Source organism: Pseudomonas sp. R4-84, assembly GCF_054130985.1.
Window position 1 is genome coordinate 1,019,331 of the sequence record NZ_CP096390.1, and the last position, 57,210, is coordinate 1,076,540.

General features: G+C 61.0%; 50 protein-coding genes, 1 tRNA gene and 1 pseudogene (1 of these 52 cut by a window edge). 40 read left to right on the plus strand and 12 right to left on the minus strand.

The annotated features are described in order from the left end of the window. Nucleotides 1–174: 174 nt before the first annotated feature. The 7 genes from M1D68_RS04750 to M1D68_RS04780 all read left to right on the plus strand — a co-directional run bounded on the left by M1D68_RS04750 (nt 175) and on the right by M1D68_RS04780 (nt 7,481). Nucleotides 175–1,329 (plus strand): mandelate racemase family protein, encoded by a 1,155-nt coding sequence (locus tag M1D68_RS04750; protein ID WP_420764107.1) that lies wholly within the window; start codon nt 175–177, stop codon nt 1,327–1,329. A gap of 69 nt (nt 1,330–1,398) precedes the next feature. Next, nucleotides 1,399–3,021, plus strand: a complete 1,623-nt coding sequence (locus M1D68_RS04755; RefSeq protein ID WP_457969459.1) for an ABC transporter substrate-binding protein — start codon at nt 1,399–1,401, stop codon at nt 3,019–3,021. Between the two features lie 33 nt (nt 3,022–3,054). Continuing rightward, on the plus strand, nt 3,055–4,092 hold the full coding sequence (locus M1D68_RS04760; protein ID WP_420764109.1) for an ABC transporter permease: 1,038 nt from the start codon (nt 3,055–3,057) through the stop codon (nt 4,090–4,092). Then, entirely contained in the window at nt 4,092–5,000 is a 909-nt protein-coding gene (locus M1D68_RS04765; RefSeq protein ID WP_420764110.1) for an ABC transporter permease, read from the plus strand. The genes M1D68_RS04760 and M1D68_RS04765 overlap by 1 nt, the downstream gene beginning before the upstream one ends. 10 nt (nt 5,001–5,010) lie before the next feature. After that, a complete protein-coding gene (locus M1D68_RS04770) occupies nt 5,011–5,850 on the plus strand; it encodes an ABC transporter ATP-binding protein (protein ID WP_434701188.1) in 840 nt (279 codons plus the stop codon). A 10-nt stretch (nt 5,851–5,860) separates the two neighbouring features. After that, entirely contained in the window at nt 5,861–6,628 is a 768-nt protein-coding gene (locus M1D68_RS04775) for an ABC transporter ATP-binding protein (RefSeq protein ID WP_457969461.1), read from the plus strand. Nucleotides 6,629–6,758: 130 nt separating this feature from the next. After that, on the plus strand, nt 6,759–7,481 hold the full coding sequence (locus M1D68_RS04780) for an oligogalacturonate-specific porin KdgM family protein (RefSeq protein ID WP_457969463.1): 723 nt from the start codon (nt 6,759–6,761) through the stop codon (nt 7,479–7,481). 178 nt (nt 7,482–7,659) lie between these two features. Here the strand turns inward: M1D68_RS04780 and M1D68_RS04785 are convergent, their stop codons facing one another. Further along, the gene (locus M1D68_RS04785) at nt 7,660–8,403 is read right to left on the minus strand and encodes a FadR/GntR family transcriptional regulator (protein WP_181287902.1); all 744 of its coding nucleotides are present in this window, start codon (nt 8,401–8,403) and stop codon (nt 7,660–7,662) included. Between the two features lie 96 nt (nt 8,404–8,499). Here M1D68_RS04785 and M1D68_RS04790 point away from each other — a divergent pair, with 96 nt between their 5' ends. Then, entirely contained in the window at nt 8,500–9,213 is a 714-nt protein-coding gene (locus tag M1D68_RS04790) for a FadR/GntR family transcriptional regulator (protein ID WP_457969465.1), read from the plus strand. Nucleotides 9,214–9,267: 54 nt separating this feature from the next. On the opposite strand, the gene aceE is transcribed toward M1D68_RS04790, so the two are convergent. Further along, on the minus strand, nt 9,268–11,937 hold the full coding sequence (aceE, locus tag M1D68_RS04795) for a pyruvate dehydrogenase (acetyl-transferring), homodimeric type (protein ID WP_457969467.1): 2,670 nt from the start codon (nt 11,935–11,937) through the stop codon (nt 9,268–9,270). A 174-nt stretch (nt 11,938–12,111) separates the two neighbouring features. On the opposite strand from aceE, the gene M1D68_RS04800 reads away from it, so the two are divergent. After that, entirely contained in the window at nt 12,112–12,564 is a 453-nt protein-coding gene (locus tag M1D68_RS04800) for a MarR family winged helix-turn-helix transcriptional regulator (RefSeq protein ID WP_457969469.1), read from the plus strand. 10 nt (nt 12,565–12,574) lie between these two features. On the opposite strand, the gene M1D68_RS04805 is transcribed toward M1D68_RS04800, so the two are convergent. After that, complete coding sequence (locus tag M1D68_RS04805) at nt 12,575–12,847, minus strand: hypothetical protein (protein WP_434701183.1); 273 nt, start codon at nt 12,845–12,847, stop codon at nt 12,575–12,577. A gap of 149 nt (nt 12,848–12,996) precedes the next feature. Continuing rightward, nucleotides 12,997–13,296, minus strand: coding sequence for a hypothetical protein (locus M1D68_RS04810; RefSeq protein WP_420764119.1), 300 nt, complete (start codon nt 13,294–13,296; stop codon nt 12,997–12,999). Nucleotides 13,297–13,468: 172 nt separating this feature from the next. Between M1D68_RS04810 and M1D68_RS04815 the strand changes: the two genes are divergently transcribed. Further along, the gene (locus M1D68_RS04815; RefSeq protein WP_457969471.1) at nt 13,469–14,014 is read left to right on the plus strand and encodes a DUF4256 domain-containing protein; all 546 of its coding nucleotides are present in this window, start codon (nt 13,469–13,471) and stop codon (nt 14,012–14,014) included. A gap of 23 nt (nt 14,015–14,037) precedes the next feature. On the opposite strand, the gene M1D68_RS04820 is transcribed toward M1D68_RS04815, so the two are convergent. Then, complete coding sequence (locus tag M1D68_RS04820; RefSeq protein WP_457969473.1) at nt 14,038–15,549, minus strand: DUF6630 family protein; 1,512 nt, start codon at nt 15,547–15,549, stop codon at nt 14,038–14,040. A gap of 100 nt (nt 15,550–15,649) precedes the next feature. Continuing rightward, nucleotides 15,650–16,054 (minus strand): DUF488 domain-containing protein, encoded by a 405-nt coding sequence (locus tag M1D68_RS04825; protein WP_420764121.1) that lies wholly within the window; start codon nt 16,052–16,054, stop codon nt 15,650–15,652. Between the two features lie 281 nt (nt 16,055–16,335). Here M1D68_RS04825 and M1D68_RS04830 point away from each other — a divergent pair, with 281 nt between their 5' ends. The 5 genes from M1D68_RS04830 (at nt 16,336) to M1D68_RS04850 (ending at nt 30,145) form a co-directional block, all read left to right on the plus strand. Continuing rightward, nucleotides 16,336–22,479, plus strand: a complete 6,144-nt coding sequence (locus M1D68_RS04830) for a two-partner secretion domain-containing protein (RefSeq protein WP_457969475.1) — start codon at nt 16,336–16,338, stop codon at nt 22,477–22,479. Between the two features lie 97 nt (nt 22,480–22,576). Beyond that, nucleotides 22,577–24,241 carry a ShlB/FhaC/HecB family hemolysin secretion/activation protein gene (locus M1D68_RS04835; protein WP_457969476.1) on the plus strand — a complete coding sequence of 555 codons (1,665 nt, stop codon included), beginning with the start codon at nt 22,577–22,579 and terminating at the stop codon, nt 24,239–24,241. A gap of 327 nt (nt 24,242–24,568) precedes the next feature. Next, nucleotides 24,569–25,405 (plus strand): response regulator transcription factor, encoded by an 837-nt coding sequence (locus tag M1D68_RS04840; protein WP_457969478.1) that lies wholly within the window; start codon nt 24,569–24,571, stop codon nt 25,403–25,405. Next, the gene (locus tag M1D68_RS04845; protein WP_457969480.1) at nt 25,405–27,792 is read left to right on the plus strand and encodes a 7TM-DISM domain-containing protein; all 2,388 of its coding nucleotides are present in this window, start codon (nt 25,405–25,407) and stop codon (nt 27,790–27,792) included. Before M1D68_RS04840 ends, M1D68_RS04845 begins: the two co-directional genes overlap by 1 nt. Before the next feature lies 1 nt (nt 27,793). After that, on the plus strand, nt 27,794–30,145 hold the full coding sequence (locus M1D68_RS04850; RefSeq protein ID WP_457969482.1) for a TonB-dependent receptor: 2,352 nt from the start codon (nt 27,794–27,796) through the stop codon (nt 30,143–30,145). Here the strand turns inward: M1D68_RS04850 and M1D68_RS04855 are convergent. Both M1D68_RS04855 and M1D68_RS04860 read right to left on the minus strand, forming a co-directional pair. Next, a complete protein-coding gene (locus M1D68_RS04855) occupies nt 30,129–31,214 on the minus strand; it encodes a diguanylate cyclase domain-containing protein (RefSeq protein WP_434562411.1) in 1,086 nt (361 codons plus the stop codon). The two genes, M1D68_RS04850 and M1D68_RS04855, sit on opposite strands and share 17 nt — an antisense overlap. 191 nt (nt 31,215–31,405) lie before the next feature. Continuing rightward, on the minus strand, nt 31,406–31,903 hold the full coding sequence (locus tag M1D68_RS04860) for a hypothetical protein (protein WP_457969483.1): 498 nt from the start codon (nt 31,901–31,903) through the stop codon (nt 31,406–31,408). A gap of 152 nt (nt 31,904–32,055) precedes the next feature. Here M1D68_RS04860 and M1D68_RS04865 point away from each other — a divergent pair, with 152 nt between their 5' ends. Continuing rightward, nucleotides 32,056–32,772: a hypothetical protein gene (locus M1D68_RS04865; protein ID WP_434562415.1), complete on the plus strand. Its 717-nt coding sequence runs from the start codon at nt 32,056–32,058 to the stop codon at nt 32,770–32,772. A 504-nt stretch (nt 32,773–33,276) separates the two neighbouring features. Then, nucleotides 33,277–33,636, plus strand: a complete 360-nt coding sequence (locus M1D68_RS04870) for a DUF6124 family protein (RefSeq protein ID WP_434562417.1) — start codon at nt 33,277–33,279, stop codon at nt 33,634–33,636. Between the two features lie 143 nt (nt 33,637–33,779). Here M1D68_RS04870 and M1D68_RS04875 read toward each other — a convergent pair whose 3' ends face one another. Further along, a complete protein-coding gene (locus M1D68_RS04875; RefSeq protein ID WP_457969485.1) occupies nt 33,780–34,496 on the minus strand; it encodes a helix-turn-helix domain-containing protein in 717 nt (238 codons plus the stop codon). 201 nt (nt 34,497–34,697) lie between these two features. Between M1D68_RS04875 and M1D68_RS04880 the strand changes: the two are divergent. Further along, a pseudogene (locus M1D68_RS04880) lies at nt 34,698–35,761 on the plus strand (trans-sulfuration enzyme family protein). Nucleotides 35,762–35,930: 169 nt separating this feature from the next. Here the strand turns inward: M1D68_RS04880 and M1D68_RS04885 are convergent. Continuing rightward, nucleotides 35,931–36,260, minus strand: coding sequence for a hypothetical protein (locus tag M1D68_RS04885; RefSeq protein WP_434562425.1), 330 nt, complete (start codon nt 36,258–36,260; stop codon nt 35,931–35,933). A gap of 349 nt (nt 36,261–36,609) precedes the next feature. Next, a tRNA-Leu gene (locus M1D68_RS04890) sits at nt 36,610–36,694 on the minus strand. Between the two features lie 108 nt (nt 36,695–36,802). Between M1D68_RS04890 and queA the strand changes: the two genes are divergently transcribed. From queA to M1D68_RS04920, 6 genes are all read left to right on the plus strand, one after another. Next, nucleotides 36,803–37,852 (plus strand): tRNA preQ1(34) S-adenosylmethionine ribosyltransferase-isomerase QueA, encoded by a 1,050-nt coding sequence (gene queA / locus M1D68_RS04895; RefSeq protein ID WP_018607457.1) that lies wholly within the window; start codon nt 36,803–36,805, stop codon nt 37,850–37,852. Nucleotides 37,853–37,866: 14 nt separating this feature from the next. Beyond that, the gene (gene tgt, locus M1D68_RS04900) at nt 37,867–38,982 is read left to right on the plus strand and encodes a tRNA guanosine(34) transglycosylase Tgt (protein WP_161951757.1); all 1,116 of its coding nucleotides are present in this window, start codon (nt 37,867–37,869) and stop codon (nt 38,980–38,982) included. A 43-nt stretch (nt 38,983–39,025) separates the two neighbouring features. After that, a complete protein-coding gene (gene yajC, locus M1D68_RS04905) occupies nt 39,026–39,361 on the plus strand; it encodes a preprotein translocase subunit YajC (RefSeq protein WP_007956696.1) in 336 nt (111 codons plus the stop codon). Nucleotides 39,362–39,424: 63 nt separating this feature from the next. Continuing rightward, nucleotides 39,425–41,293: a protein translocase subunit SecD gene (gene secD / locus M1D68_RS04910; RefSeq protein ID WP_420764144.1), complete on the plus strand. Its 1,869-nt coding sequence runs from the start codon at nt 39,425–39,427 to the stop codon at nt 41,291–41,293. A 9-nt stretch (nt 41,294–41,302) separates the two neighbouring features. Beyond that, on the plus strand, nt 41,303–42,217 hold the full coding sequence (secF, locus tag M1D68_RS04915) for a protein translocase subunit SecF (RefSeq protein WP_420764145.1): 915 nt from the start codon (nt 41,303–41,305) through the stop codon (nt 42,215–42,217). Nucleotides 42,218–42,334: 117 nt separating this feature from the next. Then, entirely contained in the window at nt 42,335–42,883 is a 549-nt protein-coding gene (locus tag M1D68_RS04920) for a glycine zipper 2TM domain-containing protein (protein WP_014336691.1), read from the plus strand. A gap of 312 nt (nt 42,884–43,195) precedes the next feature. Here M1D68_RS04920 and suhB read toward each other — a convergent pair whose 3' ends face one another. Next, entirely contained in the window at nt 43,196–44,014 is an 819-nt protein-coding gene (gene suhB / locus M1D68_RS04925; RefSeq protein ID WP_457969488.1) for a type III secretion system regulator SuhB, read from the minus strand. Between the two features lie 144 nt (nt 44,015–44,158). On the opposite strand from suhB, the gene trmJ reads away from it, so the two are divergent. The 16 genes from trmJ to hisS form a co-directional block, all read left to right on the plus strand. Further along, nucleotides 44,159–44,929 (plus strand): tRNA (cytosine(32)/uridine(32)-2'-O)-methyltransferase TrmJ, encoded by a 771-nt coding sequence (gene trmJ / locus M1D68_RS04930; RefSeq protein ID WP_420764147.1) that lies wholly within the window; start codon nt 44,159–44,161, stop codon nt 44,927–44,929. Nucleotide 44,930: 1 nt separating this feature from the next. Continuing rightward, nucleotides 44,931–45,707 (plus strand): serine O-acetyltransferase, encoded by a 777-nt coding sequence (gene cysE, locus M1D68_RS04935; protein WP_434562427.1) that lies wholly within the window; start codon nt 44,931–44,933, stop codon nt 45,705–45,707. Nucleotides 45,708–45,948: 241 nt separating this feature from the next. Beyond that, a complete protein-coding gene (gene iscR, locus M1D68_RS04940) occupies nt 45,949–46,440 on the plus strand; it encodes a Fe-S cluster assembly transcriptional regulator IscR (protein ID WP_030139599.1) in 492 nt (163 codons plus the stop codon). A 50-nt stretch (nt 46,441–46,490) separates the two neighbouring features. Next, entirely contained in the window at nt 46,491–47,705 is a 1,215-nt protein-coding gene (locus tag M1D68_RS04945; protein WP_030139598.1) for an IscS subfamily cysteine desulfurase, read from the plus strand. A gap of 43 nt (nt 47,706–47,748) precedes the next feature. Beyond that, entirely contained in the window at nt 47,749–48,135 is a 387-nt protein-coding gene (gene iscU, locus M1D68_RS04950; RefSeq protein ID WP_003185157.1) for a Fe-S cluster assembly scaffold IscU, read from the plus strand. Between the two features lie 24 nt (nt 48,136–48,159). Beyond that, entirely contained in the window at nt 48,160–48,483 is a 324-nt protein-coding gene (gene iscA, locus M1D68_RS04955; RefSeq protein ID WP_420764149.1) for an iron-sulfur cluster assembly protein IscA, read from the plus strand. Between the two features lie 8 nt (nt 48,484–48,491). Continuing rightward, nucleotides 48,492–49,013: a co-chaperone HscB gene (gene hscB / locus M1D68_RS04960; RefSeq protein WP_420764150.1), complete on the plus strand. Its 522-nt coding sequence runs from the start codon at nt 48,492–48,494 to the stop codon at nt 49,011–49,013. A 50-nt stretch (nt 49,014–49,063) separates the two neighbouring features. Further along, nucleotides 49,064–50,926, plus strand: coding sequence for a Fe-S protein assembly chaperone HscA (gene hscA / locus M1D68_RS04965; RefSeq protein WP_434562429.1), 1,863 nt, complete (start codon nt 49,064–49,066; stop codon nt 50,924–50,926). Nucleotides 50,927–50,929: 3 nt separating this feature from the next. Beyond that, the gene (fdx, locus tag M1D68_RS04970; protein WP_420764152.1) at nt 50,930–51,271 is read left to right on the plus strand and encodes an ISC system 2Fe-2S type ferredoxin; all 342 of its coding nucleotides are present in this window, start codon (nt 50,930–50,932) and stop codon (nt 51,269–51,271) included. A 13-nt stretch (nt 51,272–51,284) separates the two neighbouring features. Further along, nucleotides 51,285–51,485 (plus strand): Fe-S cluster assembly protein IscX, encoded by a 201-nt coding sequence (iscX, locus tag M1D68_RS04975; protein ID WP_305498989.1) that lies wholly within the window; start codon nt 51,285–51,287, stop codon nt 51,483–51,485. Between the two features lie 87 nt (nt 51,486–51,572). Further along, nucleotides 51,573–51,998 carry a nucleoside-diphosphate kinase gene (ndk, locus tag M1D68_RS04980; protein ID WP_042727994.1) on the plus strand — a complete coding sequence of 142 codons (426 nt, stop codon included), beginning with the start codon at nt 51,573–51,575 and terminating at the stop codon, nt 51,996–51,998. Between the two features lie 28 nt (nt 51,999–52,026). Then, on the plus strand, nt 52,027–53,175 hold the full coding sequence (gene rlmN / locus M1D68_RS04985) for a 23S rRNA (adenine(2503)-C(2))-methyltransferase RlmN (RefSeq protein ID WP_420764153.1): 1,149 nt from the start codon (nt 52,027–52,029) through the stop codon (nt 53,173–53,175). Nucleotides 53,176–53,187: 12 nt separating this feature from the next. Then, on the plus strand, nt 53,188–53,946 hold the full coding sequence (pilW, locus tag M1D68_RS04990; RefSeq protein WP_434609712.1) for a type IV pilus biogenesis/stability protein PilW: 759 nt from the start codon (nt 53,188–53,190) through the stop codon (nt 53,944–53,946). After that, nucleotides 53,946–54,977, plus strand: coding sequence for a RodZ domain-containing protein (locus M1D68_RS04995; protein ID WP_457969493.1), 1,032 nt, complete (start codon nt 53,946–53,948; stop codon nt 54,975–54,977). Before pilW ends, M1D68_RS04995 begins: the two co-directional genes overlap by 1 nt. Nucleotides 54,978–54,980: 3 nt before the next feature. Next, complete coding sequence (ispG, locus tag M1D68_RS05000) at nt 54,981–56,090, plus strand: flavodoxin-dependent (E)-4-hydroxy-3-methylbut-2-enyl-diphosphate synthase (RefSeq protein WP_325717643.1); 1,110 nt, start codon at nt 54,981–54,983, stop codon at nt 56,088–56,090. Nucleotides 56,091–56,112: 22 nt separating this feature from the next. Continuing rightward, nucleotides 56,113–57,210, plus strand: partial view of a histidine--tRNA ligase gene (gene hisS, locus M1D68_RS05005; protein ID WP_434562435.1) — the 5' portion only. The gene runs 192 nt beyond the window's last position; 1,098 of the gene's 1,290 nt are visible here — the first part of the coding sequence; it begins with the start codon at nt 56,113–56,115; its stop codon lies off the right edge, out of view.

Here is a 57,210-nt window from a genome sequence, read left to right on the forward strand (position 1 = left end):
GTGGTTTGTGGTATGACGACTTCTGAAGATGTCATGGTTGTAAAAAGCTGTCCGGACAAGATAAATCTCTTTTTTCGTTGATTTTATGGGTTGACAGGTCGGCTAAGGTGCTCAAATAATCGGACACGTTGTATGACGACATACAAATTTAAATAACAAAACGGTGCCCTTCCTATGAGAATCACAGGCGTTCACGTCGAAATATTTTCCACTCCGTCGCGTCGCGCCCAGGACAGCGCCGGCCACGCTCATCCCGGCGACGAAGTCATGATCAAGATGGCCCTGCTGCGGATCAGCTGCGACGATGGATCGGAGGGTTATGCGTTCGGTACGCCTGAATTGATTCGACCGCACATCATCGAATCCTTCGTGCGCAAGGTGCTGATCGGTCGCGACCCGATGGACCGTGAGCGCATCTGGCAGGACCTGGCGCATTGGCAGCGCGGTAGCGCAGGGCAGTTCACCGACCGGGCGCTGGCCCTGGTGGAACAAGCCTTGTGGGATCTGGCCGGGCGCAAGCTGAAGCTGCCGGTGCACAAGCTCATCGGCGGTTACCGCGACAAAGTCCTGGCCTACGGCTCGACGATGTGCGGCGATGATCTGCCGGGCGGTCTATCGACGCCGGATGAGTACGGCCAGTTTGCCGAAAAGCTCGTCGAGCGCGGCTACAAGGCAATCAAGCTGCACACCTGGATGCCGCCGATTTCCTTCGCGCCAAATCCGCAGATGGATATCCAGGCCTGCGCCGCCGTGCGCGAAGCGGTTGGCCCGGACATCGCGCTGATGCTCGACGGCTACCACTGGTACAGCCGCATGGACGCGCTGACCATCGGCAAGGCCCTGGAAAAGTTGAATTTCGCCTGGTTCGAAGAGCCGATGATGGAAGACTCCGCCGAGTCCTACGCCTGGCTGGCGGCCAACCTGGATATTCCGGTGCTGGGCCCCGAAAGCATCGCCGGCAAATTCCACAGCCGCGCCAGTTGGGTCACGCACAAATCCTGTGACATCCTGCGCGCCGGCGTGGCCGGCGTCGGCGGCATCGGGCCCTGCCTGAAAGTGGCGCACCTGGCCGAGTCGTTCGGCATGGATTGCGAAGTCCACGGCAACGGCGCGGCGAACCTCGCCGTGGTGGGGGCGATCAGCAATTGTCGTTGGTACGAGCGTGGCCTGCTGCACCCGTTCCTCGATTACGAGCAAGTGCCGGCGCATCTCAACAGCATCGTCGATCCGATGGACGCCGACGGTTATGTGCACCTGTCTGATCGGCCGGGGTTGGGCGAGGACATCAACTTCGCCTATATCGAAGCCAACACATTATCCCGACATTGATGGCGCACTGCGTCCGGGGCTGAATGGCCCGGACGGCAGGTCTATATAAATATAAAAAAGGACTGAACCATGAAACTCTGGCCCAAGCGCCTGTCCAGGCTGCTGTGTGTCATCGTGGCGCTGTGCACAGTGCAGGTGCCCGTCAGCCTGGCCAAAGGCGAAACGCCCGCCGACCAATTGGTGGTGGGCATGAGCATGATCAACCTGTTGTCCCTGGACCCGGCCGCCGCGACGGGCCTGGAGGTTGCCGAGGTCAACGCCAACGTCTACGACATGCTCCTGGAGCAAGACGCGGCGCAGCCGGACACGCTGGTTCCGGCCCTGGCCAAAAGCTGGGAAATCAGCCCGGACCGGATGCGCCTGACGTTTCAATTGCGCGACGACGTACGCTTTCACTCCGGCGCTCCGCTCACTGCGCAGGATGTCGCCTGGTCCTTGCAGCGCGTTGTCATCCTCAACCGCGCCTTGGCTTCGACTTGGAAAGCTTACGGTTTCACAGCCGAAAATGTCGTCAAACTGATGCGGGCAGAAGGGCCGCACACCTTTGTCATGGAGCTGGCGCGCAGCACCGATCCGCTGCTGGTGCTCAATACCTTGGCAACTTCGCCCAGTGCCTTCATCGTCGACCGCTCGGTGGCCTTGCAGCATCAGGTCGGTGACGATCAGGGCGCGGCCTGGCTGGCTACGCATACGGCCGGGTCAGGCGCATTCAAGCTCGACATATGGCGGGCCAACGATGTGATCCTGATGAGTCGCAATGACGACTATTGGCGCGGCGCGCCGAAGTTGCGCCGGGTGATCATGCGCAACATGACCGAGTCACAGGCGTTGCGCCTGATGGTCGAGCGGGGTGACCTGGACGTAGCGCGCGGCATGGCCGCCACCGACATCAAGGCGCTGGGCAAGGTCGACGAGGTGCGCATTCAGAGCATCGCCCGCGGAACGCTGTACTACGTGGCGATGAGCATGCAGCAACCGCTGTTCCAGGACATCCGCGTGCGCCAGGCGATCCGTCTGTTGATCGACTACCAGGGCATCAACGATGTGGTGATGCCGCATTACGGCGTGATCAACCAGCGGCCGATGCAGTTGGGCTTGCCGGCGCGCCTGGACGATCCGGGTTATCGCCTGGACGTGGCCAAGGCCAAGCGGCTGCTGGCGGAGGCCGGACATGCCGAAGGCTTCAAGGTGAGCATTCGCTCGCTGACCGACCCGCCGTTCATCAACATCGCCACCAGCCTGCAAGCGACGCTGGCCCAGGCGGGCATCCAGGCGACGATCATCACCGGCACCGGCAACCAGATTTACGGGGCGATGCGCGACCGACAGTTCGACATCCTCGTGGGGCGTGGTGGTGGCGGGGCTGAGCGCCATCCGCATTCGAGCCTGCGCGCTCTGGTGTACAACCCGGACAACCGCACCGAAGCCAAGTTGAGCAACTTCCAGGGCTGGCGCACCTCGTTCTTCAACCCGCAGCTCAACCAGTTGATCGAACAGGCCGAGACCGAGCGCGACCCCGAGCGTCAGCGGCAAATGTACGCCCAGGTCCAGACCCTCTATGACCAACAGGCCGGGGCAATCATGCCGGTCTCGCAGATGGTCGATGAGGTGGTGATCCACGCTGACGTGCGCAACTACATCGGACACACCGCCGCTACCACGCGCCTTCGGGACGTCTACAAGCAGCGCTGAAATCGACGGCCGCAGGCCAAGGCAGGAATGAATATGTCGACTGCATCCTTTTCAATCTGGACCACCCGGGCCGTTTCTGCGACCCGGCGCGGCGGCTCGGTGGCGGTGACGCTGCTGGGGTTGCTGCTGCTGACTTTCTTTATCGGGCGCGTGATGCCCCTGGACCCGGTGCTGGCCATCGTCGGCCCGGACGCCGACGCTTCGGCGTATGCCCAGGTATATAAAGAGCTCGGCCTGGACAAGCCATTGTGGACCCAGTTCGCTATCTATCTCGGCGATCTGGTTCACGGTGATTTCGGCATGGCGTTGCTGACGGGCAACCCAGTCATCACTGACATCGCCCGAGTATTCCCGGCGACATTGGAACTGGCGACCCTGGCCATTCTGTTCGGCGTGCTGGCGGGCCTGCCGCTGGGTGTCTACGCGGCGACCCATCAGGGCCGTGCCGGTGACCATATCGCACGGCTGATCACGCTGTTCGGTTATTCCACGCCGATTTTCTGGATCGGCATGATGGCTTTTTTGGTGTTCTACGCCTGGCTGGGTTGGGCCGGCGGCGTCGGGCGGATCGGCCTGGCCTATGACGGGCTGATTCCCAGTCACACCGGATTGTTGTTGATCGACACGGCTTGGTCCGGCGATTGGGAGGCCTTTCGCAGCGCACTGCGGCACATCCTGCTGCCGGCGGTGATCCTCAGTTTCAACTCGGTCGCCTACATCAGTCGCATGACCCGCAGCTTCATGCTCGAACAGCTGTCCCAGGAGTACATCATCACGGCCCGGGTCAAGGGGCTGTCCCAGCGCAAGATCGTCTGGGGCCATGCCTTCGGCAACATTCGCGTGCAGCTGTTGACCATTGTCGCGCTGGCCTACGGCGGGTTGCTCGAAGGCGCGGTGCTGATCGAAACCGTGTTTGCCTGGCCGGGCTTCGGGCAGTACCTGACGAGCAGTCTGTTGCTCGGTGACATGAACGCGGTGATGGCTTGCGTTCTGTTGATCGGCCTCATCTTCGTGACGCTGAACCTGATCAGCGATGCGCTCTACAAGATCTTCGACCCGAGGACTCGCTAATGAACCTGCCCCTTGCTTCCAGCGCAGCCGGCAGTGCCGCGCTGCCTGCTTCGAGTACGGCTGCGCTGGTCGCCAGCGCCACCCGGCTGCTGCGATTTCTGCTGCGCAACCCGATGACGTTCGCCGGCCTGGTCGTCGTCTCGACCCTGATCCTGGTCGCGGCCTTCGCGCCCTGGATCGCCGGTCACGATCCCTTGGCGCAGAACCTTGCTGGCGCGTTGCATGCGCCCAGCAGCGAGCACTGGTTCGGCACTGACGAGTACGGTCGCGATGTGTTCGCCCGGCTGGTGTATGGCTCGCGCATCACGCTGTACATCGTCTTGCTGGTGACGGTGATCGTCGGCCCTATCGGCCTGTTGGTCGGCACGGTTTCCGGTTACTTCGGCGGTTGGGTCGACAGCCTGTTCATGCGCATCACTGACATCTTCATCTCGTTCCCCAGCCTGGTGTTGGCGCTGGCTTTCATCGCTGCCCTCGGCCCGGGCCTGGAGCACGCGGTGATCGCCATCGCGCTGACGGCGTGGCCGCCGATAGCCCGATTGGCACGCGCTGAAACCCTGCCGCTGCGCAACGCTGACTTTGTCGTGGCGGTCCAGCTCCAGGGCGCGTCGAGTCCCCGGATCATCCTGCGTCACATCATTCCGATGTGCCTGTCGTCAGTGATCATCCGCCTGACCATGAACATGGCGAGCATCATCCTCACCGCCGCCGCCCTGGGCTTTCTCGGCCTCGGCGCTCAGGCACCCTTGCCGGAGTGGGGGGCGATGATCTCCACCGGGCGGCGCTACATGCTCGAAAGCTGGTGGCTGGTGGCGGCGCCCGGTGCGGCGATCATGCTGGTCAGCCTGGCCTTCAACCTGTTGGGCGACGGCTTGCGCGACGTCCTTGATCCCCGCAGCCAATCCTGAGGAACAAGTCATGACTGAGATAAAACTTGCGGTACGGGATTTGTGCGTGGAGTTTCGCAACGCGGGCAAAACCTCGCTGGCGGTGCGTGATGTGTCGTTCAACCTGGGCCGGGAAAAACTCGCCATTGTCGGCGAATCCGGCTCGGGCAAATCCACCGTCGGCCGCAGCCTTTTGCGTCTGCATCCGCCGACGGCGCGGGTCACCGCCAAGACCCTGCGCTTCGCCGATATCGACTTGCTGAGCGCGAGCGAAAAGCAGATCCAGGCGATTCGCGGCGCGCGCATGTCGATGATCATGCAAGACCCGAAATATTCACTGAACCCGGTGGTGCGCGTTGGCGAGCAAATCGCCGAAGCCTATCTTGCCCATCACAAAGTGCCTCATCGCCAAGCGCGGGAACGGGCCTTGGACATGCTCGCAAAGGTGCACATTCGTGACCCTCGTCGGGTCTATGACCTGCACCCCCACGAAGTCTCTGGCGGCATGGGACAGCGGATCATGATCGCCATGATGGTCATCACCGATCCCCAGGTGATCATCGCCGACGAACCCACCTCGGCCTTGGACGTATCGGTGCGCCGGCAGGTGCTCAACGTGCTGGAAGAGCTGGTCAGCGAGCGTGACCTTGGACTGATTTTCATCAGCCACGATTTGAACCTGGTACGGCATTTCTGCGACCGCGTGCTGGTGATGTACGCCGGCCGCGTGGTCGAGTCGATTGCCGCCGCCGACCTGGATAACGCCACCCATCCCTACACCCAAGGCCTGTTGGCCGCATTGCCCAGCCTGGACCATCCGCGCGCCACGCTGCCGGTGTTGCAGCGCGACCCACACTGGTTGAATCCTTGAGGAGCCTGTTATGAGCATGATCGAAATCACCGGCCTGAACCTCAGTTTCGGCACCGGCGCGGCACTGAACGCGGTACTGCACGACGTGGGCCTGAGCGTTGGCGAAGGTGAGGCGTTTGGCCTGGTGGGGGAGTCCGGTTCGGGCAAGACCACCGTGCTGCGTTGCCTGGCCGGACAATACCAGCACTGGACTGGTCAATTGCAAATCGCCGGCAGGGCGGTGACGCGCAAGCTGCCGCTGGACCACTACCGTACCGTGCAGATGGTTTTCCAGGACCCGTACGCCTCGCTGCATCCGCGCTACACCATCGACGCCGCGCTGCAGGAGCCACTGCGTATCCACGGTATCGACGGGCGTGGGCCGAAGGTCAGCGAGATCCTGCGCAAGGTTGGTTTGAACGACAGCTTTCGCTTTCGTTACCCGCATCAATTATCCGGCGGCCAGCGCCAACGCGTGGCGATTGCCCGTGCGCTGATCCTGCGCCCTCGGGTATTGCTGTTGGACGAGCCGACCTCGGCGCTGGATGTCTCGGTGCAGGCGGAAATCCTCAATCTGTTGGCCGATCTGCGTCGCCAGGAAGGGCTGACCTATTTGATGGTCACCCACGACTTGGCGGTCGTTGCGCATTTGTGCGATCGGCTGGCGGTGATGCAGCAGGGCAGGGTAGTGGAGACGCTCGACAGTCATCGGCTGGCAAACGATGGCGCCGACCATGAATACACACGCCTGCTGGTACAAGCCAGCCGCGACATGCAACGAATACCTGTCGCTGTCTGAAGTAAGCAAACCGCTGTAGCTGTTTCAAACCGCAGAACTCGTTGAACCGCACGTTTCAATGCGCGCACCCGCTCGCCTGCGATTTGGCGTTCAACCCAACTAACGATTTCAATCAACAAGAATAAAAAACATGAAAAAGACCCTCATCGTTTTATCGATCGCTTCATTGTTTACTTCGGTGCTCGCTCAGGCCGATACCGGATATATCAATGTTCGCCATCAATACGCCGAACAGACCCGCATGCACGCCGACCGCGCCAAGTTCGGCATCAGGCTGGACAACGGCGTGGGCCTGGAAGGTGAACTCAAGTACAAGACCGCCGGTGACCGGAAAGACGTCGCCTTCGACAATACCGTCGGCAGCGGCCATGAATTTACCGTCAACTATCAGCACAAGATAGATGATCGCTGGACGCTGACGCCTTCGTTGGCCATGGAGAGCGACGAGGAATCCACGACCTACAAAATGGGCATGCGCCTGGGTTACAAGATCACCAAAGAACTGAGCATCGCCGGTCGCTACCGTTACGATTCCTCCAAGCTGGACCGCGACAAAGTCGATCGCGACGTGCCGGACAACGGCCAGGACGACCAGACGATCCATCGCTATGACGTGTACCTCAACTACGCGGATCAAGGGCCTTGGGCGTATGAATATCAACTGACGTACTTTGATGCCGATTACATCCGCTACAACGGCGGTACTGACGACTATGAGCAGAATGCCGTGGTCAAGTACAAGTGGGACAAGCGCTGGGCACCGTTCTTTGAAGTGGGTGATATCAAGGTCAACTCGGTGGACAGTGATCGCCAACTGCGGTTGCGGGTGGGGATCCAGTACAACTTTTTCTGAGTGGTGGGAGAGGTAGTCAACACTGAATTAAAACTGTGGGAGCGAGCTTGCTCGCGATAGCGGCCTGCCTGTGCCGGTGATATTGGATGTTCCGCCGCCTTCGCGAGCAAGCTCGCTCCCACAGGGGGCGGTGGAGAATAAAAATGCGGTGGTCACTGCAGCCACAAAACTGGGGGGGTTATTCGTTGTAGAACGCCTGGCGTTGTTGGGTTTCACACAGGCGCATGCGGCTGTTGCTCAAATGCAGGTACATGGCCGCCCGCGCCGCATCGACATTGCGACTGGCGATGGCATCGAAGATTTGCTGATGCTCGGCATTGATCCCCTGCAGGTAGGCGCTGCGATCACTTTGCCCTGAGTAGGCGGAGTTCATCCGGGTGCGCGGGATCAGCTTCGTACCCAGGTGCTTCATGATGTCGATCAGGTAGTAATTGCCGGCCGCCTTGGCGATTTTCAAGTGGAACTGAAAGTCGGCGTTGATGGTGGTGCCGGATTTTTCCGGCCCTTGCAACAACGCATCCAACGCCTGGGCCAGTTCGGCCAGGGCTTCGGGCGTGGCGCGTTCGGCGGCCATGCCGGCGGCCTGCACTTCGAGGCTCAGGCGAAACTCCAGCAAGTTGAGCACGTCGGACAATGTGGCAATCGTCGCCGGCCCGAGGGTAAACCCTTCCGGCGCCGGCATATCCAGAACAAACGTGCCGACGCCATGGCGCGTCTCCACCAACCCCGCCGCCTGCAAACGCGACAATGCCTCGCGCACCACCGAACGGCTGACGCCTTCGGCTTCCATGATGTGCACTTCGGTGGGCAGTTTTTCGCCACATTTCAGGATGCCGTCGCGCATGCGCTGGGCAAAACGGTCGACCAGTGTTTCGGCCAGGCGGCGCGGCTTGTTCAATGGAGATAACGCTTGGTCCGTCATCGGCGTGCTCTAGTGAGATCAGCGGGCATTATAGTGAGTTTTGAGGCAAGGTCGCGGCTATAATGCCGCGATCGTCTGGCTTGATGGATAGGTGCAATGGAGCGTGTCACAACCGATCGACGCCTGAGCATGACTCAGCAACTGGTGGTCGACCTGACGCAGCAGATACTCACGGGCGACCTGCCTGCGGGCAGCAAGTTGCCAACGGAACAGGTGATCATCAAGGAGCGTGGCGTCAGTCGGACCGTCGTCCGTGAAGCCATGTCCCGGCTCCAGGCTGAAGGCTTGGTGGAAACCCGACATGGCATCGGCACGTTCGTGGTGGACACCGCGCGCCCGGGAGATTTCCAGGGCGGCAAACATGTCAAGGGTGGCGCTTATGACGCGCTGGCCGTGATCGAACTGCGCCTGAGCCTGGAAGTGGAAGCTGCGGGTATCGCTGCGCAACGCGCCACGCCGGATCAGTTGCTAACGATGCGTGAGGCGCTCGATGCGGCGAATGCGCTTGATCCAATGGATGAGGAAAGCGCCCGGGTCGATTTTGAGTTTCATCGGCAGGTCGCCCAGTGCACCGGCAACAGCTTTTTCATCGATGCCATGGCCCATGTGGGCAACACGTTGATCGAGGTAGTGCAACAGGCCGGGCCGTCGGTGACAGGCCAGAACCGGGCACTGGTGGTGCGCGAGCGGGAGCAGATCTACGCGGCGTTGGCGCGGCACGATGCGCAAGCAGCACGGGCTTCGATGCGGTTGCATTTGATCAATATGTTGCAGCGAGTCCGGGGTATGGTCGAACTGAAGGCGCAATGACCTGCATCACCATCCACTGTGGGAGCGAGCTCGCTCCCACAGTGGATGGTGGGGTCAAACTTTCGCAGGGTCCTGCTTTTGCGGATCGATCCCATAAAGTGTGATCGCCTCAGCGACTTTTTCCCTTGGGATTTGCCCGTCGTCGGCCAGGGCCTTCAACGCCGCGAGGGCGATGAAGTGACGGTCCACCTCAAAGAATCTGCGCAGCGACTCGCGAGTGTCCGATTGACCGAAACCATCCGTGCCCAGGGCCACGAAGCGGCGCTTGGGTACGAACGGGCGGATCTGGTCGGCGAAAATCTTCATGTAGTCCGTCGCGACCACCACCGGGCCCTGTTTGTCGTGCAGGCAACTTTCCACATAACCGACGCGCGGCGCGTGCTCGGGATGCAGCAGGTTCCAGCGTTCGGCTTCCTGGCCGTCACGGCGCAGTTCGGTCAGGCTGGTCACGCTCCAGACTTCGCTGCTGACAGCAAAATCCTGTTCCAGCAATTGGGCCGCCGCAACGACTTCCTGAAGGATCGAACCGCAACCCATCAGCTGCACATGCTTGCCTTCGACAGGTTTTTCCGACGCCGAGAGGCGGTACATGCCCTTGAGAATGCCTTCCTCGACACCTTCGGGCATCGGTGGGTGGGCGTAGTTTTCGTTCAGTACGGTGATGTAATAGAAGATGTCTTCGTTTTCAGCGTACATCCGCCGCATACCGTCCTGGATGATCACCGCCAGTTCGTAGGCGTAGGTCGGGTCGTAGGATACGCAACACGGGATGGTCGAGGACAGCACGTGGCTATGGCCGTCGTCGTGTTGCAGGCCTTCACCCATGAGCGTCGTCCTGCCGGAAGTCGCCCCGAGCAGGAAGCCGCGAGCGCGTGCGTCGCCCGCCGCCCAGGCCAGGTCGCCAACGCGCTGGAAGCCGAACATCGAGTAAAAGATGTAGAACGGCACCGTCATCACGCCATGGGTGCTGTAGGACGTGCTTGCGGCGATCCACGAAGATATCCCGCCGGACTCGTTCAGCCCCTCCTGCATGATCTGGCCGTCCCGGGCTTCTTTGTAGTAGCTCAACTGGCCGGCGTCTTGTGGGGTATACAACTGGCCGACATGGGAGTGAATGCCGATCTGGCGGAACAGGCTTTCCATGCCAAAGGTGCGAGATTCGTCCGGCACAATGGGCACGATCAGCTTGCCGATGTTCGGGTCCTTGAGCAGCGTGCCGAGGATGCGCACGAACGCCATGGTGGTGGAAATCGCCCGTTCGCCCGTGCCTTTGAGCTGTGTATCCAGCGCTGATAAGGGTGGCACCTGCAATGGCGCCACGGCGTTGAAACGCGCCGGGATATAGCCGCCCAACTGGGTCCGCCTGGCTTGCAGGTAGAGGGCTTCGACGCTGTCCGCGGCGGGTTTGAGATAAGGCATGTCACCCAACTGGTCGTCGGTGAGCGCCAGTGCGAACCGGTCACGGAACGCCTTGACCGCCTCGTCGCCCATTTTCTTGAGTTGATGATTGATGTTCTGGCCTTCACCCGCTTCGCCCATGCCGAAGCCTTTCACGGTCTTGGCCAGAATGACTGTCGGCCCGCCAGTGTGGCGCATGGCAGCGGCATAGGCGTTGTAGACTTTTTCTGGATCGTGGCCACCGCGAGACAACTTCCAGATGTCGTCGTCGCTCAGGTCGCTGACCAGCTCCAGCAACTGGGGATACTTGCCGAAGAAGTGTTCACGCACATAGGCGCCGTTCTGGGATTTGTAGTTCTGGTAGTCGCCGTCAACGCATTCCATCATCCGTTGGCGCAGCAGGCCGCTCTTGTCCTTTTCCAGCAGGGCATCCCAGCCACTGCCCCAGATCACCTTGATGACATTCCAGCCGGCCGCCCGGTACAGGCTTTCGAACTCCTGGATCACCTTGCTGTTGCCACGCACCGGACCGTCCAGGCGTTGCAGGTTGCAGTTGACGACAAAAATGATGTTGTCGAGCTTCTCCCGGCCCGCCAGGGAAATGGCCGCCAGCGATTCCGGCTGATCCATTTCACCGTCACCGAGAAACGCCCAGACTTTGCGGCCTTGGTGTTCTTTCAGGCCACGATCTTCAAGGTAGCGCATGAACCGGGCCTGATACGCGGCGGTGATCGGTCCGAGCCCCATGGAGACCGTTGGAAACTGCCAGAAGTCTGGCATCAGCCGTGGATGCGGATAGGACGAGACACCGTCGCGGTCAGTCTCGCGGCGGAAGTTGTCCAGCTGCTCTTCGCTCAGGCGACCTTCCAGATAGGCGCGTCCATAGATGCCGGGTGAAGAATGGCCTTGGATGTACACCATGTCGCCAGCGAATTGCTCGGTGCGGCCACGGAAAAAATGCTCGAAGCCGACGTCGTACAAAACGGCCGCCGATGCATAGGACGCGATGTGCCCGCCCACGTTTGAATGTTTGCCGGCGCGCAGTACCATGGCCAGTGCATTCCAACGGATATAGGCGTTGATCCGGCGCTCGACGGCCAGGTCGCCAGGGTAGGGCTGCTGGCGGTCGACCGGGATCGTATTGACGTAGGGGGTCGTCACTCGACCGTAGAAATCGCCGTGGCGGTTGGCGTCGAAATCAAGCATCTGGTCGATCAGGTAGTGAGCGCGAGGGCGCCCTTCGACGCTTGCCACCGACTCAATGGATTCGAGCCATTCGCGAGTCTCTTGTGGATCCTCGTCGAGAAACATGGATTGTTGTGCCATCGTTGTCGTCTCCTGGACAGTGCTGCAGCACCGAGTCGTTTGGTGCCTGACTAAGGGGCGTGGGTGGACGCCAACCTTCTGGAATTTTGTAGTTGCATTTGCAACTACGAGCGAGAACTTATCCTGCCACGCGCTACAATTGCAACTAAATCGATCTCATCAAAAAGGTGCTGCATGTCTTCAAACGAGCCGGACACCTGGTTCAGATTCGTCCGGGCCCACCGCTGCCTGATCCGCGAAATAGAGCGTCGACTGGCGGCTGAGGGGCTGCCTGCCTATGCTTGGTACGACGCGTTATGGGGCTTGGAAAGTGGCCCTGACGGCGCGCGGCGGATGAGCGAATTGGCCGATGTCATGGCCATCGAACGCTACAATCTCACGCGCCTGGTCGACCGCCTGGAGGCTGAAGGCCTGGTCACCCGCAGCCGCGCCAGCGACGACGGTCGAGGCGCGTACGCGGCCATCACCGAGAGCGGGAAAGCGCTGCGCAAGAAGATGTGGAAGGTCTATGAAGGCGCGGTGGACGAATTGTTCCTGTCGCAGTTCGATCACGACCAGCAACGAGTCTTCAGCGAAGCATTGGAACGTGCGGCCAAAGCGGCGCGCTCCAGTGGGCGAGCGGGATGAGCGATGTGTGTCATTGCAACAGGTATTGGCTCATCGCCTGCTCGACCAGCGCTCGGTCGATAAGCCCATCCTGAGCCAGGGCCTGCAACGACGACACCACGATCCAGTGTTTATCCACCGCTGCGCAAGCGGCACCGATAGAGTCGGCGCCGAGGGCCACGAACCGTGAGCCGATGTGGCTGCCGATCTGCTCGGCGACGTGCTGCGCGTAACCCGTCACCGCGACGACCGGACTGTCCGAGGGGCCCAGGCAGTCGAGCAGATGCGACGATCGTCTTGGCATCCCGGGGTGCATGCGATTCCAACGCTGTGCCTTGTCCGCGTCACGGGCCAAGCGGGTATAGCTGGGGCAGCTCCACCATTCGCGCCGCGTAGCGCCCAGGTGAGGCGCTGACCGGGTGTCCTTTCCACGGGCTCACCAGCAGCGGGTGTTCATTCGCAATAGATGTGCTTCACTTTTCTTTTTTTGTCGATCACCACAGTGAGGCGAGATTTATCCGGGTGCTTGGCCCGTTCCGAGTGGGTGATCCGCACGCGCTTCACATCCAGTTTTTCCCTGTACTGGGCTTTGGACAAGGCTTTTTGAGCTATACCTCCAGGTTCCAGAATCATCGCCAGCCCGACTTTCTGAATATTGCAGTCCTCGGTCGCCAGCGCCGGGAAACAGGTGCCGGCCAATGTAATAGGCAGGATAAGTGGCAGCGCTCTGATGCAGCTTATTGTTGTATTCACCCTAGGCTCCTGCTCGCGAACCTATAGCAGGTTAAGAGCCAACGCCGCCGCGCAACTACTGTCAGAGTCGACAGTAGCCAATATCAAATTGAAATATCGAAGCTGTGACTTTGCTGCATGTCGCTATTAAACGCTCCATGCACAACCCATCGGCACCCAAGGACCTCGCGCCATGAAAGAACAAGAACAACAAACCTTGCTGCAAACCCTGCGGGCCCGTTTTGAACAGAACCCCGACCGCCATCCAAACATCCCATGGGCCGACGTCCAGACGCGGCTCGACAACAACCCCAGCGCCCTTGAAACGCTCCAAGCCATGGAAGCCACCGGCGGCGAGCCCGACGTGATTGGGCTGGACGCGAAGACAGGCTCTATCACCTTTTGCGACTGCGTAAAGGAAAGCCCGACCGGCCGCCGCAGCCTCTGCTACGACCATGCGGCCCTGGATGCGCGCAAGGAGAACAAACCCAAAGGCAGTGCCTTGGAATTGGCCGAAGCGATGGGCGTGAGCCTGTTGACCGAAGAGCAATACCGGGCATTACAAGCGCTGGGTGAGTTTGATGCCAAGACGTCCAGTTGGTTGGCAACACCTTCGGAAATCCGGGCGCTGGGTGGGGCGTTGTTTGGCGATTTTCGTTATGGCCGGGTGTTCGTTTACCACAATGGGGTGCAGTCGTATTACGCGGCGCGTGGGTTTCGTGGGGTGCTGCAGGTTTAAGACAAACCCGTGGCGAAATCGCCTCACTGAAAAGTCAGAACCTCACATCCCTTGGCCTCAAGGATCTGCGCGAAGCCCGGCAACCGCGCCACAAAATCCGTCTCGAACGCCAGATACCGATCCTGCGCCGGCACGTAACGAATCTCAGGCTTGACGCGCGGGATATCCTTGGTCGAGAGCTTCACTACCTCATTGCTGCGTTGATTCCAAAACCATGCCAGGGTCTGGGTGCCGAAGGTGTTGGCGCGATAACGCCACACCCACCAATCACCATGCCCACGGGACACATGAAGCTGTCCATGGAACGTGCGCAGCGTGATCACCTGCTTGGGCTGGGTGACCAGCAGGCGGGTGTCCTGGCGCAGCTCGCTGCCGAAGCCGTCCAACGTCGCCTTCGCCTTGGTGCCGGTGATGAAATTGAAGCGCCACGCCAACAGCACCGTTTCTTGATAACCCGAGTGCTCGACGTTCGGCCGCGCGCCTTCGCTGAACAGCAAAATCTCGTCACCGCCCAGGTACGCGGTCGATGCGCGCAGCTTATAAGCCTCGGCGGGCATTGGCTTGGCGGCGACGGCCTGGTGCGGCGGGTCCTGGTTCCAGACCCAGCAGCGCTTGCCGTTGTGTTGCATGAACAGCAATCGGCGCGGGCCGACGGGCAGGATGGTCAGCTCATCCGAGTCCTCGAAAATCACCTCGCTGCTGTCCGCCGTGGTCCGCCTGATCCTCGTCAGGTGCTTGGGCTCGTAAATGCGCTGGCGCTCGAAAATCATGTCGTCTGCAACAACGCAGGGTTCTTCAAATGCCTGCCACTCCTGGCCGGCAGGTCCGAAGTCCTCGATGGTATCGCCCCGGCGAATCTCATATTTGAACCGATCATCCGCGCTGTAATCGCCGCGTTTGACCTGGCGTCGCCACAGGCTGCGCTGGGCGTTGGCGTCGATCAGCCGCAGGTCCCCGCCATCCACCTCATCGGTGCGTTGTTCGAGCATGTCCAGCTCGACAGGCGGCCACTGGTTGTAGTCGATCAAAAAGCACAACCACCGGTCTTCGTCCTGCTCGGTGATGGCCGCCCAGCCATTGCGGTAGTTGTATTCATGCACGTGAGTTGGGCCGGGGTAGTCATGGACTTCCTGCAGCCAGTTCACCTTGCCGCGCTTGGTCTTGGCCGGTTTGTGTTCGGTCACCATGGGCTTGGGCGGCTCGATCAATCTCGGCGTGAATCTGGGTTCGCCACGTGGGCTTTGCCAATGCTGGGCAAACGCCTCGCGTTGGTCGGAGGGGAAAATAACCGGCCGATAATCATCGCCGCCGGCGTCCAGGTTCCACAGGTCGTAACCCTGGTGCGACAACAGCGCCGCCAGCGCCTCGAAGCAGACCTCGGGCATCTCGTTGGACAGCTCATCCAATAACGTCTCGAACCCCGGGCCGGCGAACACCCCGATGTCGGGGTAGTAATGCTGCAGCAGCCCAAGCAAGTCGCTGCCGGGTGTTTTCCAATCGATATGAACCAACGGATCAAAGGGCGATGGCGTCACGGCTGTCCTCCCGGTGAATTCTCTGCGCCGATCTTAGGCAAATCGATAACCCGTGGCGAGGGCGCAAGGTCCCTCGCCACGGTGTTACAGCAAGCCCCTTTCAAAGCTCTGGAAACTCATCCAGATAACACACCGGTGAGCTCGACTCCGTGCGTTTCTCCACCTCATCCTCCAACCACTGCGCCAGCACCACCGCGTTATTTTCATCCGTCGATTTGGCCGCATACACCAGGGTAAGCGTTCCATCCCGCGCAAGGTCCACCAGCTTCCACCAATGCTCCGGCCGCGCCGCCAATTCCTTGCGATACGCCTCGCGGAACTGCTCGAACGAAACCGCGCCCGCCTTGAACGCCTTGCGCAATGGGTGGGAAGGCCCGAGCTGCGGCAGCCACTCGGTGATCGCCAAGGCATCCTTGGGGCAGTTACGCGGCCACAAGCGGTCCACCAGCACCCGCACGCCATCCTCGGCGGTGGCGGTTTCGTAGGCGCGTTTGCATCGGATCATCAGGGCCCGCCTGTGGAAACTGGACCGACTGAGCATAGGTCGCCGACGAGGAGGTGACCAGCGAGCCACCCATCGGAAAATTGGAATTCCATCCCCTCATTCAAAAGCCATGGGCGCTCAAGCAAAGGCACTGCCCCCAGCGCGGCGGACATGATGGGCGCAGCACTGTGGGATTTTTCGAGCCGCAATCCGCCCCGGATTCGGTTTCTCCGTTTGATTTGTCGACAGGAACCGTCGGGTCGTCTTGGCGTGACCCGCTGTATCAGGAATGAGTGAACACAATGAATAGAAGTTACCGAGTCGTCTGGAATGCCGTGATGGGCGCATGGCAGGTGGCATCCGAGTTGGTCAAAAGCCAGGGCAAGGACAAAAGCCGTCAATCCCTCAACCTCAGGCTGAGCCTCGTCATGGGCGTGGGCGGCGGTGTATTCGCCTCGTTTGCCACGGCGGGGCCTTTGCCGTCCGGCGGCAATATCGTGGCGGGTAACGGCAGCATCCACCAGGGCGGCACGGGCATGGTCATTCATCAGGGCAGCGACAAGCTTGCGATTGACTGGCAGAGCTTCTCCATCGGCAAGGGCAACACCGTCCAGTTCGTCCAGCCTGGCGCGAATTCTGTCGCATTGAACCGGGTATTGGGCTCGGATGTGTCGGTGATCCAGGGCGCGCTGAAAGCCAACGGCCAGGTGTTCCTGGTCAACCCCAACGGCGTATTGTTCACCCCCGGCGCGCAAGTGGATGTGGGCGGTCTGGTGGCCTCCACGCTTAATCTATCCACCGAAGATTTCCTTGCCGGCAATTACCGTTTCAGTGGCGACAGCGCCGCGTCGGTGGTCAACCAGGGCAACATCAACGCAGCGCAAGGCGGCACTGTTGCCCTGATCGCTGCGAAAATCGTCAACGAGGGCAACATCACCGCGCACAAGGGCAACGTGCTGCTGGGCGCCGGCAGCGTCGTGACGCTCGACCTGGGTGGGCCGGTGCAGTTGGAAGTCCAGGAAGGCGCGTTGCAGGCGTTGATTGAAAACGGCGGTGCCATTCGTGCCGATGCCGGGAAAATCCTGCTGACCGCCCGTGCGGCGGAAACCCTGGCGAGCACCGTCATCAACAACACCGGCCTGATCGAAGCCCGTTCCCTGGATGTCGGTGAAAACGGCGTGGTCACGTTGATGGGCGACCGGGGCGACGTACAAGTCGCCGGGCGCATCGATGTGTCTTCCGACACCGCCAAGGGCGGCAAGATTGTCGTGACCGGGGATCGCGTGGCCATCAACGGCGGCGCTGCGCTCGACGCCACCGGCGCCAAGGGCGGCGGCGAGATTTACGTGGGCGGGAGCTGGCAAGGCAAGGACGCTTCGATCAAGCAGGCCAGCCAGACCACTATCGCCGCTGGCGCCGTGCTCGATGCATCGGCCACCGATAACGGCAAAGGCGGCACTGTGGTGGCCTGGTCGGATGTGAAGAAGCCTGGCAGCGTGACGCGCGTGGACGGCACCTTGAAAGCCACCGGCGGCGCCAAGGGCGGTGACGGCGGCAAGATCGAAACCAGCGGCGCCAAGCTGGCGGTGAGCAAAGCCGCCGATGCCTCGGCCAAAAACGGCAAGGGCGGCTTGTGGTTGCTCGATCCGGACAGCGTCACGGTGGGACCGGGCAACGGCGGGTTGACGGGCGGCGCCAACGGGACAGAGGCCACGGTCGGTTTCAACGCGATCGATACGGCCCTGGTCGGCGGCACCGATGTGGCGATCAAAGCCGACAACAGCATCCACTGGAACGGCGACTACACCCCGACGAACATCAGCGGCGATCGGACGCTGACCTTGCAGTCCGGGCACAACGACGTCGGCACGGGCCGCTATGTCTTCGGCAATATTTTCCTCAACGGTGACATCGACGCCAGCGGCGCGGGCAATGGCAACAGTTTGGCGTTGATCTTCAATGGCAAGATGGCGCTCAACACCGACGTCAGCCTGAAGAGCAACGGCGGCAACATCGTGTTTGCCGGCGTGGTGGATTCCGATGCGGTGGCCAACAAGCGCGAGCTGCGCGTGGACGCAGGTTCAGGCTCGATCATCTTCAGCGACATGGTGGGCGGTAACAGCGCCCTGGGCGCCCTGTACGCGACCACCAGTGGCGCCGGCAAGACGTATATCAACGGTGCAAAAGTCTTTACCAGCGGCGAGCAGGTCTACAACGGTGCGGTTGAGATGGGCACCTCGCAATTCCTGAACGCCGACTTCGAAAACGGCCTGGTCGGCTGGAAGACCTCTATCGACCAGTTCTTCACTGGTGTGACCGTGGTGGAGGGCGTGGTATCTCCCGATGACCCGACGCTGCCAACCACATCGCCGACCAATGGCAACCCGCCGAGCGTTTCGCCTGGCGACCAGGGCGACATGAACTACAAGCCCCTCACACCGGTCGTCGCGGCTGGCCAGGGCCAGGACGGTGGCGCTGCGCTGCTGCTGGGCACCGAGAACAACTCCAACTGCCAGAACGCACCCGCCGGTTGCATCATGCGCGGTCCGTCGGTGGTGAGCGAGGGCACGGTCTCCCTGGCGGCGGGGGAAGCGGTCAGTTTCGATTACAAACCGGTTGCGGGCGGCGACACCTATGACGTCTTCGGTTATCTGTTGAACGTCAACACCGGTGAATACCAGATCATCCTGAACGAAACGGGGAACGGCACGGGCGCGGTGGATTGGAAAAGCCATACGGCGACCGCTGACAAGGCCGGCACGTACAAATTCGTGTTCGTTTCGGGCAGTTTCGACCAGACCGCCGGCAAGCAGGTTGGCGGCTCGCTGTACGTCGACAACATCAAGACCAACACCTCGGGCAGCAAGGGCTTGCAAGGCAGTTCGATTACGTTCAACGGCAGCCTCAACGGCACCGACAACAACCTGGCCATCAAGGCCGACGATATCAACTTCAACGGCGGCGCCGGCAGCGTTACCGGCAATGGCTCCATTGCCCTTGAAACCAACACCCCGAGCAAAAACATTGCCGTGGGCGGCAGCACCGGCGACGCCGCCGGTTCGTTGGAACTGACCGGCACTGACATCAGCGCCCTGGGCGACGGGTTCACTTCCGTCAAGATCGGTGGCGCGGACATGACCGGTGACATCAGCATCATCGAAGCCACCCGCATCAACGACAACCTTATCCTCGATGCCGGCACCGGCGATATCCACATCAATGACCAGTTGACCGTGGCGGACGCACCGGGCACCGGCAACGACGACAACAAACCGGCTCCGGTCCTGGCATTGCAAAGCAATGGCGGCAAGATCGACCAGACCGCTGGCGGCGCCATTGTCGCCGGTGGCCTGGTGTTGCTGGGTGACGGCGCCGTTCATGACCTGGACAACGCCGCCAACGACGTCGACACGATTGCCAGCGTCACCGGCACCGTCAGCTTTGCCGATGTCGATGACCTGACCGTCGGCGTCGTCACCGTTCCCGACAGCCAGACCCCGGCGAACCCGCAAGGTGTGCCGGTGGCCGGCATGACCCAGACCGGCGACCTGAACCTTATCGCCGACACGCTCACGGTCGGCCAGGCATTGGCGACCCAGGGCAATACGAGCCTGACCGCCGACGAAATCGATCTCGCCGCGAGCGTTGCCGGTGGCGGCAGTCTCACCTTGCAGCAGAAGACCCCAGGCCTGGATATCCACGTGGGCGGCAGTGATGACCCAGAGGTGACCGGGCCAAACGATCCGCTGGTGCTGTCCGACGCTGACCTGGCCAACATCCAGGACGGTTTCGACAAGGTCATCATCGGCAATGACAAGACCCGCAACATCACCGTCGACGATGAAGGCGCGACGCTCATGGACGACCTGGCGTTGGTCGCCAACGGTGTCCTGAACCTGCTGGGCGATCTGACCCTCGAGGATCCCGAAGGCAACGACGAAGACGGCACGACCGGCAAAGGCCTGACCCTCACCGTCGACGCCGGCAAAGGGGCGACCCAGGCAACGGGCGCGACCATTACCGCGGACGAATTGGCCCTGCGCGGCGAAGGCGATTTCGACCTGGGCAAGGGGAATGACGTGGGCGTGATCGCCGCCGATGTCGGCAGCTTGAAATTCGCCGGCAACGGCAACCTGACGGTTGGCGTCGTGGACGGCACCGTGGGGATTACCTCCGACGAAGCGGTCACCCTGAAAACCGACCACGACCTGTCGCTGGTTAAAGGCATCACCATCGAAAACGGCCCACGGGATGACGCCGGCCAGGGTCAAACCCGCGCCGACGACATCATCACCCTGGAAGTGGCGGGCAACACCACCCAGGCCGGTGACGCCGGGGCCAAGCTCGATGCCAGCGGCCTGGTGCTGCTGGGCGGCAACTACGCCCTGGGCAACAGCGGCAACGTGATCGGCGATATTGCCAGCGATGCGGGCAAGGTCCAGTTCAACAACAACGGGAACCTCAAAGTGGGCTCGCTTACCGCGACCCATGCCGATGGCACGCAGACGACCGTCACCGGTGTGAACAACACTGGCGACGTCAGCATCGCCACCGACGGTGATCTGGCGATCAACGAAGCGCTGGCCACCAGCGGCAACGTGTTCCTCAACGTCGATGGCAAGACCACCCAGGATGCCAACGGCAACATCACCGCTGACGGCCTGGCGCTCAATGGCGGCGACTTCGAGTTGCGCAACAACGGCAACGTGGTGGGCGACATTGCCAGCGAGGCGGGCAAGGTCGCGTTCAACAACACTGGCAATTTGAAGGTCGGCACGCTGACTGAAACCGACGGCAACGGCAACGTGGTCAAGACGACCACCGGCGTGAACAACACCGGCGACGTGAGCATCGGCACCGACGGCGATCTGGCGATCAACGAAGAACTGGTCACCAGCGGCAACGTGTTCCTGAACGTCGATGGCAAGACCACCCAAGATGCCAACGGCAACATCACCGCGGACGGCCTGGCGCTCAACGGCGGCGACTTCGAGTTGCGCAACAACGGCAACGTGGTGGGCGACATCGCCAGCGAGGCGGGCAAGGTCGCGTTCAACAACACTGGCAATTTGAAGGTCGGCACGCTGACTGAAACCGACGGCAACGGCAACGTGGTCAAGTCCACCACCGGGGTGAACAACACCGGCGACGTCAGCATCGGCACCGACGGCGATCTGGCGATCAACGAAGCGCTGGCCACCAACGGCAACGTGTTCCTCAACGTCGATGGCAAGACCACCCAAGATGCCAACGGCACCATCACCGCCGATGGCCTGGCGCTCAAGGGCGGCGATTTTGACCTGCGCAATGCCAGCAACTGGGTCGGCGATATCGCCAGCCGGGCGAAGGACGTCAACTTCGTCAACCGCACGGACGTCACCGTCGGCAGGCTGACCGAGACGGCGCTGGACGGCACCCAGCTGGATCAGATCGTTGGCATCGGCAACACCGGCAAAGTCCAGGTTGTAACGACCACCGGTAATATCACCCTGACCGAGAACGTCAGCACCACCAGCAATGCCGCTGATGCGATCGTGCTCAACGCCGGTCAATCCGCTTCGGCGGGCGTGGCCTCGGGCGGTGACGTGAAAGCCAACGCGGGCGTGACGGTGTCCACCGGCGCGGGTGGCCGGGCGGTGATCTACACCGGTAGCCTCGCCGGCAGCACCGGCGTGGTGGATGTGGTGGGCAGTGGCAGCGGCAACTTCCGCTACAACAGCGACGAGCAGCAGAGCAATTTCGGTCGGGCGCTGGGCAACACCGGGGTTCATGCCGTATACCGCGAGCAACCGACGCTGGTGGTGTCCACGAACGGTACGACCACCCAGACCAAACCATTCGACGGCCAAACCACGTTCAACGGTGGCGGTGCAGCCGGTTTCGACGTCAGCGGCCTGCAGAACGGCGACACCAAACAGATGCTCGGCCAGCCGGAGTATTCGATAGGAAACCCAGACCCCGGCACCCACCAGATCAATATCGGTGGGCTGGCTGACCTCGGTTACCTGATCGTCAGTGACCCGGCCAATGGCAACCTCACGGTGACGCAGTCCATCGATATCAGCGCCATCCAGCAGAGCGTCGCCGATGCAACGCGCATCGTCGTGCAAGTGACTTCGCCCCATGCGCCGGAGCTCAATCCGGTCCAGCCGAAACCGACTGATTGGTCCGGCGTCGGGGTCGAGGACGGCGGCCTGCTGCTGGTGGATCAGAGCGGCGCGCCGGCAAACGCCAATGGCGGCAACGCTGCGGGCGACGCCGTGGCCCAAGGCGACGGCGATTCGGCTGCCCAGGCCCAGGACGCCGACAGCGAGCGGGAACTGGCCGGGACTGTTTGCGCCGACGGCGGTGTATCGGGTGGGGCCGCCTGTGCGGCCTACCCGCCACAGACTGTTTTCGTCGTGCGCGGCGGTGTGCGCTTGCCGAGCCTGGCCATGCGTCCCTGACCCCTGACACTCACTTTTCCCTTTGAAGGAGCCCCTTGCCCGCGTCCCCGGACGCGGTCATGGGCTCAGGCAACCCGCTTTATTCGAGACATATTCAATGCATAACAAATTGATGTATTGCGCCGCTGGTCTGGCGCTGTTGTCCACTTCCCCGGCCTGGGCGGCGACCCTACCGGCACGCCCGATCCCCGACGCGGGGCGCATCCTGCAAGAACTGCCGATTCCTCAACAGGAACTGCCGCAAAGCATTCGCCTGGACGTCGAGGCGCCGCAACCGGCGCAGGAAAAAGTCGGCGGCGCCAAGGTCCAGCTCAATGCCGTGCGTTTCACCGACAATACCCGTATCGACGAGGCCAGCCTGCAACGCGTCGTCGCGCCGGCCATTGGCAAGTCCCTTGATCTGGACGAGCTGCGGGAAATCGCCCGGCAGGTCACGCTTTACTACCGTGAGCACGGTTACCCGTTTGCACGCGCCTACCTGCCGGCGCAGCGCATGGCCAACGGCGAGCTGACCATCGCGGTGATCGAAGGGCGTTATGGCAAAGTCACTGCCGTCAACGACGATGCAAAACTGGCCGCGCAGGCGCAGCCCTTCCTGGACGACTTGCAGCCGGGCGACGTGATCGAGCGTGACCGCCTGGAGCGCAGCATTCTGGTTCTGTCCGACCTGCCGGGCGTGGCGGTTCGTCCGGTCATCCGCCCGGGTGACGAGCTCGGTACGGGCGACCTCGATGCCCAGGTGAGCAAAACCAAGGCCTTCGAAGGCAAGGCCACGCTGGACAACCACGGCAACCGGTATTCGGGGCGCAATCGCCTGACGGTACAAGGTGACTGGAACAGCCCGATGATGCTGGGCGACCGGCTGAGCGCCGCCGTGATGGCCACCGATGAGGAGCTGTATTTCGGCAGCCTCGGCTACTCGATGCCATTGGGAACCTCTGGCCTGCGCGGCAACGTGGGCTACGCCAAGAGCTCCTATGACCTGGGCGCTGAATTCGCTGACCTGGGTGCGACCGGTACCGCCGAAGTCAGCAGCGTCGGCTTGAGTTATCCGCTCGTTCGCAGCAATCAGGCGAACCTCATGCTGGCCGGGCAGTACCAGCACAAGGATCTCGAAGATAAGTACGAAGTACTGGGCCTGAGCTTTGAAAAAAGCAGCGACTCGCTGCCCATCAGCCTGCAGTTCGATGTAAGGGACACCTTGCTCGGCGGCGGCATCACCTACGGCGGCGCGACGCTGACCTACGGTGACCTGAAACTCGATTCCGCCCTGCGCGAGGGCGACCGTCAGACCGCCCAGACCGAAGGTCAATTCAGCAAGGTGAACATCGACCTTGCCCGCCTGCAAGCGCTGCCCGCCAACTTCACGCTGTTCGCCCGGTTCCTCGGCCAATGGAGCCAGGACAACCTCGATTCGTCCGAAGATTTCAGCCTCGGTGGCATCGATGGGGTGCGGGCTTATCCACAAAGCGAAGCCTCGGGCGACGAAGGCATGCTGACCCAGATCGAGCTTCGCTACCCCATCGACAAGCTGACGCCTTACCTGTTCTGGGACGCCGGCAAAGTGCGCATCAACCACGACGAGTGGGCTGATGAGGAAAACACCCGCAGCATCTCCGGCGGCGGTGTGGGTTTGCGCGCTCAGTACGGCCAGCTCTCGTTCGACGCAACGGTCGCCTGGCGTCACTCCGGCGGTGAAGCGCAGAGCGACACGCGTCAGGAAAACCCACAACTGCTGGCCCAGATTGGGTACCAGTTCTAACCAAACGCCGCTCATTCAAGGTACTCAACAAACCCGTGGCGAGGGAGCTTGCTCCCGCTGGGCTGCGCAGCAGGCCCTGTAGTTCGGCACAGTTAGTCGACCATATCTCGTTTGTGGCGAGGGGATTTATCCCCTCGCCACATGTCTATGCCCCCCCAACTACATCCCACCCCGAACGGCATGACCGTTTATCGTCTGTTGAAAATTTGATAGCTTCAGTTCTCGCCCGCCCTGCCGTTATATCCATTTATTGCCGGCCCGATAGGTGATCTTCCGCCGGCAGTTTCGCGACAGAGAGCTGGCTAAACACAACAAGAGACCTGGCGAATGGACAACGGACGATACGCAAGGCAGGCAGCGACGGCGGAGGGCACGGCGGTGTCCGAGCCCGTGCCGCATATCCTGCTGATCGATGATATCCCCGAAGACATCCGCGCCACGCTCATCCTCTTGAAGGCCCAGCCCTGGCGCATTTCCCTGGCCAGCGACGCCTATCAGGGCTATCAACGGGCACTTGCGCTGCGCCCGGACCTGATCGTCCTGGATGTGCACATGCCACAAATGGACGGCTTCAGCCTGTGCAGGCTCTTGCGCGAGGCACCGGCCACCCGGCATATCCCGATTCTGTTCCTGTCTTCTGCAAATACCTCATTGGAACGACTGGAAGGGCTGACCGTGGGCGCCGTGGACTACATCCCCAAATCCTGCGCCCCCGAAGAAGTGCTGGCGCGCATCAAGATCCACCTGCAGCTGACTTGGCGCGCACCACCGACCGTCCAGGAAAGTCCGGCCGATCCGGAGCCGCAGGGTGATGAAATCGTGCTGCGCGCGGCCATGCGACTGATAGAAAACCAGTTGGACGACATGCCGTCCCTGGGCATGCTCGCGCAAAAAGTCGGCACCCATGAGAAACGCCTCTCCGCCATTTTTCGCGAGCATCTCGGGCTGACCGTGTTCGCCTATATTCGCGACGCGCGATTGCGGCGCGGCCAGGATCTACTGTGCGAAAGCGCCATGAGCGTGCAGGATGTCGCCGAACTGGTGGGCTTTCGCAGCGCCTGCAACTTCACCACGGCCTTCCGCCAGCGAATCGGCATGACGCCCAGCCAGTTTCGCCAGCAAACCCTGGACATCGTTGAAACCGAGTCGGCCGGGCGCACCTGATGCGGCTTCTTCAGTTTCTTTTGCTGACCGTTACATTGTTATCCACAGGCCTGCTGCGTGCGGCACCTGTGGATATCTGCCGCGCCGACTCTCTGAACCTGATGTCCGTCGTGCGGATTCTCGAAGACACCCAGGCACGCCTGAGCCTGGCAGAAGTCGCTCGGCTGCCAGACACGCAGTTCAAAGCCGCCACCCCAAGCTGGCCGACGCAGGGCTACAGCCGCTCCGCCTTCTGGTTGAAATTACGGCTGACCAATTCGAGCGATGCGGCGTGTTCGCGCTTGCTGGTGGTCGGGGCGCCGCGCCTGGAAGACATCCGCGTCTACCAACCGGGGTACGAGGCACACGGCGGCGGCGCCTATCCCCTGGCCGAATGGCCTCAGCCGGCGGCGCGTCAGCCGGCGTTCCCGGTGTCGTTGGCGGCGGGGCAGAGCACCACGGTGTTCGTCCGGGTGGCGAGCAACTTCCAGATGCTGCTGGAGCCGGAACTGTGGTCCGAACCGGCGCTGCTGCGCAGTCAGCAACAGACGTACCTGAGCGACGGGCTCTCCCTCGGCATTGTCCTGCTGGTCGTGCCGTTCGGCTTTATCGTCGGCTGGATCCTGCGCTCTCGGCTGCTGATGGTGAACGCGGGTGCGGTACTGAGCTACATCCTGCTGACCTGCATCCTCAACGGTTACCTGATCTACTGGCCGTCGGCGCTGGGCTGGATGCGCGAGCTGCTGACCTGCGCCAGCGCGCTCTCGTTCGTACTGTTCCTGGCGTACTTCCGCGTACTGTTGCAGGTGTCCCAGCTGCCCAGGATCATCGGCTGGAGCTATTGGGTGCCGCTGCTAGGTTGTGTCTTCGGCCGACTTTGGTGGTTGAAGATCGATGCGGTCCAGGGCGCGCAGATCGTTCAGGTCTTCCTGATGAGTTTCTACGGCGTGTTGTTCGCTACGTTATTCATGGCGTGGCGCAGGCGGCTGAGCTATAGCTGGATGGCATGGCTGGTGCCCGGGCTCTTGGTGGGGCAACTGCTGATGCGGATTTTCTTCCCCCAGGAACAATTGCCCTGGCAGTCGCCGGAAAGCAAGTACAGCCTGTCTTCCACCTTGGCGGGCGTGGTGTTGCTGGTGTGCACCTTGATCATGGAAGTGGCCCGCAGCCGCAACCGGGAAAAGCACGCGCTGTCGACCCTCGAACAGCAACGCCAGGCAGAGCACGAGCGCCTGGAAAGCACCGTGGCCCTGCGCACCTCGCAGCTGCGCGACTCCCTCGCGGCTCGCAGTGCATTGATGGCGCGGATCAGCCACGACCTGCGCTCGCCACTGGTGCGCATCATCGACTATGCGCGCCTGCTACACGGCGGGCCGAATCGCGACTACCCGGCGACGATCGAGCGCAACGCCCGTCAACAACTGGAGCTGATCGACGAGATGCTCGAGTTCTCCCAGGGCGAGCTGGAGCAGATGCAACTGACCCTCGCGCCGGGCTATCTGTACGGCTTTCTCCAGGAAATCGCCGACGAGGCGGGCTTTCTCGCCGCGCGCCAGGGCAACAGCTTCAACGCGATAATGGCCCAGGACCTGCCGCCCCTGGTGGAGGCCGACTTCAAGCGGCTTCGGCAGGTGTTGATGAACCTTCTGGCGAACGCGGCGAAATTCACCCGCAACGGCCAGATCCGTTTCGAAGTGGGCTGTTGTCCAGGAGCAACCGCTGACACCGTGGAGCTGCGCTTCAGCGTGATCGACACCGGCATCGGCATCGACCCGCAAGAATTCGAACAACTGCTGCAACCGTTCCGCCGTGGCCGCAACGCCCAACGCTACGAAGGCAGCGGGCTGGGGCTGTCCATCGTCACCCAATTGCTGGAACGCATGGGCAGCCGTCTCGAACCCCAGGCCACGGGGCAGGGCAGCCACTTCAGGTTCCGCCTGCAACTCAAATGCGCCCAAGAAGATGACCTGGAAAACGGCATCGTCGATAACAACATCACGCCGCTCGACGGCCAGGGCAAACACGTGTTGCTGGTGGACGACATCGAACAAAACAGCGAATGGCTCTATGACCTGCTGGCCGGTTACGGTTTCGATGTGAGCATGGCGGCGAGCGGCGAAGATGCCTTGGCTTGCCTGGCGGAACAGCCAGTCGACCTGCTGATCAGCGATCAGATGATGCCTGGGATGGACGGTTGGGAACTGCTGCGACACGTTCGCGCCCGTGAGCACGATCTGCCCGTGATGCTTTATTCAGCGGTCCCGCCACACAGGCCGCCGGGTTACCCCGGGGACCTGGCCTTCGACGCTGTGCTGCTCAAGCCCACCGACAGCCGCCAATTGCTGGCGCGGATCAAGACCCTGGTTTGCCCGGACACGGTGCATCGAGCAATGGCCCGGGAGTTCTAGCATGCCGGGTATGGGTTATCGGCTGCTCTTGCTCGGCAGCCTTACGGTATTGCCTTGGCTGTCGGCCAAGGCAGCGCAAGACACCTCCGGCGGCCTCGTCCTTGACCAGACCACCGTCACCGCTCGACGCCGCGAGGAAGACCCGCAAGACGTGCCGATCCCGATCAACGTCCTCTACGGCGATCAGCTGGACGAAGCCGGCCTGCATCGCCTGCAAGACATTCAACAACGGGTGCCGGGCCTGGTGGTGTCCGGCCACGATGCCCGTTATGCCGGTTTCGGCCTGCGCGGGTTCGGCGCGACCGCCTACAACGATGGTCTGGAAGGCAGCGTCGGCACCTACGTCGATGGCGTTTACCAGGCACGCCAGGGCATGGCCTTCACCGAGTTGATGGACATCGAACGCATCGAAGTGTTGCGCGGGCCGCAAGGCACCTTGTTCGGCAAGAACACCACCGCGGGCGCGCTGAACATCGTCACGCGCCAGCCGACTTTCCAGCCCGAAGCCAACCTCGAAGCCAGTTACGGCGAGCGCGGTCTGCGGGAATATCGCGGCACCGTCTCCGGGCCGCTGCAAGACGGCGTTCTCGCCGGGCGGCTCAATGTCTTCGACGGCTCCAGCGAGGGCGCCGTGGAAAACCTGCACGACGGCAGTCGCCTCGGCGACGCCGACAGCCAAGGCCTGCGCGGCCAATTGCTGTGGACACCGAACAGCGACTTCAGCGCCCGCCTGATCGCCGACTACGCCGAGCAGAACGAAGCCGGCAATGTCCTGTTGGTCAATCACTACAGCGAGCAAACCCGCAAGCGCGCCAAATTCCTTGGCTATCCGCTGGCGGAGCCCGACCCTTACCAACGGGAGAACCGCATCGACGCGCCGGGTCGCCCGCGAACTCTGCAGAACGGCGTGTCACTGGAATTGAATTGGGACTTGGACGAGGCGATGCGCTTCACCAGCATCACCGCCTACCGCGACTGGGACTACCGCGCCGGCCGCGACGGTGACAGCACCGCGCTGGCGGTGGCCCAATCCGAAACCGAGTTGGGCCATCGGCAGTTCAGCCAGGAATGGCGGCTGTCCGGCACGGCCGGCTCGTCCGTCGATTATGTCGCCGGGCTCTATTACCTGCGCCAACAGCTCGACCGCCAGATCGACGCCGAATTCGGCCCGGACGCCGCGCCCTGGTTCGTTGGCGATCAACTGGAGGCACTGCAAAAAATCTTCGGCATCACGTTTACCGATCCGAGTCAGGTGCCTTCCGTGCTGCTCGATGGCGCTCGGCAGCGTTATGACGGCGAGCAGAAGGGCGACAGCCGGGCGGTGTTCGGTCAACTTTCCTGGCGTCCGATCGACCCGTTGGAACTCACCGGCGGCCTGCGCTACAGCAAGGAGCGCAAGGACGGCTGGATCTCCCGCGACGTCAGCAACCTTGCCCCGCTGAACGGCTTACCCCCGGTGTTCCAGGTGGGCGGGCAATTGCTGCGGGACATCGCCCTCGGCGGTACTTATTACCGTGAAGACTCCATCAAAGAAAACAACGTCTCCGGCCTGCTCAGCGCCAGCTATCGCTTCAGCGATGCCGTGATGGGCTACGTCAGTTGGTCGCGGGGCTACAAGGCCGGCGGCATCAACTTCGACGTGATCGGGCCGTTCACCGAGCCCACCTTCGAGCCGGAACGCGCCACGTCCCTGGAAGTGGGCATGAAGACGCGGTTCTGGGATCAGCGCGCATTGCTCAATCTTGCCGTCTACCAGACCGACGTCGATGACTACCAAGCGCTCACCTACAGCCCGCCGACATCGCTGTTCGCGCCGCCGCTGCGGGACAACCTGATCAACGTCGGCAAAGTCCGCTTGCGCGGCATCGAACTCGATTCCGCGTGGCAACTCACCTCCCAACTCACCGGGCGCCTGGGCGTGGCCTGGAGCGACGCGCGCTACCGCAGCTTCCCCAACGCCCCGTGCCCACCGGCCTCGGGTCAATGGACCTGCGACCTCAGCGGCGAGCGCCTCTACAACGCGCCGGAATGGAACCTGAGCAGCGGCCTCGACCACACCCACCCGCTGCCCTATGGCCTGGAACTCTACAGCGGCGTCGACTACAGCTTCCGCACCGGTTACTACGGCACCCTCGAAGGCGGCGAAGGCAGCTATCAACCCAGCTACGGTCTCACCAACCTGCGCCTGGGCATGCGCAGCCAGGATCGCGCCTGGGAAGTCGAAGGCTGGGTGCGCAACGTGTTCGATCGCAACTACATCACCGCCGTCTACTCACTGCTCGGTGCCGGCGACTACGGCGTCATGACCGGCAGCGAACGCACCGTCGGCACCACCGTCAGGTTTCGTTATTGACCGAAAGGCAGCGGGTCGGACAAAACGCCAGGCGATTACCGCCGGCCTTTTTCGACAGGTACATGGCCTGGTCCGCCTTGCTGATCAGCCCATCCACCTCAAGCCCATGCTCCGGAAAAAACGCCACCCCGATACTCGCGGCAATCTCCACCGTCTGCGCGCCAATCAGAATCGGCGCGTTGGCCGCCGCCAGCATCCGCTTGAGCATCGGCTCGCAATCCTCCACTTCCTGCAGCCCCACCAACCCGGCCACAAACTCATCCCCCCCAAGGCGCGCCAACGTATCGCCCTCGCGCAACGTCGCATTGATCCGCGCCGCGACAATCTGCAGCACCCGATCCCCCCAGTCATGCCCATAACTGTCGTTCAGCGCCTTGAACCCATCCAGGTCGATAAACGCAATCGCCACCTTCTGCTGATGAACCCGCGCCTTGCCCAACGCCTGACGCATCCGCTCGGCCAACAACAACCGATTGGGCAACTGCGTGAGCGCGTCATACCGCGCATCCCGTTCCAGCAGCTGCAAGCGCTGCTTCATCTGCGTCATGTCGCTGAACAGCGCCACGTAGTGCTGAACATTGCCGTGACGGTCATGCACCGCACTGATGCTGATCCGCGACGTCATCTCCCGGCCATCTTTATGGTTGGTCTGAATCTCACCGGACCAATGCCCGTGGAAATCCAGCGCATTCTTCATCGGCGCGTAAAACGCGGTGAGGCGACGGACCATGCGATGGGAGTTCAGCTCATGGCCCTGAATCTCTTCCTGACCGTAACCGGTAAGCCGCGTAAAGGCCTCGTTCACGGCGATGACCCGGCCGAAGGGATCAACGAGGATGATGCCTTCGCGGGCATGGCAGAACACGGTGGTGGCCAGCTCTGGGCACAGGGTGTTGAGGTGACGGTCCAGGGCGGCTTCGTCGCGGGTGGCGGGCCATGTATTGGAATCGAAGCCTTGCAGGGCCAAGTAGCGGACCAGGGAAGAGAGCGATTTGTGCAGGCGGGTGAGCGCATTCGTGGCGAGCCTGGAGTTCAGGCAATAGCTGCGAATGAAGGTGTGTAGGTTCATGGGAGGGACGCGGTGCTCGGTTGTAGCGCTTGGGGTGGGTGAAGCGGGGGATTATCGAGGAGGGGGGGCGGTGGGGTGTTTGCTGGAGGGGATGGGGGCTTTGCGGGAGGGGATGGATGGGGAAGATTTTCTTGGAGGTAAGGATGCGCGCAGCGATCAAGCTAAGGGGAGTCGCTGCGCGCGACGTTTCATTAGTCCAGTACAACAATGCCATTCTGGGGAACGTTCACGAACGGCAACGCGCTGCATCGCTGATGATGGGCTTCAAGGGCCAGTGCCTCATACCAATGCAGATAGCCATTCAACATGTGTTTGGGGATGTTTGAATTACGCAGCGGAAAGAACGCGATGGACAATTGGTCTTCTTTTTGTTCATGCCAGCGCCAGCCAGCCGAATGGCCACGAGCCCGGGCTCCCCAAAGCCCTGCGGACCAGGCAAATTGGCCCATGCGAAACTTGAAACTACTTGTTTGCCCGATGTACTGGACGGCTGGGTTGTCAGGCGATGCCTCCTCGGTGGCTCTCCAGGCAATGCAGTAGACACCCTTCGCAGCAACCATCTGCGCGAGAACGGGGTCCACGCCGGCGGATTTTTTGCCGACCCCGGGCCAGAAGCAATTGCTGATTTCCGCCCAGGTGTACCAGCCTGCGCCATGCGCCTCAAGGTCAAACAGCTCGGGAACTTTCATTGTGATTCGTCCTTGATCGATCAGATTGAAGTGAAGGCAGGATACTGAGATTGATGTCTTAGTGCCATTATTTAGCTGAGGGCTTGGTTTTGGCTGCGGTTGCTGGTCAGACAGGCACGGAGAGTTAGCTGCACGAAACGGAGTCAATTAACATGGCGGCCTCGTTCAATACTTGGTTTCCCTTTATGCAGTCTCTCGAAAATACGCTGCTTTCTTACGCCACACAGCACCTGCCAGGACTTCCCCATATCTACACTTGGAAGTTTGATATCGCGCTCGTCCAGCATTCGTTTGAATGGGAGATTGGTGGCTCGAACTGGTACGAAAAAACGTGCGCACTGAAGCGGCATGCCTCCCTGCAATGGGGGTCATCCCCCGAGCAACGGATGGCACTTGCGGACTACGCGGTGCGAGTTTGGGGCGGTGTCAAAAGAAATGCACCTGCGACGATGCAGGGCTACGTTCAGATCGTGTCGCAGGGCCAAGTGCCGATAAATCACAAGGGAATCGCCTCATGGTCGAAGGTGGCGGCGTTCTCGAATCCAAACGAGCATGCCATCTTCGATGCGCGGGTTTCATTTTCCCTGAATGTTCTGCAGATGCTTCACGGTGATGAGCAACGCTGGTGGTTTCCGCACTTGGCGGGTCGAAATACGCAGCTTAACGCCTGCTGGCCACGCTTAAAGAGCCAGGCGCGGCAACAGGGCTGGCTTCGAATCGCAACGACCGATGTCTACTCGACCTATATTGGGTTACTGATGAGCGTCTCCCGAAAACTCAAGGTCGAGATAGGAGACGTTGAGATGCTGCTCTTTTCAAAGGCGGAAGATTTTGCTTCGGCGTTTAACGAGGCCTATCCCTCTCCTTAAAGACTAAAGTGTCCGAAAGGGGACAGATCTATTTATTACGCTGCTCAGTTGATTAAACGCCGAACCCCGTGGCGAGGGAGCTTGCTCCCGCTGGGCTGCGCAGCAGCCCCTCTTCATCCATCGGCCAGCCGCTCACCCCAGCCAAATGAAGCCCTGTCAGTAAAGCCCGACAGAAACCGTCACGAAGCCCCGCCAGCCCACATCGCCTTGCGCCTTTGCCTACAACTACGCCAGAATCCGCCGACTTGTGCGCCTGGGGTTGCGTCGGTAGTTTGGGATCTGTCACTGCTCATCAGTGATCGGGTTTAGTCGCCCGTCGTTGCTAAGTCGCTCAAGCGTCCATCAGTCAGGTATCCCCATCCCTGCACTCGATGGTGGCTGTGCGCAGGGCGCCTCCGGGCGCGCCGATTTCTTAGCTCGTCGGTCGACTAACCTGCGCATAGCTGCCTCCCAATCGTTTAGTCGCGAACGGGTCGTAGCCTCAACCAAAAGAGAGCTAGGACCATGGTCAAAATTACACCGAACCCCCCAGTTACCGATGAACACGTCTCCCGTGCTCAGTCTGCCCGCAACAAGAAAATCGACGACGCTGCCACGCGAGCGTTGGATTGTTATCTGAAACCCAAGCCTAAGAGCGAAACATCGGACAAGACCGACTCCATTTTACGGATTGATCCGAATGTGGATTCTGAGTGTTTGCTGGCGAATCTCAGTGAGAATTTGGCTTCGGCGAACGCGATGATCAGTGACTTGGCGTTTGATCTGGATGGATCGCGGCGACGTGTTGCGTTGGGGATTTTGCAGGTGATTGAGGTAAGTGAGCTGTTGGCGAATCGGGCGTTGGATATTGTTGAGGTGAGGTAGCCGAGGCGTTCGCCTCGGCAGGAAAGGTCTTGCGCAGCAGACCTTTCCTGCCGCCTGACGGGAGCATCAAAGCACACTTAAGACCTGCAGCGTGTGTGGAAAGACCAGAGTCGTTTTGATCTGGGCGATGATGTAACGAAGAATCACTGAGGCGCGCTTTGCATTAAATGAGTGGACTGAAAGGCCCGTGGCGTACTGCCTGTTATTTTTCGAAAGGCCGCCACATAGGCTGCTGCACTCGCAAACTGCAAAGTATGTGCAACCCATTTGACGGACCGATTCGATGCCAGCAGATCCAGCGAGGCAACGATGCGCGCCCGTTGGTGCCATGTGCGATAGTTCAAGCCCACTTCCGCGCTAAAGCGCCGCGTAAAGGTGCGTTCGGACATGGCCGCACGATACGCAATTTCAGATATCGACCAATGCCACTGATTGCCTGAAATCAGCTCCATCAATGCCGCGCGCAGCCGCTCGTCAGTCGGCATCGGCAAGTGTGTCGGTAGGCAGGCCGCTTCACCCAATGCATGCAGTAATAACTGCACCATCAATTCGCGCATCTCACCCTGGCGCGGCTGTTCGAACAAGCCCAGTACCAGTTCCCTGATCAGGCTGGATGCCACGACCGCGTGCACTTCGTTGCAACGCGCGAAGCCGGCGACTTCGGTGAACAATGCCGGGTGGAAATACACCGTTCGCATCTCAACATCCGACAGGATCTGAAGGGCATGGGGTTGGTGCGGCGGTATCCACAACGCCCGTTGCGGTGGAACCGTCCAGCGACTTTGCTGTGTTTCAACCAACATCGTGCCGCGCAACGCAAACACCAGTTGCCCGGTCTGGTGCTCGTGCGAAGGCAACACAGCGCCGCGCTCATGCCGCTTCGCTAACAGGCGAAACTCGGCGGGCTCGGATGGCGCGTCAGCGATATTTTTTGGCTGATGGAGTCTGACATGCCAAACATACTATAGGACTCTGACCACTCGAATCGAGGCCATCATGCACCGTGACTCTGCTCTTGTTCACCTGGGCCGCACCAGCGCCGCAGCGGTTCATGAACAGTAGTGTTTGAAACCCTGGAGGAATATCGGCATTCGTACCAGGGCAGGGTTTTCGAATCGTCACGTTATGGGCGCTCGGGCACGGTCACCACGTTTGAGTTACAAGAGGCCATGGCACGTCTTGAAAATGCCGAAACCTGCATCGCCACCTCCAGCGGTTTGAGCGCTATCGCCGCAGTGTTAGGCGCACATGCGGGACCGGGAAAACATATCCTGGTCTACAACGGCGTGTATGGTCCGACCCGAGTATTTTGCGAGCAATCGCTGACAGCACTTGGCACCAAAATCAGCTTCTTCAACGACAGCGCCGAAGTCGGCCAACTGATCGACGACAATACGAGCCTAGTCTTCATCGAAGTGCCTTCATCGTTGACGATGCAGATGCTGGACATCACGCAAGTGTGCGCGGCGGCCCGTGAACGGGGCATACCGGTTGCCTGCGACTCAACGTGGGGCTCACCGATGTACTTCAACGCCCATGCGCTGGGGATCGATATTTCGATTCATGCGGCTACCAAGTTCATCAACGGCCACTCAGACGTCATTCTCGGCCTGGTGACCGGCGCTTACTCAACGTTGGACACGACGCGCAAATGGTGTGACCGCCACGGCTCGCATGCCTCCCCGGATGCGTGCTGGCTCACCCTGCGCGGATTGAGAACACTCGCCGTGCGCATGCCCCGGCATCAAGCCAGTGCAATCGAAGTGGCTAAATGGTTAAGTGCACATTCGAAGGTCAAACGCGTGATGTTTCCAGTATTGGCCTCCGATCCGGGCACACCCTCTGGAAAAGACAGTTTTCCGGTGGCGCCGGGCCCTTTACCTTCGAACTGCAACCTTGCAATGAAGCCGCATTTGAACGCTTCATCAACGCGTTGAAATTGTTTGGCCTAGGCACCAGTTGGGGCGGGTATGAAAGTTTGGTCATGCCCGCCATTTCACACGAACTGCGCTCGATCAAGACGCTCCCTGACGAGGGGCGGCTGGTTCGTTTACACATTGGGCTCGAGCATGCGCCGGATCTGTGTGCGGATCTGGCCCAGGCGTTTGATCGGATGGAGGGATGAGCCGGAAAACGCTTCTTTTAAAAGGTCTGACAGTCCTGGCTCACAGAGCCCGCAAGCCCCACGAGCGAGCGCGCTCACAATCGCAGCGGAGATTCAGAAGAGCATTGCCAGGTTGCTCACCATCCGCCGGATGCGTTACCACGCGGAGCGTGGGAACGAGCGCTGGGGTTTATACAATATCTTTCACATAAGCGTTAAGCGCGATGAGCGGACCGTGAAGGTCGTCTATCTTTTGCGCTGAGCTGAAATCCGTAGCCAAACGGTGCAGCTCTCGGCCCAGCACTGTATCCACCCCACCAATCGCCCCCAACGCCAAATCCAGGCATCGACTGATTTCGCCCTGAATCCCGGCCACATCGCCCCGCCGCACCAACAACCCAAAAACCTCCCGATCACAATCCCCCATCAACGGATCATCCCGCAGGATCGGGCTGTGGCCTTCCGTCTCATAAGCCAGCTTGAGGGAGTAAAGAGCGACCGTTTCCAGCAGCAATTCCATGGGGTGAAATCCTTTGTGACTGGGTGAGGAGGGGTGGGGGTGAAGGTTCATGGCTTGGCGAGTGCTAGTCGGAGTATCGGTGTGGGGGAGTGACTATTTTGTGAGCGCTTTGCGCTCAAGCGGGAGCAAGCTCCCTCGCCACGGGTTTTTCCCTGTTTCCTGTCTTCCTTATTGCAGGGTTCTTTCTCGCCACTGGGCTGGTATTTGGGGCTGCTTTGCAGCCCAGCGGGGATAAATCCCCTCGCCACAACAGCGGGCGCCCTGGGTGAGATTTCGCATCGATCATGGGCCAAACCACTTTCTTGCAGACGAAAAAAAAGACCTTGAATTTCAAGGTCTTTCTTTAAGATGGTGCCCCGAGGGAGACTCGAACTCCCACTCCTTTCGAAAACGGATTTTGAATCCGCCGCGTCTACCAATTCCGCCATCAGGGCTCAATGGCGGCGAAGTATAGAGAGGTGCCTACCGTTGGTCAATCACGTTTCATGGTGAATTTTTAATATTTCCGCTAGACTTTCCGGCCCTGCTAGACGAACCCCATCATGCGTGTTGCTGACTTTACTTTCGAACTCCCGGATTCGCTGATCGCTCGCCACCCGCTGGCCGAGCGGCGCGCCAGTCGACTGTTGACCCTTGACGGGGTCAGCGGTGCCATGGCTCACCGTCAATTCACTGATTTGCTCGAGCATTTGCGTCCGGGCGATTTGATGGTGTTCAACAATACCCGGGTGATTCCGGCGCGGTTGTTTGGCCAGAAGGCCTCCGGTGGCAAGCTGGAGATTCTGGTGGAGCGGGTGCTGGACAGTCATCGCGTGCTGGCCCATGTGCGGTCGAGCAAGTCGCCCAAGCCGGGCTCGTCGATTTTGATCGACGGCGGCGGTGAGGCGCGGATGGTGGCGCGGCACGATGCGTTGTTCGAGCTGGAATTTGCCGAAGAGGTGTTGCCGCTGCTCGACCGTGTCGGGCACATGCCGTTGCCTCCTTATATAGACCGCCCGGACGAAGGTTCGGACCGCGAGCGCTATCAGACCGTATACGCCGAGCGCCTGGGGGCGGTGGCGGCGCCGACGGCGGGGCTGCATTTTGATCAGCCGTTGCTGGAGGCGATCGCCGCCAAGGGCGTGGAGACGGCGTTCGTGACGCTGCACGTCGGCGCTGGCACGTTCCAACCGGTGCGGGTGGAGCGCATCGAAGACCATCACATGCACAACGAATGGCTGGAAGTGAGCCAGGAAGTCGTCGATGCCGTGGCGGCCTGTCGCGCGCGCGGTGGGCGGGTGGTGGCGGTGGGGACCACCAGCGTGCGGTCTCTGGAGAGCGCTGCGCGCGATGGCGTGCTCAAACCGTTCAGTGGCGACACCGATATCTTCATCTACCCGGGCCGGCCGTTTCATGTGGTCGATGCCCTGGTCACCAACTTTCATTTGCCCGAATCCACGCTGTTGATGCTGGTTTCGGCCTTCGCCGGTTACCCCGAAGCCATGGCTGCCTACAAGGCCGCCGTCGAGCATGGGTACCGCTTTTTCAGCTACGGTGATGCGATGTTCATCACCCGTAACCCCGCGCCACGCGGGCCCGAGGAAACCGTATGAGTCGCACCTGTCGCATGTCCTTCGAGTTGCTTGCCACCGATGGCAAGGCTCGTCGCGGACGCCTGACCTTCCCCCGCGGTACCGTGGAGACCCCGGCATTCATGCCGGTGGGCACCTACGGCACGGTCAAGGGCATGCTGCCGCGTGATATCGAGGCAATTGGCGCGGAGATCATTCTTGGCAACACCTTCCACCTGTGGCTGCGCCCGGGCATGGAAGTGATCAAGGCCCACGGCGACCTGCACGATTTCATGCAATGGAAAGGCCCGATTCTGACCGACTCTGGCGGTTTCCAGGTGTTCAGCTTGGGCGCGATGCGCAAGATCAAGGAGGAGGGCGTGACCTTCGCTTCTCCGGTGGACGGTTCCAAGGTGTTCATGGGGCCGGAAGAGTCGATGCAGGTGCAGCGCGACCTGGGCTCGGACATCGTGATGATCTTCGACGAATGCACGCCGTACCCGGCCGATGAAGACGTGGCGCGGGTGTCCATGGAGCTGTCGTTGCGCTGGGCCCAGCGTTCGAAGAATGCACACGGCGAAAACACCGCGGCGCTGTTCGGCATCGTCCAGGGCGGCATGCACCGCGACCTGCGCATGCGCTCGCTGGAAGGCCTGGACAAGATCGGCTTCGACGGCCTGGCGATTGGCGGTCTGTCGGTGGGTGAACCGAAGCACGAGATGATCAAGGTGCTCGATTACCTGCCGGGGGAAATGCCCGCTGACAAACCTCGTTACCTTATGGGCGTTGGCAAACCGGAAGATCTGGTTGAGGGTGTGCGCCGCGGGGTGGACATGTTCGATTGCGTGATGCCAACCCGTAATGCCCGCAATGGGCATCTGTTCATCGACACCGGTGTGCTGAAGATCCGTAACGCGTTCCATCGCCATGATGATTCGCCGCTGGATCCGACGTGCGATTGCTACACCTGCCAGAACTTCTCCCGCGCTTATCTGCATCATTTGGACAAGTGCGGCGAAATGCTCGGCAGCATGCTCAATACCATCCACAATTTGCGCCATTATCAGGTGCTTATGGCTGGTTTGCGCGAGGCTATCCAACAGGGTACATTGGCCGCCTTTGTCGAGGCCTTCTATGCCAAGCGCGGGTTGCCTGTTCCGCCTTTGGACTGAGTTTTCCGATCCCTAGATTCAATACTTGCAACTGGAGTGCTAAATGAGCTTTTTTATCTCTAACGCCATGGCCGATGCCGCTGCACCTGCAGCTGCGCCAATGGGTGGCGGTTTCGAGTGGATTTTCCTGGTCGGCTTCCTGGTCATCTTCTATCTGATGATCTGGCGTCCACAGGCCAAGCGCGCCAAAGAGCAGAAGAACCTGCTCAGCAGCCTGCAAAAAGGTGATGAAGTGGTCACCACCGGCGGCATCGCCGGCAAGATCACCAAAGTGGCCGATGACTTCGTGGTACTGGAAGTGTCCGACACGGTTGAAATGAAGTTCCAGAAGGGCGCCATCGCGGCCACGCTGCCAAAAGGCACGCTGAAAGCGATCTAAGTAACAACTTCTCTTCAATCGACGGGGCGCGCAAGGCGCCCCGCGTCATAAGCGGGCGGCGTGATGCTGAACAAATACCCTCTGTGGAAATACCTACTGATCCTGGCGGTGCTGGCGGTCGGTCTGATTTATTCCGCTCCCAATCTTTACCCGGATGACCCGGCCATTCAGGTCAGTGGCGCAAGCACTGCGCTGCAGGTCACCCAGGCCGATCTGGACCGCGCGAGCGCTGCGCTCAAGGCGTCCAATATCGAGGTCAAGGCTGCGTCCATCGCCGAAAACGGCAAGGGCGGCCTGTTGCGCCTGGTCAAGTCTGAAGACCAGTTGCCGGCCAAGGACGTGGTGCGCAAGGCGTTGGGCGACGATTACGTTGTAGCCCTGAACCTGGCCCAGACCACCCCACAATGGCTGCGCAATCTCGGCGCCCACCCAATGAAGCTGGGCCTGGACTTGTCCGGTGGTGTGCACTTCCTGCTGGAAGTGGACATGGAAAAAGCCCTCGACGCACGCCTGAAAGTCTACGAAGGCGACGTCAAGAGCCTGTTGCGCAAAGAGCGCGTGCGCTATCGCAGCCTGCCGCAGTTCGAAGGTGCCATTCAGCTGGGCTTCAGTGATGAAGATACCCGCGAACAGGCCCGTGCGCTGGTCCGCAAGAATTTCAACGATTTCGACATTGTGCCGGCCGACCTCAATGGCCAACCGGTGCTGCGTCTGGCGATGACCCCGGCCAAGCTGGCGGAAATCCGCGAATACTCCATCAAGCAGAACTTGACCACGGTCCGTAACCGCGTCAACGAGCTGGGTGTGGCTGAGCCGATCGTGCAGCGCCAGGGCGCCAACCGCATCGTGGTCGAGCTGCCGGGCGTGCAGGACACGGCCGAAGCCAAGCGTATCCTCGGCAAGACCGCCAACCTGGAATTCCGCCTGGCCGCTGAGCCGGGTGCGTCCAAGGCCACTTCCGAGAGCTTCGAGTTCCGTGAGGGCGGCCGTCCGGCGGCGCAAATCGAGCGTGGCCTGATCATCACCGGTGACCAGGTGACCGATGCCCAGGCGGGCTTCGACGAGCAAGGTCGTCCTCAGGTGAACATTCGCCTCGACGGCCACGGCGGCGAACTGATGAGCCGCGCCACGCGCAGCAACGTCGGTCGCAGCATGGCGGTGATCTTCATCGAGCAGAAGCCGACCACCACCTACACCAAGCAAGTGGTCAACGGCGTCGAAAAAGACGTACCGGTCCAGACCTTCAAGGAAGAGAAGAAAATCATCAGCCTGGCGACCATCCAGTCGCCGCTGGGCAGCCAATTCCGCATCACCGGCCTGAACGGCCAGGGCGAGTCCTCGGAACTGGCCCTGCTGCTGCGTGCCGGTGGCCTGGCCGCGCCGATGTACTTCGCTGAAGAACGCACCATCGGCCCGAGCCTGGGTGCCGACAACATCACCAAGGGTGTCGATGCATCCCTGTGGGGCATGCTGTTCGTGTCGCTGTTCATCATCGCCATCTACCGCTTCTTCGGCTTGATCGCCACGGTTGCGCTGGCGGTGAACATGGTGCTGCTGCTGGCCCTGATGTCCTTGCTGGGCGCCACGCTGACCCTGCCGGGTATCGCCGGTATCGTCTTGACCATGGGCATGGCGGTGGACGCCAACGTGCTGATCTTCTCGCGGATACGTGAAGAGATCGCCGCGGGCATGTCGATCCAGCGGGCAATCAACGAAGGCTTCGGCCGCGCATTCACTGCGATTATCGACTCCAACCTGACCACGTTGCTGGTCGGCGGGATTCTCTTTGCCATGGGCACCGGCCCGGTCAAAGGCTTCGCAGTGACCATGTCCCTCGGGATCTTTACCTCGATGTTCACAGCCATTCTGGTGACCCGTGCAATGGTCAACCTGATTTATGGTGGCCGTGACGTCAAGAAGTTGTGGATTTAAGGGGCTGACATGTTACGTACAATCAACTTCATGGGCGTCCGCAACATTGCGTTCGGCGTCACATTGTTCCTTACGGCCCTGGCGTTGTTCAGCTGGGCCACCAAGGGCCTGAACTACGGCTTGGACTTCACCGGCGGTACGCTCATCGAGCTGACCTACGAACGTCCGGCCGATGTCACCAAGGTGCGTGAGCAGCTGGCGACCTCGGGCTACAGCGACGCCGTGGTGCAGAGCTTTGGCGCCACCACTGATTTGCTGGTGCGCATGCCGGGTGAAGACCCGCAACTGGGCCAGCGCGTAGCGGATGCCTTGCAGAAGGCCGGTGGCGACAACCCGGCGGTGGTCAAGCGCGTCGAGTTCGTCGGCCCGCAAGTGGGTGAAGAACTGCGCGACCAGGGCGGCCTCGGCATGCTGTTGGCGTTGGGCGGCGTGATGCTCTACCTGGCTTTCCGCTTCCAGTGGAAGTTCGCGGTAGGCGCCATTGTCTCGCTGATCCACGACGTGATCGTGACCGTGGGCATCCTGTCGTTCTTCCAGATCACCTTCGACTTGACGGTGCTGGCGGCAGTGCTGGCGATCATCGGTTACTCGCTCAACGACACCATCGTGGTGTTCGACCGGGTGCGTGAGAACTTCCGTGTACTGCGCAAGGCGTCCTTGGTCGAGAACATCAATATCTCGACCACCCAGACCCTGTTGCGGACCATGGCGACGTCGATCTCCACCTTGTTGGCGATTGCCGCGCTGCTGTTCTTTGGTGGCGACAACCTGTTCGGTTTCTCCATCGCGTTGTTCATCGGTGTGATGGCGGGTACCTACTCCTCGATCTACATCGCCAACGTGGTGTTGATCTGGCTGAACCTGAGCACCGAGGATCTGATTCCTCCGGCCGCTACGGAGACCGAGGTGGACGACCGCCCGTAAGGCTCGGTTTTCCGTCCGTCACCGCTGAGAAGGCGCGAGTTGAACTCGCGCCTTTTTTTATGCTCCAAGGCTGGGAGAAGCGCGGATTATTCCGCTTGTGATGGTCAGGAGGTTCAAGTGAACAAATCGATGCTGGTTGGTGCGGTATTGGGTGCTGTCGGTGTAACAGCCGGTGGTGCGGTCGCCACCTACAGCTTGGTAAAAAGTGGCCCTGAGTACGCGCAAGTACTGGCCGTGGAACCGGTCAAGACCCAGATCAAGACTCCGCGTGAAGTGTGCAAGGACGTCACCGTGACTCGGCAGAAGCCCGTCCAGGACCAACACCAGATCGCTGGCACCGTGCTCGGTGCTGTGGCCGGTGGCCTGTTAGGCAACCAGATCGGCGGCGGCACCGGCAAGAAAATCGCCACGGTGGCGGGTGCGGCCGGCGGTGGTTATGCCGGTAACAAGATCCAGGAAGGCATGCAAGAACGCGACACGTACACTACCACCCAAACTCGCTGCAACACGGTCAATGACATCAGCGACAAGGTGGTCGGCTACGACGTCCGCTACATGCTCGACGGCAAGGAAGGAAAAGTCCGCATGGACCGCGACCCGGGCAACCAGATCCCGGTTAGCAAGGAAGGCCAACTGATCCTGGGCCAGAACGAACCGGCCCAGTGATCCAACCGCTATGAAAAAGCACCCTTCGGAGTGCTTTTTTCATGCCCACAGTTCACGCGCCACCCCGAATCCCTGTGGGAGCGAGCCTGCTCGCGAAAGCTGCATTCATATTCCAGATAAACCTGTGGCGAGGGAGCTTGCTCCCGCTGGGCTGCGCAGCAGGCCCAAGATCTTGCGGTCGCTGCGCACTGGAGCGCCAGCCCGGCCGAGCGGGAGCAAGCTCCCTCGCAACGGAGTGTTCACATCTGAACTGAGTGGTTTGAACAGGCAAAAAAAAGCACCCCGAAGGGTGCTTCTCTTGAGCCAAGCGGCTTAGCGCTTCAGCGAGGCCGGCAGGTGTGGCTGGATCGCCGTCAGCACAGCCTTGAAGCATTTGGTGTTGCCAGCAACGATGTGGCCTTTTTCAAGGAAGTCATGGCCGCCAGTGAAGTCGCTCACCAAGCCACCCGCTTCCTGGATCAGCAGAGCGCCTGCTGCCATGTCCCACTCTGACAGGCCCGACTCCCAGAACGCATCGAAACGACCGGCCGCGACATAAGCGAGGTCCAGGCTGGCGGCACCGGCGCGGCGGATGCCGGCGGTCTGGCCGACCAGGGCACGGAACATGCCCAGGTAGTTGTCCAGGTTGTCCATCTGGTCGTCACGGAACGGGAAGCCGGTACCCAGCAGGGCGCCGTCCAGGCTGGTGCGGCCGCTGACGCGCAGGCGACGACCGTTCAACTGGGCGCCACGGCCACGGCTGGCGGTGAATTCTTCCTGGCGAACCGGGTCCAGCACGACGGCGTGTTCCAGGCGGCCACGGTATTTGCAGGCGATGCTGACAGCGAAGTGGGGGATGCCGCGCAGGAAGTTGGTGGTGCCGTCCAGCGGATCGATGATCCACAGGTACTCTTCGCCTTCGATGCCGGTACCGGCGTGCATGCCGGTCTCTTCACCGCGGATAGAGTGGTTCGGGTAAGCCTTGCGCAGGGCGTCGACGATTTTCTTTTCGGCGGCGCGATCGACCTCGGACACGTAGTCCTTGGCGTCTTTTTCATCGACCTTGATGGTATCCAGGCGCTCGATGGAGCGGAAGATCAGTTCACTGGCGCTGCGGGCGGCGCGCAGCGCGATATTCAGCATGGGCTGCATGGATGTGTCACCTAAGGTTGTTAAAGAAAGCCGCGCATTCTATCAGAAAGTTTTCTCAGGAGAAGGTTGGTGTTCGCTTTCATAGCTTAACGGTAGGTGCTTAGGTAAGATTTGCTCCCTTTTATGTGTTCGAGAGCGCCTCCCTTGTTGCAGAACATTCGTGTCGTCCTGGTCAACACCAGCCATCCGGGAAATATCGGCGGAGCTGCGCGGGCCATGAAGAACATGGGCCTGTCGCGGCTGGTGCTGGTCGAGCCCCGTTCGTTTCCCCATCACGAAGCCGATGCCCGGGCATCCGGCGCCAACGACATCCTGGCCAACGCCGAGGTCGTCGCCACGTTGGAAGACGCCCTGGTGGGTTGCAACCTGGTGCTCGGCACCAGCGCCCGCGATCGCCGTATCCCGTGGCCGCTGCTCGATCCCCGCGAATGCGGCACCAAAGTGGTCGAGGAGGCGGGGCAGGGCGTGCAGATCGCTTTGGTGTTCGGCCGAGAAGATTCCGGCCTCACCAACGAAGAACTGCAGCGATGTCATTATCACGTGCATATCCCTTCCGACCCTGGATTCAGCTCGCTGAACCTTGGGGCGGCGGTGCAGGTGTTGAGCTATGAAGTGCGCATGGCCTGGCTGCAAGCCGAAGGCCAGCCCAGCAAGGTGGAAAAATTCGAGGCGACGTCGCCGCGCAGTGAGACACTGGCGACCATGGACGAACTGGAGCGATTCTATGAGCACCTGGAACAAACCCTGGTGGCCATCGAATTCCTTGACCCGGACAAGCCTCGACACTTGATGGCGCGCCTGCGTCGGTTGTACGGACGAAGCTCGGTGAGCCGGGCGGAAATGAATATATTGCGCGGCATCCTCACGGAAACCCAGAAAGCGGCCCGTGGCGAGCTGATTAAGCGGAAGGAATAAAATGTTCGAACGTTTGCGTGAAGATATCCAGAGCGTCTTTCATCGTGACCCGGCGGCGCGCAATGCCTTTGAAGTGTTGACCTGCTACCCGGGGATGCACGCCATCTGGATCCATCGCCTGTCCGGCGCCTTGTGGAACATGGGCTGGAAATGGCTGGCGCGGCTGGTCTCGAACTTCGGCCGCTGGCTGACCGGGATCGAGATCCATCCGGGCGCCAAGGTCGGTCGCCGGTTCTTCATCGATCATGGCATGGGCATCGTCATTGGCGAGACCGCCGAGATCGGCGACGACGTGACGCTGTACCAGGGTGTGACCCTCGGCGGCACTAGCTGGAACAAAGGCAAGCGCCACCCAACGCTGGAGGACGGCGTCGTCGTCGGTGCCGGCGCCAAGGTGCTCGGGCCGTTCACGGTAGGGGCGGGGGCGAAGGTCGGTTCCAACGCCGTGGTTACCAAGGCCGTGCCGCCTGGCGCGACCGTGGTGGGTATTCCGGGGCGGATCATCGTCAAATCGGATGAAGAGCAGGACGCACGGCGCAAAGCCATGGCCGAAAAGATCGGCTTCGACGCCTACGGTGTCGGCGAAGACATGCCCGACCCGGTCGCCCGCGCCATCAACCAGCTGCTGGACCATTTGCAGGCCGTCGATGGACGCCTGGAGGGGATGTGCGGAGCCCTCAAGGACCTGGGCAGTAATTATTGTGCCAAGGACCTGCCTGAGCTGCGCGAAGAAGACTTCGCGTGTGTGAAGGACAAGGATGAGACCCAGGCTGGCTGAAACCCTGCTGGCCTCATCGCGAGCAGGCTCGCTCCCACGCCTACAGCGGTGATCTCCTGTGGGGGCGAGCCTGTTCGCGGAGAACGGTAACGCGGTATAGCTGGTCGTTAGCCGCCTACCTTTGCTATCATGCGCGCGCTCTTTTGCGGGTAATCCCGAGTAAAGCACTAGGTCTTATACTTGACTTAAATACTCGGGAATTGCATACTCGCCCCCATTCCGAACTCCGTGGTAATTGTCCATGCGACTGACTACAAAAGGCCGATACGCCGTGACCGCAATGCTGGATCTGGCATTGCATGCGCAGCACGGGCCGGTGTCCCTGGCCGATATCTCCGAGCGCCAGGGCATCTCCCTGTCTTACCTCGAACAGCTGTTCGCCAAGCTGCGCCGCAGCAACCTGGTTTCCAGCGTTCGTGGTCCCGGTGGCGGCTACCAGCTGTCACGCGAGATGCAAGGCATCCAGGTCGCCCAGGTGATCGATGCCGTGAACGAATCGGTCGATGCGACCAAATGCCAGGGGCTGGGCGATTGCCATGGCGGCGATACATGCCTGACCCACCATCTGTGGTGTGACTTGAGCCTGCAGATCCACGAGTTTCTGAGCGGTATCAGCTTGGCCGACCTTGTAACTCGCCGTGAGGTGCAAGAAGTCGCCCAGCGTCAGGACCAGCGCCGTTGCAATGGCAAGGCGCCGCACCTGGACAAGATCGAAGCGTCCGCCGTCGAATGACCGCCGCAGAGCAAGCGGAACGCCAGCCAGCCTGATTTAGGAGAGAGTCCATGAAATTGCCGATTTACCTTGATTACTCTGCGACCACCCCGGTTGATCCGCGTGTCGCGCAAAAGATGAGTGAATGCCTGCTGGTCGACGGAAACTTCGGTAACCCGGCTTCGCGCTCCCACGTGTTTGGCTGGAAAGCCGAAGAATCGGTCGAAAACGCTCGTCGCCAGGTCGCCGACCTGGTCAACGCCGACCCGCGCGAGATCGTCTGGACCTCCGGTGCCACCGAATCCGACAACCTGGCAATCAAGGGTGTCGCGCATTTCTACCACACCAAGGGCAAGCACTTGATCACCTCCAAGATCGAGCACAAGGCTGTCCTGGACACCACGCGTCAACTGGAGCGTGAAGGCTTCGAAGTCACCTACATCGAGCCCGGTGAAGACGGCCTGATCACCCCGGCCATGGTCGAAGCCGCCCTGCGCGACGACACCATCCTGGTTTCGATCATGCACGTGAACAACGAAATCGGCACCGTCAACGACATCGCCGCCATCGGCGAGCTGACCCGTTCCAAGGGCGTCCTGTTCCACGTCGACGCGGCGCAATCCACTGGCAAGGTCGACATCGACCTGTCGAAGCTGAAAGTCGACCTGATGTCGTTCTCGGCCCACAAGACCTACGGTCCTAAAGGCATCGGCGCCCTGTACGTCAGCCGCAAGCCGCGTGTTCGCCTCGAAGCGACCATGCACGGCGGTGGTCACGAGCGCGGCATGCGTTCCGGTACCCTGGCGACCCACCAGATCGTCGGCATGGGCGAAGCGTTCCGAGTTGCCAAGGAAGACATGGCTGCCGAAAACGTGCGCATCAAGGCCTTGAGCGACCGTTTCTTCAAGCAGGTCGAGCACCTCGAAGAGCTGTACGTCAATGGCAGCATGACCGCCCGCGTCCCGCACAACCTGAACCTGAGCTTCAACTACGTTGAAGGTGAGTCGCTGATCATGGCGCTCAAGGATCTGGCCGTGTCGTCCGGTTCGGCGTGCACCTCGGCGTCGCTGGAGCCTTCGTACGTACTGCGCGCCCTGGGCCGCAACGACGAACTGGCCCACAGCTCCATCCGCTTCACCTTCGGCCGCTTCACCACCGAAGAAGAAATCGATTATGCCGCGCAGAAAGTCTGCGAGGCAGTGACCAAGCTGCGCGCACTGTCGCCGCTGTGGGACATGTACAAAGACGGCGTCGACATTTCGAAAATCGAATGGGCAGCGCACTGAGAAGTCGCCACCAGAGCGGCTCCACTGATGAGGATTGAAGCAAATGGCATATAGCGAAAAGGTCATCGACCACTACGAGAACCCGCGCAACGTCGGCAAGATGGACGCGCAGGATCCTGACGTCGGCACCGGCATGGTCGGTGCTCCGGCGTGCGGCGACGTGATGCGCCTGCAGATCAAGGTCAACGAGCAAGGCATCATCGAAGATGCCAAGTTCAAGACCTATGGCTGCGGCTCGGCCATCGCGTCCAGCTCCCTGGCTACTGAGTGGATGAAGGGCAAGACCCTCGACGAAGCCGAAACCATCAAGAACACCCAGCTGGCCGAAGAACTGGCCCTGCCGCCAGTGAAGATCCACTGCTCGGTACTCGCTGAAGACGCCATCAAGGCCGCCGTTCGCGACTACAAGCAGAAAAAAGGCTTGATCTGATCCGCGTTACGGTAAGGAGTTTCCATGGCTATCCAGATGACAGAAGCAGCAGCTAAGCATGTGCAGCGTTCTCTTGCAGGGCGCGGCAAAGGCGAGGGTATCCGCCTGGGTGTTCGCACCACGGGCTGCTCTGGCCTCGCCTACGTGCTGGAATTCGTCGACGAAGTGGGCGAAGAGGACCAGGTATTCGAAAGTCATGGTCAGAAAGTGATCATTGACCCGAAGAGCCTGACGTACCTGGACGGCACCGAGCTGGATTTCGTCAAGGAAGGGTTGAACGAAGGCTTCAAGTTCAACAACCCCAACGTGCGCGGTGAGTGTGGCTGCGGCGAAAGCTTCAACATCTGAGGCTGCTCGTGGGTACTCCTTGTCATTTTGCGTTGTTCCAGTTGCAGCCTGCTTTCCAGCTGGACCTCGATCAGTTGTCCGCGCGTTACCTGGAACTGGCCCGTGGTGTTCATCCCGACCGCTTTGCCGATGCCTCCGAGGCGGAGCAGCGGCGGGCGCTCGAGCAGTCGGCGAACCTCAACGAGGCTTACCAGACGCTCAAGAACCCGGCCAAGCGCGCGCGCTACCTGCTGGCCATCAGCGGCCATGAGTTGCCGCTGGAGGTCACGGTCCATGATCCCGAGTTTCTTTTGCAGCAGATGCAATGGCGCGAAGAGCTCGAAGACCTGCAGGACAGCGCGGATCTGGCTGGTGTCGCGGTATTCAAGCGTCGCTTGAAAGACGCCCAGCAAGAACTGAACGAAGACTTCGCAGCCTGCTGGAACGATGCCGCGCAACGCGAACAGGCCGAGCGCCTGATGCGGCGCATGCAGTTCCTCGACAAGCTCACCCACGAAGTGCGCCAGTTAGAAGAGCGCCTCGACGATTAACCCAGTGCCGCTCCGGTCGCACGCCTGATTACAGATAAGTCCTGATTACGATGGCCCTACTGCAGATCGCCGAACCCGGCCAAAGTCCACAACCGCACCAGCGTCGCCTGGCTGTCGGGATCGACTTGGGTACCACCAATTCCCTGGTCGCTGCCTTGCGCAGCGGTCTTTCCGAACCGCTGGCCGACGAGCAGGGGCGGGTCATCCTGCCGTCCGCCGTGCGCTACCACGCCGATCGCGTCGAAGTAGGCGATTCGGCCAGGCTGGCCGCCGCCAGCGATCCCCTGAATACCATTGTGTCGGTCAAGCGCTTGATGGGTCGTGGTCTGTCCGACGTCAAGCAATTGGGCGAGCAGCTGCCGTACCGCTTCGTTGGCGGCGAGTCCCACATGCCGTTCATCGAGACCGTGCAGGGGCCGAAAAGCCCGGTAGAAGTGTCCGCCGACATCCTCAAAGTCCTGCGTCAGCGCGCCGAAGCGGCGTTGGGTGGCGAGCTGGTGGGCGCAGTGATTACCGTCCCGGCGTATTTCGACGACGCTCAGCGCCAAGCCACCAAGGACGCCGCCAAGCTCGCCGGCCTCAACGTGTTGCGCCTGCTCAATGAGCCGACCGCCGCTGCCGTTGCCTACGGCCTTGACCAGCACGCCGAAGGCCTGGTCGCGATCTACGACCTGGGTGGCGGTACTTTCGATATTTCGATCCTGCGCCTGACCGGCGGTGTCTTCGAAGTCCTCGCTACCGGTGGCGACAGCGCCCTGGGCGGGGACGATTTCGACCACGCGATCGCTGGCTGGATCATCGAGCAGGCCGGCCTCTCCGCTGACCTCGACCCGGGTGCCCAGCGCCATCTGCTGCAAACCGCCTGCGCGGCCAAGGAAGCCTTGACCGACGCTGCCTCCGTTGAAGTCGCTTATGGCGACTGGAGCGCCGCCCTTACCCGCGAAGCCTTTAACGCACTGATCGAACCCATGGTTGCCCGCAGCCTCAAGGCCTGCCGCCGTGCCGTGCGTGATTCCGGCGTGGAGCTTGAGGATGTGAAAGCGGTGGTCATGGTCGGTGGTTCGACCCGAGTGCCGCGGGTTCGTGAAGCCGTTGCCGAGGCCTTCGGCCGCCAGCCGCTGACCGAAATCGACCCGGACCAGGTAGTCGCCATCGGCGCCGCGATCCAGGCCGACACCCTGGCCGGCAACAAGCGCGACGGTGGCGAGCTGCTGTTGCTCGACGTAATCCCGCTGTCCCTGGGGCTGGAAACCATGGGTGGCCTGATGGAGAAGGTAATTCCGCGCAACACCACCATCCCGGTTGCCCGCGCCCAGGACTTCACCACTTATAAAGACGGCCAGTCGGCCATGATGATCCACGTGCTGCAAGGCGAGCGTGAGCTGATCAGCGACTGCCGTTCCCTGGCCCGCTTCGAATTGCGCGGCATCCCGGCCATGGTTGCCGGTGCAGCGAAGATCCGCGTGACCTTCCAGGTCGACGCCGACGGTCTGCTCAACGTCTCCGCCCGCGAGTTGGGTTCGGGCGTGGAGGCGAGCATCCAGGTCAAGCCGTCCTATGGCCTGACCGACGGTGAAATTGCCAAGATGCTCAAGGACTCGTTCCAGCACGCCAGCGACGACAAGGTCGCACGTGTGTTGCGTGAACAGCAAGTCGACGGCCAGCGTCTGATCGAAGCCGTGCAAGCCGCCCTTGAAGCGGATGGCGACCGTTTGCTCGACGCCGAGGAACGCATGGTCATCGAGCTGCAAGTGCAGGAATTGTCCGAATTGCTCAAGGGCACCGATGGTTATGCCATCGAACAGCAGACCAAGCGTCTGTCGCAAGTCACCGATGCCTTTGCTGCCCGCCGCCTGGACTCGACGGTGAAAGCCGCCCTGGCGGGGCGCAACCTGAATGAAATCGAGGAATAACTGATGCCGCAGGTGATTTTTCTGCCCCACGAGAAGTTCTGTCCGGAGGGCATGGTCGTAGAGGCTGAGCCCGGAATCTCCATTCTCGAGCTGGCCCATGAGCACCATATCGAGATGGAAAGTGCCTGTGGCGGCGTCTGTGCTTGCACGACCTGCCATTGCATCATTCGCGAAGGCTTCGACTCGCTGGAAGAGGCGGATGAACTGGAGGAAGACTTCCTTGATCGGGCCTGGGGACTGGAAGCGCAATCGCGCCTGGGTTGCCAGGTTATCGTCGGTACCGAAGACCTGACCGTCGAAATCCCGAAATATTCGCTTAACCATGCGGCCGAAGCGCCGCACTGATGGTGACACTGTCATGAGCTATGGTTGGAATGATGTACAGCGCATCGCGGAAGAATTGGCTGAAGCCCATGAGGGCCTCGATCCGTACTCTGTAGGTTTCGTCCGTCTGCAGCAGATGATCCTGGAGCTGCCTGGCTTCGATGCCACCTCTGGCCGAGTCGGCGAGAAGGTGTTGGAAGCGGTTCAGGAGCTCTGGGCCGCCGAATTGGACTGATCGCTTCGCAGGTTAGGCAATACCTAAGAACCCGCGTATAATTCGCGGGTTTAATTTTTCGTAAATTACCGTTTCTGGAGTTACACCATGGCTGTTCAACGTACTTTCTCCATCATCAAGCCTGACGCCGTTGCTAAAAACGTGATCGGCAAGATCGTTACCCGCTTCGAAGACGCTGGCCTGCGCGTTGTAGCTTCGAAAATGAAGCAACTGTCCAAAGCCGAAGCCGAAGGCTTCTACGCTGAGCACAGCGAGCGCGGTTTCTTCGGTGAGCTGGTTGCTTTCATGACTTCCGGTCCGGTTGTCGTTCAGGTGCTGGAAGGCGAAAACGCCATCGCTCGCAACCGTGAGCTGATGGGCGCTACCAACCCTAAAGAAGCTGCTGCCGGCACCATCCGTGCTGACTTCGCTGAATCCATCGACGCCAACGCCGTCCACGGTTCGGACTCCGAAGCTGCCGCTGCTCGCGAAATCGCTTACTTTTTCTCCGCTACTGAAGTAACCACTCGCTAAGCCCAGGCTTTTGAGTGAAGGTGAATCCATGACTACATCGAACGGCAAAACCAACCTGTTGGGCCTGACCCAGCCGGAAATGGAGAAATTCTTCGACTCGATCGGGGAGAAGCGTTTCCGTGCCGGCCAGGTGATGAAATGGATTCACCACTTTGGCGTCGACGATTTCGACGCCATGACGAATGTCGGCAAGGCCCTGCGCGAAAAGCTCAAGGCTGTTGCCGAGATTCGCGGTCCCGAAGTGGTCAGCCAGGACATCTCCAGCGACGGCACCCGTAAATGGGTAGTGCGCGTGGCTTCCGGCAGCTGCGTCGAGACCGTCTACATTCCCCAGGGCAAGCGCGGCACCTTGTGCGTTTCGTCCCAGGCAGGCTGTGCCCTGGATTGCAGTTTCTGCTCCACCGGCAAGCAAGGCTTCAACAGCAACCTCACCGCCGCCGAAGTGATCGGCCAGGTGTGGATTGCCAACAAATCCTTTGGCAGCGTCCCGGCAACCGTCGACCGTGCCATCACCAACGTGGTGATGATGGGCATGGGAGAGCCGCTGCTGAACTTCGACAACGTCGTCTCCGCCATGCACCTGATGATGGATGACCTGGGCTACGGCATTTCCAAGCGCCGCGTGACCCTGTCCACCTCCGGCGTGGTGCCGATGATCGATGAGCTGGCCAAGCACATCGACGTCTCCCTGGCGTTGTCGCTGCACGCACCCAATGACGCATTGCGTAACCAATTGGTGCCGATCAACAAGAAATATCCGCTTAAGATGCTGCTCGAGTCGTGCCAGCGCTACATGTCGTCCCTGGGCGAAAAACGCGTGCTGACCATCGAGTACACCCTGCTCAAGGACGTGAACGACAAGGTTGAACACGCGGTCGAGATGATCGAGCTGCTCAAGAACATTCCGTGCAAGATCAACCTGATCCCCTTCAACCCGTTCCCGCATTCCGGTTATGAGCGTCCGAGCAACAACGCGATTCGTCGCTTCCAGGATCAGCTCCACCACGCTGGCTTCAACGTCACCGTGCGCACCACCCGCGGCGAAGACATTGACGCCGCGTGTGGCCAATTGGTTGGACAGGTGCTGGATCGCACCCGTCGCAGCGAACGCTACATCGCCGTGCGCGAATTGAACGCCGCCGACGAAGTCGCGCAGAACGCTGCGAACAGTCACTAAGAGAGGAACTCTATGTCCCTGCGCTTCGCGCTGCTGTTGCTGTTGGCCGGACTCTGCTCCGGTTGTGTCCTGTCGGGTGACTACAACCCGATGAAGACCAGCAAAGGGCGCGACGAGGCGCGCGAAGCCTATGTGCAGTTGGGCATTGGCTACTTGCAGCAGGGCATGACCGAGCGGGCCAAGGTGCCCCTCAAGAAAGCCCTGGAACTGGACAGCTCCGACGCCGATGCCAACGCGGCGCTGGCGTTGGTGTTCCAGGCGGAGCTGGAGCCGGAACTGGCTGACGAGCATTTTCGCAAGGCGCTGTCGGCCCAGCCGCAAGATGCCCGGATCCTGAACAATTACGGCAGTTTTCTCTACGAACAGGCCCGCTACAAGGACGCCTACGAACGCTTCGAGCAAGCGGCCGCCGATACCCTTTACCCCGAGCGCTCACGGGTCTTCGAGAACCTCGGCATGACCGCCGCGAAACTCGGCCAGCGCGATCTGGCCCGCCAGCAGTTGGAAAAAGCGCTGCGGCTCAACCGCCAACAACCCCGTGCGTTGCTGGAAATGGCTGAGTTGTCCTACGAAGACAGGCATTATGTGCCCGCGCGCGACTATTACGAGCGTTTTAGCCTGCTCAGCGAGCAAAATGCACGTAGTCTATTGCTCGGCGTTCGGCTGGCACATGTGTTTGAAGATCGCGACAAGGCCGCAAGCTACGGCCTGCAACTCAAAAGACTTTATCCCGGTACGCCGGAATATCAGCAATACCTGTCGGAGCAATGATGAAAGCGGCGCATCCCGAAGTTGTAGCAGCGACTCGCGTAAATCCCGGTGAGACCCTGCGTCAAGCCCGCGAAAGCAATGGTTGGTCGCTGGCCGAAGTGGCCCTCAAGCTCAATCTCACCGTGACTTCCCTGAGCAACCTGGAAGCAGGCGCGTTCGACAAATTGCCAGGGCATACCTTTGCCCGGGGCTATATCCGCGCCTATGCCAAACTGCTTGGCATGGACCAGACCACGCTGGTCCAGCAATTCGATCAATACACCGGTTCCGATGCCCAGGGCAGCAGCGTGCACAGCCTGGGTCGTATCGAGGAGCCGGTTCGCGTTTCCCACACCATTTTGCGAATCGTCAGTCTGTTGCTGCTGATTGCGGTGATTGGTGGTGGTTTTGTCTGGTGGCAGGACCAGGCTTCCTTGCGTGGCAAGGAGCCGGTTGCCATGAACCCCGAGCACGTCGAAGTCGAAGGCGCCGACGGCACGACCCAGATCCATCCGCTGGACGAACCGGAAGACCAGGCCGTCGTCGAAGGCCAGGCCGAAGGCGAAACCGCCCTGGCCCTGCCGCAAGGCCCTGACAATGGCGAGACCGGTGCTGCCGCGGGTACCGAATCAGCCGCTCCAACGGCTCCAGCCACTGCGCCCGCACCGACCGCGCCGGCCCAGGCTGGCAGCGCTCCGGTGGCGCCAGCAGCCCCGGCAGCACCGGCCCCTGTCACGCCCGCGCCGACCATGGCGGCTCCAACGGTGCCAGCGGCGCCGGTTGCTCCAACCGCTCCGGCCCCCGCACCGGGCGACGGCCAGGTACAGATCCAGTTCACCGCCGATTGCTGGACGCAGATCACCGACGGCAACGGCAAGGTGTTGTTCAGTGGCCTCAAGCGCAAGGGCGACAGCACCTCAGTCAACGGCAAGCCACCGTTTGCCGTACGCCTGGGTTATGCCCGTGGCGCGCAGGTCAGCTACAACGGCCAGCCGGTCGATGTGGCTCCGTTCACCAGTGGCGAGACCGCTCGCCTGAAATTGGGTCAATAAGTCATGCACGGCGAATCTCCAATCAAGCGTCGCGAGTCCCGGAAAATCTGGGTCGGTAACGTGCCCGTGGGCGGCGATGCGCCAATCGCTGTGCAGAGCATGACCAACAGCGACACCAATGACGTGGCCGCCACGGTCGCGCAGATCAACCGCCTGGAAGCCGCCGGCGTCGACATCGTGCGCGTGTCCGTGCCGGATATGGACGCCGCCGAGGCATTCGGCAAGATCAAGCAACTGGTCAAGGTTCCCTTGGTGGCCGATATCCACTTCGACTACCGCATCGCCCTGCGCGTGGCCGAATTGGGCGTCGATTGCCTGCGCATCAACCCCGGCAACATCGGTCGCGAAGACCGTGTGCGGGCCGTGGTGGATGCCGCCCGTGATCGCGGCATTCCGATCCGCATCGGCGTCAACGCTGGCTCCCTGGAAAAAGACCTGCAGAAAAAATACGGCGAACCGACCCCAGCCGCGCTGGTGGAGTCGGCCCTGCGCCATGTGGAGCACCTCGAACGCCTGAATTTCCAGGACTTCAAGGTCAGCGTAAAGGCGTCCGATGTGTTCATGGCCGTCGAAGCCTACCGCCTGCTGGCCAAGGAAATCGTCCAGCCGCTGCACCTGGGCATCACCGAAGCCGGTGGGTTGCGTTCGGGTACGGTGAAATCCGCCGTCGGCCTCGGTATGCTGCTCGCCGAAGGGATTGGCGATACCATCCGCATCTCGCTGGCGGCTGACCCGGTCGAGGAAGTGAAAGTCGGCTACGACATCCTCAAGTCCCTGCACCTGCGTTCGCGCGGCATCAACTTCATCGCCTGCCCGAGCTGCTCGCGGCAGAACTTCGATGTGGTCAAGACCATGAACGAGCTGGAAGGGCGCCTTGAAGATTTGCTGGTGCCGCTGGATGTCGCGGTGATCGGCTGCGTGGTCAACGGGCCTGGCGAAGCCAAGGAGGCCCATATCGGCCTCACTGGCGGCACACCGAACCTGATTTACATCGATGGCAAGCCGTCGCAGAAACTGACGAATGACAATCTGGTGGATGAGCTGGAAAAGCTGATCCGCCAGAAAGCGGCCGAAAAGGTCGAAGCCGACGCAGCGGTCATCGCGCGCGGTTAAGTCGCAAGATTAAGGAATACATGTGAGCAAGTCTCTGCAAGCCATTCGTGGCATGAACGACATCCTGCCCGAGCAGACGCCCCTGTGGCGCTATTTCGAGGGCACCGTGGCGCGTTTGCTGGATAACTACGGTTATCGGCAGATCCGCATGCCGATCGTCGAGTTCACCGAGCTGTTCAAGCGCTCCATCGGTGAAGTGACCGACATCGTCGAAAAAGAGATGTACACCTTCGACGACCGCAACGGCGATTCCCTGACCTTGCGCCCCGAAGGCACGGCGGCATGCGTGCGTGCAGTGCTCGAGCATGGCATTACCGGCGGCGGCCAGGTGCAGAAACTCTGGTACGTCGGCCCGATGTTCCGCCACGAGCGTCCGCAGAAAGGCCGGTACCGCCAGTTCCACCAGATCGGTCTTGAGGTGTTCAACCTCGAAGGGCCGGACATCGACGCCGAATTGATCGTCATGACCTGGCGCCTGTGGGGCGAGCTGGGGCTGCGCGACGCAGTCAAGCTTGAGCTCAACAGTCTGGGCACCAGCGAGTCCCGTGGCCGCTATCGCGAAGCGCTGGTGGAGTTTCTGTCCGCGCACATCGACAAGCTCGACGAAGACAGCCAGCGCCGCCTCAAGACCAACCCGCTGCGCGTGCTGGACACCAAGAACCCGGAAACCCAAGCGATCCTGGTGGACGCGCCGAAAATGGCCGACTACCTCGACGACGAGTCCCGGGCGCATTTCGAAGGGTTGAAGGCACGCCTGGACGCCGTTGGCATTCCTTATGTGATCAACCCCAAGTTGGTCCGGGGCCTGGATTACTACAGCAAGACCGTCTTCGAGTGGGTCACCGACAAGCTCGGCGCCCAGGGCACCGTGTGTGCCGGTGGTCGCTACGACGGGCTGGTGGAGCAGATGGGCGGCAAGCCGACCCCGGGCGTGGGCTTTGCCATGGGCATCGAACGTTTGGTACTGATGCTTGAAGCTCTGGATAAAGTGCCTGAAGAGCTTTCCCGCCAGGTCGACGTATACCTGTGCGCCTTTGGCGAGGCCGCCGAACTGGCCGCCTTGTCGTTGAGCGAGCGGATCCGTGACCAGCTACCCAACCTGCGCTTGCAGATCAATGCC

What these genes read in the sequence shown, in the direction of transcription:
- M1D68_RS04750 (WP_420764107.1), top strand. Translation starts at nt 175, where the DNA reads ATGAGAATCACAGGCGTTCACGTCGAAATATTTTCCACTCCGTCGCGT.
- M1D68_RS04755 (WP_457969459.1), top strand. Translation starts at nt 1,399, where the DNA reads ATGAAACTCTGGCCCAAGCGCCTGTCCAGGCTGCTGTGTGTCATCGTG.
- M1D68_RS04760 (WP_420764109.1), top strand. Translation starts at nt 3,055, where the DNA reads ATGTCGACTGCATCCTTTTCAATCTGGACCACCCGGGCCGTTTCTGCG.
- M1D68_RS04765 (WP_420764110.1), top strand. Translation starts at nt 4,092, where the DNA reads ATGAACCTGCCCCTTGCTTCCAGCGCAGCCGGCAGTGCCGCGCTGCCT.
- M1D68_RS04770 (WP_434701188.1), top strand. Translation starts at nt 5,011, where the DNA reads ATGACTGAGATAAAACTTGCGGTACGGGATTTGTGCGTGGAGTTTCGC.
- M1D68_RS04775 (WP_457969461.1), top strand. Translation starts at nt 5,861, where the DNA reads ATGAGCATGATCGAAATCACCGGCCTGAACCTCAGTTTCGGCACCGGC.
- M1D68_RS04780 (WP_457969463.1), top strand. Translation starts at nt 6,759, where the DNA reads ATGAAAAAGACCCTCATCGTTTTATCGATCGCTTCATTGTTTACTTCG.
- M1D68_RS04785 (WP_181287902.1), bottom strand. Translation starts at nt 8,403, where the DNA reads ATGACGGACCAAGCGTTATCTCCATTGAACAAGCCGCGCCGCCTGGCC.
- M1D68_RS04790 (WP_457969465.1), top strand. Translation starts at nt 8,500, where the DNA reads ATGGAGCGTGTCACAACCGATCGACGCCTGAGCATGACTCAGCAACTG.
- aceE (WP_457969467.1), bottom strand. Translation starts at nt 11,937, where the DNA reads ATGGCACAACAATCCATGTTTCTCGACGAGGATCCACAAGAGACTCGC.
- M1D68_RS04800 (WP_457969469.1), top strand. Translation starts at nt 12,112, where the DNA reads ATGTCTTCAAACGAGCCGGACACCTGGTTCAGATTCGTCCGGGCCCAC.
- M1D68_RS04805 (WP_434701183.1), bottom strand. Translation starts at nt 12,847, where the DNA reads ATGCCAAGACGATCGTCGCATCTGCTCGACTGCCTGGGCCCCTCGGAC.
- M1D68_RS04815 (WP_457969471.1), top strand. Translation starts at nt 13,469, where the DNA reads ATGAAAGAACAAGAACAACAAACCTTGCTGCAAACCCTGCGGGCCCGT.
- M1D68_RS04825 (WP_420764121.1), bottom strand. Translation starts at nt 16,054, where the DNA reads ATGATCCGATGCAAACGCGCCTACGAAACCGCCACCGCCGAGGATGGC.
- M1D68_RS04830 (WP_457969475.1), top strand. Translation starts at nt 16,336, where the DNA reads ATGAATAGAAGTTACCGAGTCGTCTGGAATGCCGTGATGGGCGCATGG.
- M1D68_RS04835 (WP_457969476.1), top strand. Translation starts at nt 22,577, where the DNA reads ATGCATAACAAATTGATGTATTGCGCCGCTGGTCTGGCGCTGTTGTCC.
- M1D68_RS04840 (WP_457969478.1), top strand. Translation starts at nt 24,569, where the DNA reads ATGGACAACGGACGATACGCAAGGCAGGCAGCGACGGCGGAGGGCACG.
- M1D68_RS04845 (WP_457969480.1), top strand. Translation starts at nt 25,405, where the DNA reads ATGCGGCTTCTTCAGTTTCTTTTGCTGACCGTTACATTGTTATCCACA.
- M1D68_RS04850 (WP_457969482.1), top strand. Translation starts at nt 27,794, where the DNA reads ATGCCGGGTATGGGTTATCGGCTGCTCTTGCTCGGCAGCCTTACGGTA.
- M1D68_RS04855 (WP_434562411.1), bottom strand. Translation starts at nt 31,214, where the DNA reads ATGAACCTACACACCTTCATTCGCAGCTATTGCCTGAACTCCAGGCTC.
- M1D68_RS04860 (WP_457969483.1), bottom strand. Translation starts at nt 31,903, where the DNA reads ATGAAAGTTCCCGAGCTGTTTGACCTTGAGGCGCATGGCGCAGGCTGG.
- M1D68_RS04865 (WP_434562415.1), top strand. Translation starts at nt 32,056, where the DNA reads ATGGCGGCCTCGTTCAATACTTGGTTTCCCTTTATGCAGTCTCTCGAA.
- M1D68_RS04870 (WP_434562417.1), top strand. Translation starts at nt 33,277, where the DNA reads ATGGTCAAAATTACACCGAACCCCCCAGTTACCGATGAACACGTCTCC.
- M1D68_RS04885 (WP_434562425.1), bottom strand. Translation starts at nt 36,260, where the DNA reads ATGGAATTGCTGCTGGAAACGGTCGCTCTTTACTCCCTCAAGCTGGCT.
- queA (WP_018607457.1), top strand. Translation starts at nt 36,803, where the DNA reads ATGCGTGTTGCTGACTTTACTTTCGAACTCCCGGATTCGCTGATCGCT.
- tgt (WP_161951757.1), top strand. Translation starts at nt 37,867, where the DNA reads ATGTCCTTCGAGTTGCTTGCCACCGATGGCAAGGCTCGTCGCGGACGC.
- yajC (WP_007956696.1), top strand. Translation starts at nt 39,026, where the DNA reads ATGAGCTTTTTTATCTCTAACGCCATGGCCGATGCCGCTGCACCTGCA.
- secD (WP_420764144.1), top strand. Translation starts at nt 39,425, where the DNA reads ATGCTGAACAAATACCCTCTGTGGAAATACCTACTGATCCTGGCGGTG.
- secF (WP_420764145.1), top strand. Translation starts at nt 41,303, where the DNA reads ATGTTACGTACAATCAACTTCATGGGCGTCCGCAACATTGCGTTCGGC.
- suhB (WP_457969488.1), bottom strand. Translation starts at nt 44,014, where the DNA reads ATGCAGCCCATGCTGAATATCGCGCTGCGCGCCGCCCGCAGCGCCAGT.
- cysE (WP_434562427.1), top strand. Translation starts at nt 44,931, where the DNA reads ATGTTCGAACGTTTGCGTGAAGATATCCAGAGCGTCTTTCATCGTGAC.
- iscR (WP_030139599.1), top strand. Translation starts at nt 45,949, where the DNA reads ATGCGACTGACTACAAAAGGCCGATACGCCGTGACCGCAATGCTGGAT.
- M1D68_RS04945 (WP_030139598.1), top strand. Translation starts at nt 46,491, where the DNA reads ATGAAATTGCCGATTTACCTTGATTACTCTGCGACCACCCCGGTTGAT.
- iscU (WP_003185157.1), top strand. Translation starts at nt 47,749, where the DNA reads ATGGCATATAGCGAAAAGGTCATCGACCACTACGAGAACCCGCGCAAC.
- iscA (WP_420764149.1), top strand. Translation starts at nt 48,160, where the DNA reads ATGGCTATCCAGATGACAGAAGCAGCAGCTAAGCATGTGCAGCGTTCT.
- hscA (WP_434562429.1), top strand. Translation starts at nt 49,064, where the DNA reads ATGGCCCTACTGCAGATCGCCGAACCCGGCCAAAGTCCACAACCGCAC.
- fdx (WP_420764152.1), top strand. Translation starts at nt 50,930, where the DNA reads ATGCCGCAGGTGATTTTTCTGCCCCACGAGAAGTTCTGTCCGGAGGGC.
- iscX (WP_305498989.1), top strand. Translation starts at nt 51,285, where the DNA reads ATGAGCTATGGTTGGAATGATGTACAGCGCATCGCGGAAGAATTGGCT.
- ndk (WP_042727994.1), top strand. Translation starts at nt 51,573, where the DNA reads ATGGCTGTTCAACGTACTTTCTCCATCATCAAGCCTGACGCCGTTGCT.
- rlmN (WP_420764153.1), top strand. Translation starts at nt 52,027, where the DNA reads ATGACTACATCGAACGGCAAAACCAACCTGTTGGGCCTGACCCAGCCG.
- pilW (WP_434609712.1), top strand. Translation starts at nt 53,188, where the DNA reads ATGTCCCTGCGCTTCGCGCTGCTGTTGCTGTTGGCCGGACTCTGCTCC.
- M1D68_RS04995 (WP_457969493.1), top strand. Translation starts at nt 53,946, where the DNA reads ATGAAAGCGGCGCATCCCGAAGTTGTAGCAGCGACTCGCGTAAATCCC.
- ispG (WP_325717643.1), top strand. Translation starts at nt 54,981, where the DNA reads ATGCACGGCGAATCTCCAATCAAGCGTCGCGAGTCCCGGAAAATCTGG.